This window comes from Turicimonas sp. TL08, assembly GCF_054660695.1.
This window is the reverse complement of the sequence record NZ_BAAGDP010000024.1, coordinates 1-40979: the sequence shown is the minus strand read 5'-3', so window position 1 is coordinate 40979 and position 40979 is coordinate 1. Positions and strand designations below refer to the sequence as shown.

Annotated in this window: 31 protein-coding genes and 5 tRNA genes; 9 read left to right on the top strand and 27 right to left on the bottom strand. The window is 46.4% G+C overall.

What is annotated here, in order from left to right; all coding sequences use genetic code 11:
- Positions 1-165: 165 nt before the first annotated feature.
- From rpsJ to ACYQ4O_RS10755, 21 genes are all read right to left on the bottom strand, one after another.
- Positions 166-477 (bottom strand): 30S ribosomal protein S10, encoded by a 312-nt coding sequence (gene rpsJ, locus ACYQ4O_RS10855; protein ID WP_066594877.1) that lies wholly within the window; start codon positions 475-477, stop codon positions 166-168.
- A gap of 64 nt (positions 478-541) precedes the next feature.
- A complete protein-coding gene (tuf, locus tag ACYQ4O_RS10850) occupies positions 542-1732 on the bottom strand; it encodes an elongation factor Tu (RefSeq protein WP_460175587.1) in 1191 nt (396 codons plus the stop codon).
- Between the two features lie 39 nt (positions 1733-1771).
- The gene (gene fusA / locus ACYQ4O_RS10845; RefSeq protein ID WP_460175586.1) at positions 1772-3874 is read right to left on the bottom strand and encodes an elongation factor G; all 2103 of its coding nucleotides are present in this window, start codon (positions 3872-3874) and stop codon (positions 1772-1774) included.
- A 49-nt stretch (positions 3875-3923) separates the two neighbouring features.
- Positions 3924-4397 (bottom strand): 30S ribosomal protein S7, encoded by a 474-nt coding sequence (gene rpsG / locus ACYQ4O_RS10840; protein ID WP_066594871.1) that lies wholly within the window; start codon positions 4395-4397, stop codon positions 3924-3926.
- A 104-nt stretch (positions 4398-4501) separates the two neighbouring features.
- Positions 4502-4879 carry a 30S ribosomal protein S12 gene (gene rpsL, locus ACYQ4O_RS10835; RefSeq protein ID WP_066594870.1) on the bottom strand — a complete coding sequence of 126 codons (378 nt, stop codon included), beginning with the start codon at positions 4877-4879 and terminating at the stop codon, positions 4502-4504.
- Between the two features lie 300 nt (positions 4880-5179).
- Complete coding sequence (gene rpoC, locus ACYQ4O_RS10830) at positions 5180-9415, bottom strand: DNA-directed RNA polymerase subunit beta' (RefSeq protein ID WP_460175585.1); 4236 nt, start codon at positions 9413-9415, stop codon at positions 5180-5182.
- Entirely contained in the window at positions 9416-13540 is a 4125-nt protein-coding gene (gene rpoB / locus ACYQ4O_RS10825; RefSeq protein WP_460175584.1) for a DNA-directed RNA polymerase subunit beta, read from the bottom strand.
- A gap of 227 nt (positions 13541-13767) precedes the next feature.
- The gene (rplL, locus tag ACYQ4O_RS10820) at positions 13768-14145 is read right to left on the bottom strand and encodes a 50S ribosomal protein L7/L12 (RefSeq protein WP_460175583.1); all 378 of its coding nucleotides are present in this window, start codon (positions 14143-14145) and stop codon (positions 13768-13770) included.
- Between the two features lie 47 nt (positions 14146-14192).
- Complete coding sequence (gene rplJ / locus ACYQ4O_RS10815; protein WP_066594866.1) at positions 14193-14720, bottom strand: 50S ribosomal protein L10; 528 nt, start codon at positions 14718-14720, stop codon at positions 14193-14195.
- 239 nt (positions 14721-14959) lie between these two features.
- Positions 14960-15652: a 50S ribosomal protein L1 gene (rplA, locus tag ACYQ4O_RS10810; protein WP_460175582.1), complete on the bottom strand. Its 693-nt coding sequence runs from the start codon at positions 15650-15652 to the stop codon at positions 14960-14962.
- Positions 15652-16086: a 50S ribosomal protein L11 gene (gene rplK / locus ACYQ4O_RS10805; protein ID WP_066594862.1), complete on the bottom strand. Its 435-nt coding sequence runs from the start codon at positions 16084-16086 to the stop codon at positions 15652-15654. Before rplK ends, rplA begins: the two co-directional genes overlap by 1 nt.
- A gap of 89 nt (positions 16087-16175) precedes the next feature.
- On the bottom strand, positions 16176-16718 hold the full coding sequence (nusG, locus tag ACYQ4O_RS10800) for a transcription termination/antitermination protein NusG (protein WP_460175581.1): 543 nt from the start codon (positions 16716-16718) through the stop codon (positions 16176-16178).
- 9 nt (positions 16719-16727) lie between these two features.
- Complete coding sequence (gene secE, locus ACYQ4O_RS10795; protein WP_460175580.1) at positions 16728-17096, bottom strand: preprotein translocase subunit SecE; 369 nt, start codon at positions 17094-17096, stop codon at positions 16728-16730.
- 67 nt (positions 17097-17163) lie between these two features.
- Positions 17164-17239, bottom strand: a tRNA-Trp gene (locus ACYQ4O_RS10790).
- Between the two features lie 12 nt (positions 17240-17251).
- Positions 17252-18442, bottom strand: a complete 1191-nt coding sequence (tuf, locus tag ACYQ4O_RS10785; protein WP_066594855.1) for an elongation factor Tu — start codon at positions 18440-18442, stop codon at positions 17252-17254.
- A gap of 57 nt (positions 18443-18499) precedes the next feature.
- Positions 18500-18574 (bottom strand) — tRNA-Thr (locus ACYQ4O_RS10780).
- A gap of 2 nt (positions 18575-18576) precedes the next feature.
- Positions 18577-18650, bottom strand: a tRNA-Gly gene (locus ACYQ4O_RS10775).
- 41 nt (positions 18651-18691) lie between these two features.
- Positions 18692-18777, bottom strand: a tRNA-Tyr gene (locus ACYQ4O_RS10770).
- Between the two features lie 84 nt (positions 18778-18861).
- A tRNA-Tyr gene (locus ACYQ4O_RS10765) sits at positions 18862-18947 on the bottom strand.
- A 33-nt stretch (positions 18948-18980) separates the two neighbouring features.
- Positions 18981-19352 (bottom strand): hypothetical protein, encoded by a 372-nt coding sequence (locus tag ACYQ4O_RS10760; RefSeq protein WP_460175579.1) that lies wholly within the window; start codon positions 19350-19352, stop codon positions 18981-18983.
- A 12-nt stretch (positions 19353-19364) separates the two neighbouring features.
- A complete protein-coding gene (locus ACYQ4O_RS10755; RefSeq protein WP_460175578.1) occupies positions 19365-19676 on the bottom strand; it encodes a hypothetical protein in 312 nt (103 codons plus the stop codon).
- Between the two features lie 213 nt (positions 19677-19889).
- On the opposite strand from ACYQ4O_RS10755, the gene folE2 reads away from it, so the two are divergent.
- The 5 genes from folE2 (at position 19890) to ACYQ4O_RS10730 (ending at position 24657) form a co-directional block, all read left to right on the top strand.
- A complete protein-coding gene (folE2, locus tag ACYQ4O_RS10750) occupies positions 19890-20693 on the top strand; it encodes a GTP cyclohydrolase FolE2 (protein ID WP_308513195.1) in 804 nt (267 codons plus the stop codon).
- A 17-nt stretch (positions 20694-20710) separates the two neighbouring features.
- Positions 20711-22444, top strand: a complete 1734-nt coding sequence (gene argS / locus ACYQ4O_RS10745; RefSeq protein WP_460175577.1) for an arginine--tRNA ligase — start codon at positions 20711-20713, stop codon at positions 22442-22444.
- 2 nt (positions 22445-22446) lie between these two features.
- On the top strand, positions 22447-22998 hold the full coding sequence (locus ACYQ4O_RS10740; RefSeq protein ID WP_460175576.1) for an SPOR domain-containing protein: 552 nt from the start codon (positions 22447-22449) through the stop codon (positions 22996-22998).
- Between the two features lie 111 nt (positions 22999-23109).
- On the top strand, positions 23110-23745 hold the full coding sequence (locus ACYQ4O_RS10735) for a thiol:disulfide interchange protein DsbA/DsbL (RefSeq protein WP_308513191.1): 636 nt from the start codon (positions 23110-23112) through the stop codon (positions 23743-23745).
- 138 nt (positions 23746-23883) lie between these two features.
- Entirely contained in the window at positions 23884-24657 is a 774-nt protein-coding gene (locus ACYQ4O_RS10730) for an SDR family oxidoreductase (protein ID WP_460175575.1), read from the top strand.
- A gap of 34 nt (positions 24658-24691) precedes the next feature.
- Here ACYQ4O_RS10730 and metC read toward each other — a convergent pair whose 3' ends face one another.
- The 5 genes from metC to ACYQ4O_RS10705 all read right to left on the bottom strand — a co-directional run bounded on the left by metC (position 24692) and on the right by ACYQ4O_RS10705 (position 33438).
- Positions 24692-25882, bottom strand: a complete 1191-nt coding sequence (gene metC, locus ACYQ4O_RS10725) for a cystathionine beta-lyase (RefSeq protein ID WP_460175574.1) — start codon at positions 25880-25882, stop codon at positions 24692-24694.
- A 154-nt stretch (positions 25883-26036) separates the two neighbouring features.
- On the bottom strand, positions 26037-26753 hold the full coding sequence (gene narI / locus ACYQ4O_RS10720; RefSeq protein WP_236578406.1) for a respiratory nitrate reductase subunit gamma: 717 nt from the start codon (positions 26751-26753) through the stop codon (positions 26037-26039).
- Positions 26753-28351 (bottom strand): nitrate reductase subunit beta, encoded by a 1599-nt coding sequence (gene narH / locus ACYQ4O_RS10715; RefSeq protein WP_308513187.1) that lies wholly within the window; start codon positions 28349-28351, stop codon positions 26753-26755. Before narH ends, narI begins: the two co-directional genes overlap by 1 nt.
- A complete protein-coding gene (locus ACYQ4O_RS10710) occupies positions 28348-32106 on the bottom strand; it encodes a nitrate reductase subunit alpha (RefSeq protein WP_460175573.1) in 3759 nt (1252 codons plus the stop codon). Before ACYQ4O_RS10710 ends, narH begins: the two co-directional genes overlap by 4 nt.
- 36 nt (positions 32107-32142) lie before the next feature.
- Positions 32143-33438 (bottom strand): MFS transporter, encoded by a 1296-nt coding sequence (locus tag ACYQ4O_RS10705; protein WP_460175572.1) that lies wholly within the window; start codon positions 33436-33438, stop codon positions 32143-32145.
- Positions 33439-33664: 226 nt separating this feature from the next.
- Between ACYQ4O_RS10705 and narJ the strand changes: the two genes are divergently transcribed.
- Positions 33665-34300, top strand: coding sequence for a nitrate reductase molybdenum cofactor assembly chaperone (narJ, locus tag ACYQ4O_RS10700; protein ID WP_460175571.1), 636 nt, complete (start codon positions 33665-33667; stop codon positions 34298-34300).
- A gap of 165 nt (positions 34301-34465) precedes the next feature.
- On the opposite strand, the gene sstT is transcribed toward narJ, so the two are convergent.
- Positions 34466-35698 (bottom strand): serine/threonine transporter SstT, encoded by a 1233-nt coding sequence (gene sstT / locus ACYQ4O_RS10695; RefSeq protein WP_308513183.1) that lies wholly within the window; start codon positions 35696-35698, stop codon positions 34466-34468.
- A gap of 283 nt (positions 35699-35981) precedes the next feature.
- On the opposite strand from sstT, the gene ACYQ4O_RS10690 reads away from it, so the two are divergent.
- The 3 genes from ACYQ4O_RS10690 to ACYQ4O_RS10680 form a co-directional block, all read left to right on the top strand.
- Positions 35982-38246, top strand: coding sequence for an AAA family ATPase (locus ACYQ4O_RS10690; RefSeq protein WP_460175570.1), 2265 nt, complete (start codon positions 35982-35984; stop codon positions 38244-38246).
- A 213-nt stretch (positions 38247-38459) separates the two neighbouring features.
- A complete protein-coding gene (locus tag ACYQ4O_RS10685; RefSeq protein WP_460175569.1) occupies positions 38460-38873 on the top strand; it encodes a helix-turn-helix domain-containing protein in 414 nt (137 codons plus the stop codon).
- A partial coding sequence (locus ACYQ4O_RS10680; protein ID WP_460175568.1) for a VIT and vWA domain-containing protein occupies positions 38866-40979 on the top strand: 2114 nt, incomplete at its 3' end. The genes ACYQ4O_RS10685 and ACYQ4O_RS10680, both read left to right, overlap by 8 nt.

The window sequence follows — 40979 nt, the reverse complement described above, 5'->3', positions numbered from 1 at the left end:
TATCAGCTTCCTTCAGACTTAACGTCGCCGTTAAACCCTTGCCGAGTCGCTAACCCTTCCCCTCATCGGGCAGGTTCGGGATTTACACCCTAAAGAAAGGCGCCCTGCTGCGCGCACTGAAAAAAAGCCCCCATAAATATGGAGGCTCTCGGTTTCAGTCAAGTATTACTGAACTTTAATTTCGACATCGACGCCAGCAGGCAAGTCGAGTTTCATCAAAGCGTCAACTGTTTTGTCAGTCGGATCGATGATGTCCATCAATCTTTGATGAGTTCTGATTTCAAGCTGATCACGGCTTGTCTTGTTGACGTGCGGGCTGCGGAGAATATCAAAGCGCTGAATTCTTGTAGGAAGAGGAACTGGACCTCTAACTAAAGCGCCTGTTCTCTTGGCAGTGTCAACAATCTCAAGAGCGGATTGATCGATCAACTTGTAATCAAATGCCTTGAGGCGAATACGAATGCGTTGGCTTTGCATTATTTATCCTTTAAAGAGCGAGGGGTCAGAAGCCATTTCTGACCCGCGAAATTACTTGACTAAATTAACCTTCGATCTTGGAGACAACACCAGCACCAACTGTGTGGCCGCCTTCACGAATAGCGAAACGAAGACCTTCTTCCATAGCGATCGGAGCGATCAACTGAACGTCCATGCGGATGTTGTCGCCCGGCATAACCATTTCAACGCCTTCCGGCAATTGGATTGTGCCTGTTACGTCTGTTGTACGGAAGTAGAACTGTGGACGATAGCCTTTGAAGAACGGTGTGTGACGGCCGCCTTCTTCCTTGCTCAATACGTACACTTCAGCCTGGAATTCAGTATGAGGTGTGATTGTGCCTGGTTTGGCCAATACCTGTCCGCGTTCAACTTCTTCACGCTTTGTACCGCGGAGAAGAATACCGACGTTGTCGCCTGCCTGACCCTGGTCAAGAAGCTTACGGAACATTTCAACGCCTGTGCATGTTGTCTTAGCTGTCGGACGAAGACCAACGATTTCGATTTCGTCGCCAACTTTAATTACACCGCGTTCTACACGGCCGGTAACTACTGTACCGCGGCCGGAGATGGAGAATACGTCTTCAACAGGCATAAGGAATGGCTGGTCGATAGCACGTTCCGGTGTCGGAATGTAGCTGTCAAGTGTTTCAGCCAACTTAAGAATGGACTGTTCGCCCATCGGACCTTTGTCGCCGTCAAGAGCCATACGAGCAGAACCCTTGATGATTGGAATATCATCGCCTGGGAAGTCGTAGTTGCTCAACAATTCGCGAACTTCCATTTCAACCAATTCGAGAAGTTCTTCATCGTCAACCAAGTCGCACTTGTTCATGTAAACGATGATGTAAGGTACACCTACCTGACGGGCAAGAAGGATGTGTTCACGTGTCTGAGGCATAGGACCGTCAGCTGCGGAAACAACCAAAATAGCGCCGTCCATCTGAGCAGCACCGGTAATCATGTTCTTAACATAGTCAGCGTGGCCCGGGCAGTCTACGTGAGCGTAGTGACGATGTTCTGTTTCGTATTCAACGTGAGCTGTGTTAATAGTAATACCACGAGCTTTTTCTTCAGGAGCAGCATCGATCTGGTCGTATGCTTTTGCTTCACCGCCGAACTTCTGAGAAAGAACGGAAGTAATAGCAGCTGTAAGAGTTGTCTTACCGTGGTCAACGTGACCAATAGTACCAACGTTTACGTGGGGCTTGGTACGTTCATACTTTTCTTTTGCCATTTCTGGATCCTTTTAAATCAAATCTAGATTAAAACTTAATTACTTAGCTTTTGCTTCAATAACTGCTTCGGCAACTGTCTTAGGAGCTTCAGCGTAGTGCTTGAATTCCATAGTGTAGGAAGCACGGCCTTGTGTCAAGGAACGCAACTGTGTTGCATAACCGAACATTTCGGACAGTGGAACTTCTGCCTTAACAGCTTTTCCGCCGCCAGGAAGATCTTCCATACCCTGAATCATGCCGCGGCGGGAGGACAAGTCGCCCATAACGTCGCCCATCTTTTCTTCAGGAGTTTCAACTTCAACAGCCATAATTGGTTCAAGAAGAACTGGCTGAGCTTGTCTCATACCTTCCTTGAATGCCATGGAGCCGGCCATCTTAAATGCATTTTCGTTGGAGTCCACTTCGTGGTAAGAACCGAAATGCAATGTGGCTTTAACGTCAACAACCGGGTAGCCAGCGAGAACGCCGGACTTCATTGTGTCTTCGATACCCTTTTCAACAGCAGGGATGTACTCGCGTGGAACAACACCGCCCTTGATGGCGTCAACGAATTCATAACCCTTGCCAGGATTTGGTTCGAGCTTAAGAACAACGTGACCATACTGACCACGGCCGCCGGACTGTTTAACGAACTTAGCTTCAGCGTTTTCTGCAACACCGCGAATTGTTTCACGGTAGGCAACCTGTGGTTTGCCGACTGTAGCTTCAACGTTGAATTCTCTGCGCATACGGTCTACGAGAATATCCAAGTGAAGTTCGCCCATACCGGAAATAATGGTCTGGCCGCTTTCTTCGTCTGTCTTAACTCTGAAGGAAGGATCTTCCTGAGCCAAACGATTCAAAGCAAGACCCATCTTTTCCTGGTCAGCTTTAGTCTTGGGTTCAACAGCCTGAGAAATAACCGGTTCCGGGAACTCCATTTTTTCGAGAATAATTGGATGTTCGATAGAGCACAGTGTGTCGCCTGTTGTAACTTCCTTAAGACCAACGGCAGCAGCGATGTCGCCGGAAAGAACTTCTTTGATTTCTTTACGTTCGTTAGCGTGCATCTGAAGCAAACGGCCGATTCTTTCTTTCTTGTTCTTGACGGAGTTAAGAACTGTATCGCCGGAGTTAACAACGCCGGAGTAAACACGCAAGAAGGTGAGCTGGCCGACATACGGGTCAGTCATGATCTTGAATGCTAAGCAAGAGAACGGAGCTTTGTCGTCAGCTTTTCTGGTAGCAGGCTCGTCTGTATCCGGATCAATACCTTCAACATCAGGAATATCAACCGGGCTTGGAAGCAGTTCAATAACAGCGTCAAGCATTCTCTGAACGCCTTTGTTCTTGAAAGCTGTACCGCAAAGCATCGGCTGAATTTCGCCGGCGATTGTACGAGTTCTCAAGCCTTTAATGATGTCAGCTTCAGAGAGGTCACCGTCATTGAGGTACTTATCCATCAATTCTTCGCTGGATTCAGCAGCTGCTTCAACCATGTAGCTGCGCCACTTTTCGGCTTCTTCCTTCAATTCAGCAGGAATTTCTTCGAAAGCGAACTTCATACCTTGGGAAGCTTCGTCCCAGATGATGGCTTTCATCTTAGCCAAATCGATAACGCCTTTGAATGTGTCTTCAGCACCGATTGGAATAACGATAGGTACAGGATTACCTTTAAGGCGGGACTTCATCTGGTCAAATACTTTGTAGAAATTTGCACCAGTGCGGTCCATCTTGTTTACGAAAGCAAGACGTGGAACTTTGTACTTGTTAGCCTGACGCCAAACGGTTTCAGACTGAGGCTGTACACCGCCTACAGCACAGTAGACCATGCAGGCACCGTCAAGAACACGCATGGAACGTTCAACTTCAACTGTGAAGTCAACGTGTCCCGGGGTATCAATGATGTTGATACGGTGTTCTGGATGGTTCATGTCCATACCACGCCAGAAGGCTGTTGTAGCAGCAGATGTAATGGTGATACCACGTTCCTGTTCCTGCTCCATCCAGTCCATGGTAGCGGCTCCATCATGAACTTCGCCGATCTTATGGTTTACACCGGTGTAGAACAAAATACGTTCAGTAGTGGTTGTTTTTCCTGCGTCAATGTGGGCGGAAATACCGATGTTGCGATAGCGCTCAATCGGAGTTTTACGAGCCATGTTATCTACCTCTAATTAGGGGAAGGAGACCCTTCCCCAGTTACTAAAATTAGTTAAAACGGAAATGAGAGAAGGCCTTGTTGGCTTCAGCCATACGATGGACTTCTTCACGTTTCTTCATAGCGCCGCCACGGCCTTCGGAAGCGTCGATGAGCTCACCAGCCAAACGCTGCGGCATGGATTTTTCGCTTCTGCCTTTAGCGGCTTCGCGCAGCCAGCGCATAGCCAAAGCTAAACGGCGAACAGGGCGGACTTCAACCGGAACCTGGTAGTTAGCACCACCAACACGGCGGGACTTAACTTCAACCAACGGGCGAACATTGTTCAGGGCGGTTGTAAATACTTCTAATGGATCTTTTCCAGACTTTGTCTGAATTTCTTCTAAAGCGCCATACACGATTCTTTCTGCAACGGCTTTCTTGCCGTCAAGCATGATCATGTTGACGAATTTTGTGATTTCTACAGAACCAAACTTTGGATCTGGTAATACTTCACGTTTTGGTACTTCGCGACGACGGGGCATTTTTACCTCAATTCTGTCTTCAGTCAGTTAAAAAAATATTGCAATTCCAATGAACTGCGACTTACTCGGTCATAAAAAGTGACCGTATCCCGGGTGCGAGCCGGTTAAGCCTTCTTGGGGCGCTTTGCGCCATACTTGGAGCGAGATTGCTTACGATCCTTGACACCTTGTGTATCAAGAGAACCGCGTACAACGTGGTAACGAACACCTGGCAAGTCTTTCACACGGCCGCCACGAATAAGAACAACACTGTGTTCCTGGAGGTTGTGGCCTTCACCGCCGATGTAAGAAATGACTTCGATACCGTTGGTCAAACGTACCTTAGCAACTTTACGAAGAGCGGAGTTTGGCTTCTTCGGAGTTGTTGTGTATACACGGGTGCAAACGCCGCGCTTCTGCGGGCAGTTCTTGAGCGCAGGGCTCTTGCTCTTCTCGATAGCTCTCTCGCGAGGCTTACGCACTAATTGGTTAATGGTCGGCATATAGTCCGTAACGATTAGAAAAACCACTCAATGAGTGGAGGTTAGTAAAAATACTTTTAGGGGAGCTGCGCCGGATCGCGCATTTAGAACTGGCAGAAAAGCCTATCAAAGAACGCGGATCCCGTCGCGGGTTTCCAAAAAGTGCTGTATTTTCACTCTTTTTTTTTGAAAAGTCAAATGAATTCAAAGAGGAATTTCACGATTCAGAATTTTTTTACAAAATTACAGAGTGATCTTTTTCCAAAAATACGAAAGCCGGGCTCATCACCCGGCTCTCTTCTTACCCTACGGTTTTACTAATTACTTAGTAAGTGTGTGGTCAATGGCATTCGCTGGTTCGGCTCTCTTAACCAAATTTTCCTTAGGATCTTCGTACATTCTGTCATGATTTACGATTTCATTATCGAATGGGAAAGGATCCTTCTGGTGACGTGCCTTGTGATAGGCAAGACCAGTACCGGCAGGAATCAGGCGACCGACGATAACGTTTTCTTTCAGACCTCTGAGTTCATCACGTTTGCCCATAATAGCGGCTTCTGTAAGAACACGAGTTGTTTCCTGGAAGGAAGCGGCGGAAATGAACGAATCGGTAGACAAGCTGGCCTTTGTAATACCCAAGAGGAGATTATCGTAGGCAGCCGGACGTTTGCCTTCAGCAAGCATCTTTTCATTTTCATCGAGCATTTCACTGCGTTCGACCTGTTCACCGTTGATGAACTTAGTATCGCCTGAATCAGTAATGATGACTCTTCTAAGCATCTGACGAACAATAACTTCGATGTGCTTATCACTAATCTTCACACCTTGCAGACGATAAACGTCCTGAACTTCATCAACAACGTAACGAGCCAAAGCTTCGATACCGTTCAAGCGAAGAATGTCATGCGGATCGGCAGGACCGTCGACAATGACTTCACCCTTATGAACAACTTGACCGTCGTGAACCAGAATTGTCTTGTCCTTCGGAATAAGGAATTCATGTTCCTTACCTTCAGTATCGGTAATGATGAGGCGCTGTTTGCCCTTAGTTTCCTTACCGAAAGTAACGGTACCGCTAGCTTCAGCCAACACACCGGCATCCTTCGGAGAACGAGCTTCGAACAACTCGGCAACACGCGGCAGACCGCCGGTAATATCACGAGTCTTCTGGCTTTCTGTCGGAATTCTGGCTAAAACGTCACCGACGCTGGCTTTATCGCCGTCATGAACGGTAATAAGAGCGCCTACCGGCAATTGAATACTTACCGGGTGTTCTGTTCCAGGAATCTTAACGAGTTCACCGTTGTCGTCCAACAACTGGATCATCGGACGGCCAATCTTACTGGAAGCAGAGTGTTTTCCTTCGATAACAACCAGAGAGCTTAAGCCTGTAACTTCATCAACCTGGCTCTTAACCGTTACGTTGTCGATAACGTTGGCAAATCTAACGACACCGGCGTATTCAGTAACGATCGGGCGTGTCAACGGATCCCAGTTGGCCAATTCTGTACCAACCTTGACTTCTTGTCCGTCAATAGCGAGCAAGTTAGCGCCGTAAGGAATCTTATGACGTTCTTTTTCGCGGCCGTTAACACCTTCAATAACGATTTCACCGGAGCGGGAAATAACAACTTTATTTCCTTTTTCGCCTGTCACATATCTCATAGAGCTTGTGAAACGGACAGTACCAGCTGACTTGGTTTCAACGTTGCTGGCAACAGCTGTACGGGAAGCGGCACCACCAATGTGGAAGGTACGCATTGTCAACTGAGTTCCCGGTTCACCAATGGACTGGGCAGCGATGACACCAACAGCCTCACCGGTATTAACCAATGTACCACGGCCAAGGTCGCGTCCGTAGCACTTAGCGCAAAGACCATAGCGAGTTTCGCAGGTAAGCGGAGTGCGGACCATCATTTCATCAATGCCGAGCTTGGTAATCGTTTCGACGTCGTCTTCAGTAATGAGATGACCGGCTTCGAATACCAGTTCCTGTGTATCCGGGTTATGAACGTCCTGGGCAACAACACGTCCTAAAACACGATCGCCCAAAGCTTCAACAACGTCACCGCCTTCAACCAAGGCTTTCATGATCACGCCATGGTGAGTTCCGCAATCGTCTTCCGTAACAACCAAATCTTGAGTAACGTCGACGAGACGACGTGTCAAGTAACCGGAGTTAGCGGTCTTCAAAGCGGTATCAGCCAAACCTTTACGTGCACCGTGGGTTGATACGAAGTACTGCAAAACGTTCAAACCTTCACGGAAGTTCGCGGTAATCGGAGTTTCAATAATGGAACCGTCCGGTTTAGCCATCAAACCACGCATACCGGCCAACTGACGAATCTGAGCAGCAGAACCACGAGCACCGGAGTCAGCCATCATGTAGATGGAGTTGAAAGACTCTTGTGTTGTCTTGTTGCCGTGACGGTCGATAACAGGTTCTTTGGAAATTTCTTCCATCATCACCTTACCGACCTGGTCGGAAGTACGACCCCAAATATCAACGACCTTGTTATAGCGTTCGCCGGATGTAACAAGCCCGGATGTGTACTGAGCTTCGATTTCTTTAACTTCTTGTTCTGCTTCGTGAACGAGCTTGTTCTTAGCTTCCGGAACAATCATGTCGCCAATAGCGATAGATAAGCCGCCGATAGTAGCCAGGTGGTAGCCTCTCTGCATGAGCTTGTCAGCAAAGATAACTGTCTCTCTCAAGCCGCAGCGGCGGAAAGCCATGTTAATCAACTTGGCGATTTCTTTCTTCTTCAAAGTCTTGTTAAGAACAGAGAAGGAAAGACCCGGAGGAAGAATTTCTGAAAGCAAAGCACGGCCGGCTGTAGTTTCATAACGAACTATGCGCGGTGTCTTTGTTCCGTCTTCAGCTACATCGTACTCTTTAATTCTGACCGTGCAGCGTGTCTGAAGTTCAATAACCTTGTTAGCTAAAGCTCTTTCAACTTCCCCGATATCAGCAAAGAACATACCCTCACCCTTCGCATTGATGCGGGAGCGAGTGGAGTAGTAAAGACCAAGCACGATATCCTGAGATGGGACGATGGATGGATCGCCGTTAGCCGGGAACAACACGTTGTTGGAGGCCAACATCAAAGAGCGGGCTTCTAATTGGGCTTCCAAAGAAAGCGGTACGTGAACAGCCATCTGGTCACCGTCGAAGTCAGCGTTGAACGCTGCGCAAACGAGCGGATGGAGCTGGATAGCTTTACCTTCAATCAAAAGCGGTTCGAAAGCTTGAATACCGAGTCTGTGAAGAGTCGGAGCACGGTTAAGCATAACCGGATGCTCATAAATGACCTCTTCAAGAATATCCCAAACTACCGGTTCTTGGTTTTCAACCATCTTCTTAGCTGCTTTGATGGTTGTAGCTAAACCGCGGCTTTCTAACTTGTTGAAGATGAACGGCTTGAATAATTCAAGAGCCATCAGCTTCGGAAGACCGCATTGGTGCAGTTTGAGGTACGGGCCGACGGTAATAACGGAACGTCCGGAGTAGTCAACACGTTTACCCAACAAGTTCTGACGGAAGCGGCCGCCTTTACCCTTGATCATGTCAGCCAAGGATTTAAGCGGACGCTTAGACGGGCCGGACATTGCCTTGCCGCGTCTGCCGTTATCAAGCAGAGAGTCAACAGCTTCCTGAAGCATACGCTTTTCGTTGCGGACGATAATATCCGGAGCTTTGAGCTCGAGCAGCTTCTTCAAGCGGTTATTACGGTTAATAACTCTTCTGTAGAGATCGTTCAAATCACTGGTAGCGAATCTGCCGCCGTCCAATGGAACCAACGGACGAAGATCCGGAGGAAGAACCGGGAGGACTTCCATAACCATCCATTCCGGTTTGATACCGGAACGTTGGAATCCTTCCAAGACCTTCAAACGTTTAGCAATCTTCTTGAGCTTAGCTTCAGAAGTTGTTTCCTGCAGTTCCTGACGAAGGGTGTGAACTTCTTCATCGATATTGATGGAAGAAAGCAATTCACGGATAGCTTCTGCTCCCATCATTGCCTTGAATTCATCACCGTATTCTTCAGTCTTAGCAAAGTAGTCGTCTTCAGTCATCAACTGGCCGCGTTTGAGCTCAGTCATGCCTGGGTCAACAACGATATAAGCTTCGAAGTAAAGTACTCTTTCGATATCTCTCAATGGAATATCGAGAACCATACCCATACGGGAAGGCAAGCTCTTTAAAAACCAAATGTGAGCAACAGGGCTGGCCAATTCGATATGGCCCATGCGTTCACGTCTGACTTTAGACAATGTGACTTCGACGCCGCATTTTTCGCAGATGACGCCCTGATGCTTAAGTCTCTTATATTTTCCGCAAAGACATTCGTAGTCTTTTACCGGCCCGAAAATCTTTGCACAGAACAAACCGTCGCGTTCCGGTTTGAAAGTTCTATAGTTAATTGTTTCGGGTTTTTTGACTTCACCATAGGACCAGGAACGAATCTTTTCAGGAGACGCAATACCGATTTTGATTGCGTCAAACGGTTCGTCCTGTTCAACTTTGCTGAATAGAGAATGTAAAGGTATTGTCATTTACTTTGTATCCTTGTCTCGGTGAAGATCGATGTCGATACCGAGTGAACGAATTTCTTTAACCAACACATTGAAAGATTCCGGCATACCGGCATCAATAACTTGGTCACCCTTAACAATGTTTTCGTAAAGTTTTGTACGGCCTGTAACGTCGTCAGACTTCACAGTCAGCATTTCCTGAAGAACATAGCTGGCACCGTAAGCTTCCAAAGCCCAGACTTCCATTTCACCGAATCTCTGACCACCGAACTGTGCCTTACCGCCTAACGGCTGTTGTGTAACCAAAGAGTAAGGTCCGGTTGAACGGGCATGCATCTTATCGTCAACCAAGTGGTGCAGCTTGAGATAGTGCATAACACCAACGGTAACCGGTCTGTCAAACGGTTCGCCTGTTCTGCCGTCAAACAACTGAGCCTGTGTCTTGGATGGGGTCAGCTGCAGTTTCTTAGCAGTTTCATCAGGGAAGGCTAAGTTCAGCATTTCCTTAATATCTTCTTCGCTGGCACCGTCGAAAACCGGGGTTGCAAATGGAACGCCCTTTCTTAAATGCTTAGCAAGATCGATGATTTCGTCATCAGTTAAGGAATCCAAATCTTCCTTCTTACCGCTGCGGTTGTAAATTTCAGCCAAGAATTCTCTTAACTGACCAACCTGCTTGGTTCTCTCCTGCTTGAGCATTTCTTCAATTCTCCAGCCCAAGCCGAAAGCTGCCCAACCCAAGTGAACTTCAAGAACCTGACCGATGTTCATACGGGAAGGAACGCCCAACGGGTTCAAAACGATGTCGACAGGACGTCCGTCGGCCATGTACGGCATATCTTCCACACGGGTAATACGAGAAACCACACCCTTGTTACCGTGACGGCCGGCCATCTTATCGCCAGGCTGCAGTCTGCGTTTGACAGCGATGTAAACCTTAACCATCTTCTGAACGCCGGCCGGAAGCTCATCACCTTGTGTGAGTTTCTTCTTCTTTTCTTCGAAAGCTGCGTTGAATTCTTTTCTCTTTTCATCAAGAGAAACACGAACGTCTTCGAGAACTTTCTGAAGTTCGCCGTCTGCTAAGCGAATATCGAACCACAAATGCGGATTTGTGTTGTCAAGATATTCCTGGGTGATCTTCTTGTTCTTGGTCAAACCGTTAGCACCGCCCTGAGCAACTGCGCCAACTAACTGACGGCTCAAACGTTCGAATGCATCGTTTTCAACGATACGAAGCTGATCGTTTAAGTTTGTTCTATAACGCTTCAATGCTTCGTCAATGATAGACTGAGCACGTTTGTCTCTTTCGATGCCTTCTCTTGTGAAGACTTGAACGTCGATAACGGTACCAACCATGCCGCTTGGAACACGCAAAGACGTATCTTTGACATCGCTGGCTTTTTCACCGAAGATCGCCTTCAAGAGTTTTTCTTCAGCGGTAAGTGTAGTCTCACCCTTCGGTGTTACCTTACCAACCAACACATCGCCTGCCTTAACTTCAGCTCCGATATAAACGATACCGGATTCGTCAAGACGGTTAATTTGGTTTTCACTCAAGTTGGAAATATCGCGAGTGATTTCTTCATTGCCGAGCTTAGTGTCACGGGCAGAAACTGTGAGTTCTTCGATATGGATGGAAGAATATCTATCGTCTGCGACAACCTTTTCGCTGACCATCACAGAGTCTTCGTAGTTATAGCCGTTCCATGGCATGAAGGCGACAATCATGTTCTGACCGAGAGCAAGTTCACCTAAGTCAGTAGAAGCGCCGTCAGCGATTACGTCACCCTTGGAAATTTTATCGCCGGGGTTAACGATAGGACGCTGATTAATATTAGTGCCTTGGTTAGAACGGGTGAATTTCTGCAAGTTGTAGATATCAACACCTACTCTGCCTACAACGTTCTCGTCGTCATTGACACGGACAACAATACGATTAGCATCAACGGAATCAACGATACCGCCTCTTTCTGCGCGAACGGTTGTTCCGGAATCGACGGCTACTGTTCTCTCAATACCAGTACCGACAACGGGTTTTTCAGGACGCAAGCAAGGCACACCCTGACGCTGCATGTTGGAACCCATCAAAGCGCGGTTTGCGTCATCGTGTTCAAGGAACGGAATCAAAGAGGCAGCAACAGAAACGATCTGAGCCGGAGCAACGTCCATATACTGGACTCTTTCCGGACGCATAAGAACGAATTCACCTTTGTCACGGCAGCTGACGAGTTCGTCAGTCAAATTACCTTCGGAATCCAAAGATGCGTTAGCCTGAGCAATAATGTAGTTGCCTTCGTCGATTGCAGATAAGTACGCAATTTCGTTTGTTACTTTACCGTCAATCACCTTACGGTACGGGGTTTCTAAGAAACCATAGTCGTTCAATCTCGCATAAAGAGCCAGAGAGTTGATCAAACCAATGTTCGGACCTTCAGGAGTTTCAATCGGGCAAACACGGCCGTAGTGAGTCGGATGAACGTCTCGAACTTCGAAGCCTGCTCTTTCACGAGTCAAGCCGCCGGGACCCAAAGCGGAAATTCTTCTCTTATGAGTGATTTCAGACAATGGATTTGTCTGATCCATAAACTGGCTCAACTGAGAGGAGCCAAAGAATTCACGAATGGAGGCACTGATCGGCTTGCTGTTGATCAAGTCATGCGGCATTAAATTATCGGATTCAGCTTGACCCAATCTTTCCTTAACGGCACGTTCAACTCTAACCAGACCGGCTCTGAATTGGTTTTCTGTCAATTCACCGACGCAGCGGACACGACGATTTCCTAAGTGGTCGATATCGTCTACTGTACCTTCACCGTTACGGAGCTTAACAATAAGCTTCATGGTGTCGATAATGTCTTCCGGTTCCAATGTCATCGGACCTTGTTCAGTTCCTCGTTCGAAACGGGAATTGATCTTCATACGGCCGACTTTGGACAAATCGTATGTTTCGTTATCGAAGAACAGACGGCGGAAGAGTGTTTCAACAGCTTCTTCTGTCGGGGGTTCGCCCGGACGCATCATTCTGTAGATAGCCACTCTGGCAGAAAGCTGATCCGGTGTTTCGTCTAAACGAAGGGTATCGGAAATGTATGGACCGCGATTCAACTCGTTGATATAGAGAGTTTCGAAATCGAGGATGCCTTTTTCCTTGAAAACTTCGAGAAGTTTCTCAGTGATTTCTTCGTTGGCATTAGCAATAATTTCACCGGTATCCTCATCGTAAATGTTCTTAGCAAGAACTTTGCCGATCAAGAAATCTTCCGGAACCTGAAGTTCAGTAATACCTAATTTTTCGATATCTCTGACGTGCTTAGCGTTGATTCTTTTATCTTTAGCAACGACAACTTTGCCGTCTTTGTCTGTGATGTCGAAACGAGCGACTTCGCCGCGAAGACGGGAAGGAACGATAGCCATCGCGTAACCGCCCGGAGTCATACGGAACTTATCAAAGTCGTAGAACTGGGCCAAAATGCTTTCCGGTGTCATACCAAGTGCCTTAAGCATAATGGTGCCAGGCATCTTACGTCTGCGGTCGATACGGAAATGCAGAATGTCTTTAGCGTCGAATTCGAAGTCTAACCAAGAACCACGGTAGGGGATAATCCGAGCACTGAATAATTTTTTACCCGAACTATGTGTTTTACCTTTATCATGTTCAAAGAACACTCCGGGAGAACGGTGCAACTGAGAAACGATGACACGTTCTGTACCGTTGATGATGAAAGAGCCTTTGTTCGTCATCAATGGGATTTCGCCCATGTATACTTCGGACTCTCTGACTTCCTTTACAGAACTTTGTTTAGGAGAATCTCTGTCGAAGATGACTAAGCGAACTTTTGCGCGAAGTCTTGAGCAATAATTTAAGCCACGAAGCTGGCATTCTGCGACGTCAAAAATAGGTTCATAGAGAACGTATTCTTGGAATTCAAGCCTTGCCAAACCATTGTGGCTAGTGATAGGGAAAATGGAAGTGAAAGCTCCTTGCAAGCCTTCATCACGACGCTCAGCAGCCGGTACATCCTGCTGAAGGAACTCGCGATAGGAATGCAATTGAGTTTCAAGCAAAGAGGGCACTTCAAGCACGCTCGGACGCTTTGCAAAGCTTTTCCGGATGCGCTTCTTTTCAGTGAACGAGTACGACATGAACACTCCGTTCGGAAGAGACAGTAAAATTCCTAAATCCGTAAACACAAGACACGAATAGCCACGCCGAGTCCCTTTATTGGGACTCTCTGCGCGGCAATTTTCAATTTGTCTTGTAACTACAGTCTTTAGAAGACTTCGTATATATCTTTAAAATCAGACACATACGAAGGATTCTAAACTCCGACCCCGTAAAATCAACGGAGTCGGACATTATATATGAAGAATTACTTCAATTCAACCTTAGCACCAGCTGCTTCGAGTTTCTTCTTAGCTTCTTCAGCTTCAGCCTTTGGCAAGCCTTCCTTAACAGCCTTAGGAGCGGATTCTACGAGTTCTTTAGCTTCTTTCAAGCCAAGACCTGTCAATTCACGAACGGCCTTAATTGTAGCAACCTTGTTGGCACCGATTTCAGAAAGAACTACATCGAATTCAGTCTTTTCTTCTGCAGGAGCAGCAGCACCAGCAGCAGGAGCGGCAACTGCAACAGCGGCAGCAGCAGCGGAAACACCGAACTTGTCTTCCATCATCTTGATGAGTTCGGAAACTTCGAGAACGGACATGGACGCAATTGCGTCAAGGATTTCTTCTTTGGACAAAGCCATTTTTAACTCCAAATACGTTGTGTATAAATAAAAAATTTAATTCAAAATCAGGCAGCGGCCTGTTTGGCATCGCGCACTGCAGCAACTGTTCTTGTCAAACGTGCAGGTACTTCATTGAGTGTACGTACGAACTTAGCAACAGGTTCGTTCATAGTGGCCATCAACTTAGCCAAGAGTTCTTCTCTGCTCGGCATAGAGGCCAACTGCTTAACACCTTCAACATCAAGGACGCTGTTAGGCATTGCACCGGCTTTGATGACAAGCTTTTGATTTGTCTTAGCAAAGTCAGACATCACTTTGGCAGCTGAAACTGGATCAGCAGAGAAGCCATAAACGAGAGGACCGACGAATTGATCGGCAAGTCCTTCGAAAGGAGTTCCCTGAACAGCTCTTCTAGCCAGAGTGTTCTTAAGTACACGCAACTTCACACCTTTTTTACGTGCTTCAGCACGTAATTGAGTAGCTGCATCTACGGTCAGCCCACGGAATTCAGCAATAACAAGACCTTCAGTATCAGCTACGATTTCGCTGATTTCTTTGATCATGTCAGCCTTTTCTTGTCTATTAAGACCCATGGTCTGCTCCACTCAGAGGTGCTGAATAAATCAGCACCGGTTCAACATAACCGGCTCGCTCCGAGAGCCTAACAATTCTGCCTCCTACGGAGGACACAACGCAGAATCTCTCTTCGGTTGCCATCTGCGCCGGACAACTAATGTTATTTAAGGGTTGACACCTTCCGGCGGTCTTTGATAGCTACAGTCTCCTGAGAGACTGTAACCCAAAGTTCTTTACTTAAAAAAGTGAATACCTATTAAGCAAGTGTCTGAACATCAACCTTGACGCCAGGGCCCATGGTTGAAGAGACAGCAAGCTTACGGAGGTAAACACCTTTAGATGAAGCTGGTTTAGCTTTGTTCAAAGCTTCGATAAGAGCCTTGACGTTAACCAACAATTTGTCGGCTTCGAAAGAAGCACGGCCGATTGGGGCGTGGATAATACCAGCTTTATCAGCTCTAAACTGTACTTGACCTGCTTTAGCATTCTTAACAGCTTGAGCAACATTCGGTGTAACGGTTCCGACTTTCGGGTTAGGCATCAATCCGCGTGGACCGAGGATCTGACCTAACTGACCGACAAAGCGCATAGCGCTTGGTTCAGCAATAACGACGTCGAAGTCGAGGTTGCCGCCTTTAACGGAAGCAACGAGGTCTTCCAAACCGACAACATCAGCACCGGCTTCTTCTGCAGCTTCAGCAGCAGCACCGGCAGCGAAAACAGCAACTCTAACTGTCTTGCCTGTACCGGCAGGCATAACAACTGCACCGCGAACAGCCTGGTCGCTCTTACGAGGATCGATACCGAGCTGAACGGCAACGTCAACGGATTCGTCGAACTTAGCGTTAGCAAGAGCTTTAACTAATTCGAGAGCTTCGTTGATGGAATAGAATTTCTGAGCTTCAACTTTGGAGTTGTTCTCTTTTTCACGCTTTCCAAGTTTTGCCATTATTTCACTCCTTCAACCGTAATACCCATGGAACGTGCGCTTCCAGCGATTGTACGCACAGCGGCGTCCATATCAGCAGCGGTCAAGTCAGGCATTTTTGTCTTAGCGATTTCTTCTGCCTGTGCACGAGTGATTTTGCCTACTTTGTCAGTATGAGGGCGTGCGGAACCCTTTTGAATCTTAGCGGCTTTCTTGATCAAGATTGTGGCCGGAGGAGTCTTCATAATGAATGTGAAGCTCTTGTCGGCGTAAGCTGTGATCACAACCGGAATTGGGAGACCAGGTTCAACACCTTGAGTCTTGGCATTAAATGCCTTGCAGAATTCCATAATGTTGAGGCCACGCTGACCTAAAGCCGGACCAATCGGAGGAGAAGGATTAGCCTTTCCTGCCGGCACTTGAAGCTTAATAAAGCCTACAATTTTCTTTGCCATTTATTTTCCTTACGGGTAAGACGCTCTGACGAGCTCCCCGAGGTAAAGTCCACAAAAAACGTATTTATTCCCGGACTAAGAAATAAATACTAGGAAATCTTTTCAACTTCGTTAAAGGCCAATTCAACAGGCGTATCACGGCTGAAGATTGAAACAATAACCACAAGTTTGTTTTTCTCGTAACTGACTTCGTCGATATAGCCTTCGAAATCAGCAAACGGACCGGTAGTGATTCGAACTTCTTCACCAACCTCAAACTGGAAGCGAGGTCTTGGTGTGTCTGTTCTATCTTCCATTCTCTTTTTGATTTCTTCAATCTCTTTAGTTGGAAGCGGAGTAGGTCTGTTTGCAGAACCACCGAGAAAGCCCGTTATTCTAGGCGTATTTTTGACTAAATGCCAAGTCTCGTCGTTCATTAACATGTTAACAAATATGTATCCGGAGTACATACGACGTGTAGACACACGTTTTTTTCCGTCCTTTACTTCGGAAACATCTTCGGTCGGGACAAGGATTTCATCAAAAGCGTCTTCTAAACCGGCCCTTTTGATTCTGTCTCTAAGTGCTGTTTCAGCACTTTTTTCCATTCCAGAGTACGTATGAACAACGTACCACTTTTTATCGCCTGTCATCTTTGTCTCCTAGATAAGCAAACGGAGAGCCAAATCGATAAGAGAATCAACCAAGAAAAGGAAGAAAGCAACAACGACAACGAAAGCACATACGATACCTGTTGTGTTCACTGTTTCTTTTCTGGTTGGCCAGACTACTCTGCGCAGTTCTTCGTAAGAGGCTTTGCAGTAAGCTGCGAACTCTTTACCAGGTGCGCTAAACCAACCAATAACTGCACCGACGAGAATGCAGCCAAGAAGAACACCAACTCTTACTAAAGTCGGCTGATCAGCAAGAAGAGCAAAAGCGAAAACACCGCTTAATGCAATGACAATTGCCACTGCCATTAAAGCGACTCCACTCTTAGACTCTACCGGCTTTGCGTTTTGCGTACTCATTCTTTATCTCTCACCGGTTTCCCGGTAAACAAACCGCGATCCACTAAGGGATCGCGGTGTTTTTTAGTGGCAGGGGCAGAAGGAATCGAACCCTCAACCTACGGTTTTGGAGACCGTCGCTCTGCCAATTGAGCTATACCCCTAATATTTTGTTATTAGCCTTCGATCTTGGAGACAACACCAGCACCTACTGTGTGGCCGCCTTCACGAATAGCGAAACGAAGACCTTCTTCCATAGCGATCGGAGCGATCAACTGAACGTCCATACGGATGTTGTCGCCTGGCATAACCATTTCAACGCCTTCCGGCAATTGGATTGTGCCTGTTACGTCTGTTGTACGGAAGTAGAACTGTGGACGATAGCCTTTGAAGAACGGTGTGTGACGGCCGCCTTCTTCCTTGCTCAATACGTACACTTCAGCCTGGAATTCAGTATGAGGTGTGATTGTGCCTGGTTTGGCCAATACCTGTCCGCGTTCAACTTCTTCACGCTTTGTACCGCGGAGAAGAATACCGACGTTGTCGCCTGCCTGACCCTGGTCAAGAAGCTTACGGAACATTTCAACGCCTGTGCATGTTGTCTTAGCTGTCGGACGAAGACCAACGATTTCGATTTCGTCGCCAACTTTGATTACACCGCGTTCTACACGGCCGGTAACTACTGTACCGCGGCCGGAGATGGAGAATACGTCTTCAACAGGCATAAGGAATGGCTGGTCGATAGCACGTTCCGGTGTCGGAATGTAGCTGTCAAGTGTGTCAGCCAACTTAAGAATGGACTGTTCGCCCATCGGACCTTTGTCGCCGTCAAGAGCCATACGAGCAGAACCCTTGATGATTGGAATATCATCGCCTGGGAAGTCGTAGTTGCTCAACAATTCGCGAACTTCCATTTCAACCAATTCGAGAAGTTCTTCATCGTCAACCAAGTCGCACTTGTTCATGTAAACGATGATGTAAGGTACACCTACCTGACGGGCAAGAAGGATGTGTTCACGTGTCTGAGGCATAGGACCGTCAGCTGCGGAAACAACCAAAATAGCGCCGTCCATCTGAGCAGCACCGGTAATCATGTTCTTAACATAGTCAGCGTGGCCCGGGCAGTCTACGTGAGCGTAGTGACGATGTTCTGTTTCGTATTCAACGTGAGCTGTATTAATGGTAATACCACGAGCTTTTTCTTCAGGAGCTGCATCGATCTGGTCGTATGCTTTTGCTTCACCGCCGAACTTCTGAGAAAGAACGGAAGTAATAGCAGCTGTAAGAGTTGTCTTACCATGGTCAACGTGACCGATGGTGCCTACGTTAACATGAGGCTTGGTACGCTCATATTTTTCTTTTGCCATGTGTAGCTCCTGAATTCTGCCTTTTGCAGAAAAATTAAAAAATCTCGTATATAAATCTGGTGCCCATGACGCGGATTGAACGCGTGACCTCTCCCTTACCAAGGGAGTGCTCTACCACTGAGCCACATGGGCGATGGAGCGGGTGAAGGGAATCGAACCCTCGTCGTAAGCTTGGAAGGCTTCTGCTCTACCATTGAGCTACACCCGCGAAACTACAACCGAAGTTACTTTAGTTTCAACTCAGAATACTGGTGGAGGGGGATGGATTCGAACCATCGTAGGCGTGCGCCAACAGATTTACAGTCTGCCCCCTTTAGCCACTCGGGCACCCCTCCATGTATCAGAGAGTCGGAGATTTTAACAAGTTTTTAGAACTTGTCAAGTCAAGCGTTAATTTTTTGAAATATTTTGTTTCCTATTGGTGGAGGGGGATGGATTCGAACCATCGTAGGCGTGCGCCAACAGATTTACAGTCTGCCCCCTTTAGCCACTCGGGCACCCCTCCGAAAAGGAAACCGCTATCTTAACATAGGTTTCTTTACATTAGCAACTCAATTGCAATTCCGGCGAACATCAAACCCCAACCTAATGCGGAAATTTTTCCGAGCCAGGGCTTCCTAGTTTTTTCGTTCTCCACTAAGGCTCTAATCACTTTATCTTTCTGCTCAGGGTCCTTAATGTAAGCGTAGGCTGCGATTTGTTCCCCTCTTGTGCTCAGAACCAGGAAAACTAAAGTCAGTCCGAAATCATTTAGAGCCCCTCCCCAAATTTCGGAAGAGAGGCTAACAAGTCCGTCTGCGAATGTCACGGCGGACAAGATATAAAGCACTAGATTCCAATAGTAGGCAATCCTCGTATCTTTAAGGCGGATTTTCTTATTGGAATTAAAGGATTCGTTTTGTTTGTCCATTTCTAAATTAGATTATCTTCTGCCGTTATTTTCGTCTTTAATAACTTCAGCGTCTTCTATCTCTTGTCTCGTTCTGCCGATTCTGGCAGGTCTGCGGAAACCACGGCTTGAAGAGTGGTCCTGATAATTGGTGTCATATTTATCTTCTGCAGGCTCATTTTTATTAAAAACTCCCGCAATCCAACGAGAAGCTGCCAATAAGGCACACACCCCGAAGAATCCCAGAAGCAGAGCACTGATAACCGGAATAACAAACATAGCTAACAGCACAATTACCGCTACGGCCGCCGCTACCCAGATAATTTTTTTTATCGGATAGTTCATCACGTTCCTTGTAAATTAATTGTCAACTCATGACTGATTGTTAATCTACGTCAATTTACAGGAAAAATTCAAAAGTTTTTTGTTAAAAAGTCCGTCTACCTTCGGATGATCCCAAAGATCCTCGATTATGAAAAAAGTTCACACTCGATTCAAGGTATACTTGACAACTATCTTTATTTTGGTACGGGTCTTTCCAGACCTTTTGAGGAAAAAATGACAAGTAACGATTTGATGGTCCTTCCGGACGTTCAATCCTCTCTAGACCGCCGTAATATTCCTATTGAAAAAGTTGGGGTCAAAGGGATCAAAACCCCGATTTTAGTTAAGACTGTTCTGGGTTCCCAGCATACTGTTGCCGATGTTGAAATGTACGTTTCTTTACCGGCAGACAAAAAAGGCACCCATATGTCCCGCTTTTGGACTTTACTCGAAAGCATCAACAAGCCTTTTTGCCCTACTCTTTTAACTGATGTAATGGCACAGATGCTTTCTTCTCTAAAAGCTGATGGCGGTTATATCAGTCTTACCTTTCCGTTCTTTATGGAAAAAGCCGCCCCGGTTTCTGAACTTCACAGCACAATGAACTATCAAGTTCAATTAGTTGCTGAGGCTAAAAACGGCCATATCAAAATTAATCAAAAAGTTGAAGCTCCGGTAACAAGTTTGTGTCCATGCAGCAAAGAAATCAGTAAGTATGGTGCTCACAACCAGCGTTCTTTAGTTTCTATCAATGCAGAGCTCGAAACCAATTTTGCTATTGAAAAGCAAATTGAGATGATTGAATCTTCCGCTTCCTGTCCCGTTTGGGGTCTGTTGAAGCGTTCTGACGAAAAATTCGTTACTGAACATGCTTACGAAAATCCGAAGTTCGTTGAAGACTTAGTCAGAGATGTCGCCATCCTTTGCCAAGACGAGCCGGCCATTCTCTCCTTCACAGTGGAAGCAGAAAACTTTGAGTCTATTCATAATCACTCTGCTTTTGCCTCGATCACTTTTTCTAAGAAAGCTGAAGAATAAGAGAGCGTCTTCAAAAAATGCTTAATACTCAGAAAGACTATATCTCGAGCCTCTTCACAGAGGCCCTGAAAGAAATTGGTGCTCCGGAGACTGCAAAGGTTATCCTGGAGAAACCGAAGCAAGCCGCTCACGGCGATGTGGCCTGCACTGTGGCACTACAGTGCGCCAAAGCTATGAAAAAGGCACCTCGTGATATCGCAGCACAGCTTGTTGAAAAGATCAAAGCACAGCCGGGCACCGAGACATTCTTCAAAAATATAGAAATTGCAGGGCCGGGCTTCATCAACATGACATTGTCCGATCAAGCCAAGCAGGAAGTTGTGAAGGTTGTTTTGGAAGAAGGCACAAAATTCGGCTGTCTTCCGACCGACAAAGATAAAACTATTCTTATTGAGTTTGTTTCTGCGAATCCAACCGGTCCGCTTCACTTAGGTCACGCTCGCCAGGGAGCCCTCGGCGATGTACTGACCAATTTGTTTAAGTCTCAAGGATGGGTTGTCAGCCGCGAGTTCTATTACAACGATGCCGGCGTTCAGATCCAGAAGTTAACCGACAGCGTCCAGGCTCGAGCCAAAGAAATTTTGGGTATAGATGTCAAATTCCCGGAAGACGGCTATCAAGGCGAATATATTCGCGACATCGCTCAGAAATATCTAGATAAAGAAAGCTTCAGCGCATTCGACGGCGAACCTATTCACAGCAGCGGAAATGTCGACGATCTAGAAAACATTCGTAAGTACGCTGTTGCTTATCTGAGAAACGAGCAGTACAACGATCTACAAGCTTTCGGCGTCTCCTTTGATAACTATTTCTTAGAAAGCTCTTTATATAGAGACGGAAGAGTTCAAAACGCTGTTGCAGCCATCGATAAAGCCGGAAAACTTTACGAGAAAGACGGCGCACTGTGGTTTAAATCCACAGATTTCGGCGATGATAAGGACCGTGTCGTAAAGAAGACTGACGGAACTTACACATATTTCGTTCCTGATGTGGCCTATCACCTTAACAAGTTTGAACGAGGATTCAAGAAAGCTTTGAACATTCAAGGCACAGACCACTTCGGTACAGTAGCACGTGTCCGTGCCGGCATTCAGGCGGCTGCACCTGCTTTCAACTTTGAAGTTCCAAAAGATTTCCCTGCATATCTTCTTCATACGATGCTTCACGTCATCAAAGACGGTCAAGAAGTAAAGATGAGTAAGAGAGCCGGAACCTATGTAACTTTGCGTGATCTGATAACATGGATTGGCAAAGACGCAGCCCGTTTGTTCTTAGTTAACAGAAAGAGCGACGCAGAGTTCAATCTGGATATCGATTTGGCTCAAAGTCAGTCTGATGAAAATCCGGTGTATTACCTTCAATACGCTCATGCCCGCATTTGCTCTATTTTTGCGCAAGCAGCCGAAAAAGGATTCAGTGTTCCGAGCGAACACCAGGCCTCAAGCTTCGATCTGAGCGTTTTAACAGCTCCTTCCGAGCTCGCTTTGATGAATTTGCTCTCTGACTATCCGAATGTTCTTGCCTCGGCCGCGAACGAACTTGCACCGCACAGCTTAGTTGCGTATTTGTCTGATCTGGCATCCAAGTTCCATTCTTTCTACAATTCAGAAAGAGTACTCGTTGAGGATGAGAAGACAAGAAATGCTCGTCTCGCTTTATTGTTGGCGGTCCAGCAAGTCTTCAAAAACGGCCTCGGAATCTTGGGAGTGTCAGCTCCGGAAAGATTGGACAGAGCCGATAAGGAGCAATAGAAATGGCAGGCAGATCCGGTTTTGGAACGTGGTTTTATGGATTTTTAGTCGGGGGTGTCGTAGGTGTTGGTGCCTGCGCAGCGGCTGCTCTTTTCATTACCAATGCACCGATTCCTTTTATCAATAAAGTGAACCAGGCCAGTGAGAAAATCAATCCTATCGCCAACGGTGCGATTCCGGATCCGAACGCTGCGCTTAATGGAACCGGAGACTCACCGGCCAACGCTCCGAAAAGCAAAGTTGTAACTGTAGAGCCTCAGTATCCTAACCCTGCCGATGTCGCCAACCCTAAAGAAGAGGCTAAGCAGCCGGCTGAAGAAACTTACCGTTATGTTGTCCAAGCGGGTGCTTTCAAAGGAGAAGCTGAGGCAGAAAACCTTAGAGCAGAGCTTGGCCTTCTCGGCTTTGAATCTCGCATCATTAAGAGAGTTGAAAACGGAACAACATGGTACAGAGTCCGTCTCGGACCTTACGGGACCAATCAAGAAGCCAATGATGTCAAAACCCGCTTAATGCAGAACTCGTTCCAGGCAACAGTAGGACGAGTGAAATAAACATCTTCAGTAGTATCCGATACGCAGTCTTTTGACTGCGTATTGTTATTTAATTTCCTCTTCAGTTCAATTTACTAGCATTTTTGAATATTTTATTTATTAGGTTTAAATATGCTCAGACGTTCAATACTTGCTGCAGCAATCGCAGCTTTTATGCCTCTGACAGTTTTTGCATCTGCGGATAAGCCAGTTGCCGGAACTGATTACGTTGCTTTAAAAACTCCGGTTCAAACTTCCAATCCAAAGAAAATCGAAGTTCTTACATTTTTTGCTTATACCTGCCCGCACTGCTACACCTATGAAAAATCAGTAGAACCTTGGGCAGCCCAGCTTCCGAATGATGTTGTTTTCAAGAGAATCCCGGTGGCATGGTCTGATAAAACCAAGCACTTCACTCAGACCTATTACGCGCTTGAAGCACTCAATAAGCTCGATCCGTACCACGACATGATGTTCAATGCCGTTATTAAAGAAGGCAGAGAAATGCCGGACCTTAACAGCGTTGCTGATTATTTAGCCTCCAATGGGCTGAATAAGGAAGAGTTCTTAAAGGCCGCTAATTCTTTCTCCACGAAGATGAACACTGAAAAGGCTCGCAAAACATGGATGGCTTATGACATCGACGGCACTCCTTGTAATGCAGTCAACGGAAAATACATCACCGCGCCTCATATGGTCGGGACACGCGAGGGCGCTATCCAGGTGATGGATTTCCTAATCAACAAAGAAAGAGAAAGTAACAAATAATTCTCTCTTCTGCGAGTAAGCTCCTTAACGTTCCACTCTAAGGAGCTTTTTTTCATTCGCAGCCTGCAGGAAGCCGCTCTGCACCATTAAAATGATCTCTTTATTGCGGTTTAGTACGCTTTCACGGAAATTAAATAAATGAACATTTTTCTTACAGGAGCTTCCAGCGGAATCGGAGAAGCGCTCGCAAAAGAATTTGCCGCTAAGGGCGCAACTCTCGGACTTGTTGCCAGAAGAAAAGAAAAACTCGATGAGATTATCTACCGCCTTCCACACTCTCATTTGCATAAGGCCATTGTCTGCGATGTAACTGATAGAGAAAAATTGATTGACGAAGCCCGTAAGTTCGATAAAGAATGCGGCGGCGTGGATGTGGCAATCGCCTGTGCAGGTGTCTCTATCGGAGTCAAAACACAATTCAAAGAGGACTTGGAAGTATTTGACCAAGTATTCGAAACCAATGTGTTATCCATGGCCTCCACTTTCCACGCTTTTGAAGCACCGATGATGGAAAGAAAAAGAGGAACGTTGGTTGGTATTGCCAGCGTAGCCGGCATCCGCGGCTTACCAGGAAGCGAAGCGTACTGCGCAAGCAAATCAGCAGTCATCACTTACTGCGAAAGTCTGCGCGTGGAAATGAAAAAGCACGGCGTGGACGTCGTGACCATTTCTCCGGGATTTGTGAAGACGCCTTTAACCGCAAAAAATCCGTATAAGATGCCTTTCCTTCTGACACCGGAAGAATTTGCCAAAGAGGCTGTTAAAGCTATCTTTGAGAAAAAGTCCTATGTGACGATTCCTTGGCAAATGGGCGTGCTCTCTAAAGTTCTGAGGATCATTCCAAACTGCCTGTTCGATAAGATTTTGGCATCAAGAAAGCAGAAACCAAGAAAAACATCTACACAGAACTAACGAAATGGCGCCTTTGGCGCCTTTTCTTTCTTCGCTAGGGCATTTCCTTTCGCAATGCTTCAAAACCTCTCTGGAGGTCTCTTATAAGGTCTTCTGCATCTTCCAGCCCAATGGACAACCGAAGCATCTTTTCAAAAGCTGTTGAATCATCTTTGCATCGCTTTCCGTAACTCCGGATAAGCAAACTTTCATAACCGCCCCATGAATATCCAAGCCCGAAGAGTTTAAGGTTGTCCAAGAAAGCATCCAAAGCAGCATCAGGCACATTGTCTTTTAGTTTGACAGCAAATAAGGCTGCGGCTCCCGTGAAATCTCTTTTCCAGATCGGATAACCGGGATCTTTTTCGTGAGCAGGCCACAAAATCTTTTCGACCTCCGGCTGCTGCTCTAACCAATCAACAATTTTCTGCGCGGATTTGAACTGTGCCTCCATTCTGACTTTCATCGTCCGAATGCCGCGATGGGCCAAATAAATAGTGTCTGCCGGAGCTAACTGTCCCATCGTAATGCTGACGGCCTTTACCAAAGGCCACGCCTTGGCATTGCAGGTTGCCGTTGACATCAGCAAATCAGAATGGCCTCCGATGTATTTAGTCGCTGCATGGATGACAACATCGACACCAGCTTTCAACGGCTGAAAATACATTGGAGTCGCCCAAGTATTGTCGATCATGGTCCAGACGTTATGTTTTTGAGCAACACGAACAATCGCCGGAACATCCTGCATCTCAAAGGAGTGACTGCCAGGGCTCTCCATAAAAATCAAACGGGTGTTGGAACGTATGAGCTCCTCAATTCTCTCACCTATCGTCGGAATGTAAAACTCAACCTCAATTCCTAGTCCTCGTAGAATCGTTTCACAAAACTCTCGTGTAGGTCCATAGACTGAGTCTGTAACCAACACATGGTCGCCTGCCTTCACAAAAGCAAAAAAAGGAATCACGCAGCCGGCAAGACCGGTGGAATAGGCCCAAGTACCTTCCCCGCCTTCCAGCTCGTTCATCAATTGAAAGAAAGCATCGTGTGTGGGTCCTCCCCCGGTCCCATAAGTCAAAACTTCCTCTCCGTTCATTTGACGGCGTGTTCTTTCTTTCATATCTGCGGAAGAATGGTGCAAAACCGTAGAGCCGTTAAACGGTGGAATATTGACAAAACCTTGGCTCACGTCTGTGTTTCTACCGACATGAACCAGCTTAGTTGAAATGCTGGAAGAAAAGTCGCTCATACTTGGATCCGGAGTGTTCTTTGACTAGGACAAAAAATTATAAACCGGCTGTTATTATTAAACGATCTTCTTGGACTGCGAGTGACTTTGTCTTGCTTCAGTTTAAAAGAAACCCGAGCGATGTGGCCCGGGTTTTCTTTTGCGAAGCAGTTGATTACTTCATTGGTTTCCTATTAATACGCATAATCTGGTGCGGTCTGATAAGGAATAATGGTGTGAAGTATCCGCTCCAGATGTGAGCCAGTCTGGTAAACGGGACAACCAAAAATACCAACAAACCGATGAAGATATGCCATTTCTGAGGTTCGGGAACCTGCAGCATGTAGGTCCAAGCATTCGGGTCGAAAGTAAGTAAACCATGGACCCAAGAGCGGAACAATACGATGGTTGCACCGGAGTGGTCATACAGATAGGACTCAATAACGGAAGCGCATCCGAAAAGCAATACGGCAATCAGGAGAATCAAAACCAGGTAGTCGCTTGGTCTTGATGCTGTTCTGACTCTATCATTGAAACAACGGCGGAAGAACAGAATAAAGATGCCAAGGACTGCTACAACGGCAAAGGTGCCTCCTACAAAGACTTCAACCAGTTGGTGAACGGCAGGAGTCATTCCCATCATGTCGAGGATTGCGCTCGGAGTAAAGAGGCCGAAGACGTGACCGAAGAACACGATGATGACACCGATATGGAACAAATTTGCGCCCCACATCAAGTCTTTTTTATCGATGAGTTCGCTGCTCTGGCTCTTCCAGGAAAACGGGCTAATCAGATACCTGGCAAAGCTGCCGAGAAGCAGGATTGCCAAGATCGCATAGGGCATCACTTGGAAGATCACGAAATTTAAGGTTAGATAGAGATCATTCATCATTAGCCTCCCACCTTATCGGTACTGCGTTCATACTCTTCGAAAAGAGGGATGACCTTTCGGTTCATTGGACCGCCGAAGATAACCGACGCTCTGCGGCGCATGTCAGCACCGCCTCCCAAGTTAATTCCTTGAGAACCCTGAGACAGCATACTTGCCATATGGTTGCGGTTGGCTGACGGTACGACAAAGCGGTCTTTATAGTCGGCAATAGCAAAGAGATTATGCATATCGCAAACATCCTGCAATGTCAGTCCCAAAGAATCCAGAAGCTTAACGTCCGGACTATCCTTGAGCTCTTCAGGGAATACCTCACAAGTCAGGAACTGAGATATTCCGGCACCGTTGCTGTAAGAACGAAGGATCTTTCTTTCAGCCAACAGGCGTCCTAGAGCATCCAGAACCGGTTTTGTGTTGCCTGCGGTAAACAGATTTGCCAAGTACTGGACAGGAATACGCAGACTTTCTACATCCGGAAGATCCCCCTTCAAAGAAAGCTTGCCCGCATCGACTGCCTGAGCAATCGGAGAAAGCGGCGGAACATACCAAACCATAGGCAGAGTTCTGAATTCCGGGTGCAACGGAAGCGCTACGCCCCACTTGCAGATCATCTTGTAGATTGGAGATTTCTTCGCGGCCTCGATCCAGTCGTGAGAAATTCCTGCTTCAAGTGCTTGAGCTTCAACATTCGGATCGTTCGGATCCAAGAAAATGGATTTCTGGGCTGCGTAAAGATCTTCTTCGTTTGGTGTGGAAGCGAGCTCCTTAATGCGGTCCGCATCGTAAAGCATTACGCCCATGTAACGAATACGCCCGACGCAGGTTTCAGCGCAAACGGTCGGCTGACCGCTTTCTACACGCGGATAACAGAAAATGCATTTCTCGGCTTTCCCTGTAGACCAGTTGTAATAAACCTTCTTGTACGGGCAGCCGGAGACGCACATTCTCCAACCGCGGCACTTGTTCTGGTCGACCAAGACGATGCCGTCTTCTTCACGCTTGTAGATCGAACCGGACGGGCAGCTGGCTACGCAGGCCGGGTTCAAGCAGTGTTCGCACAGACGCGGCAGATAGTACAAGAAAGTGTTCTTGTACTGTGCGTAAATTTCGCGCTCTACGTTAGCTAAGTTGACATCCGGTGTAGTCATCAGATCCGTACCGCCGAGGTTATCGTCCCATGCGGCACTGTTGACAATCTTCTTCATCTTCTTTCCGGTCAGATAAGAGATTGGCTGTGCCGTCACAGAAGTCTTCATACGAGGAGCTTTCTGCAGGTTCTGATAATCGAAGGTATACGGCTCGTAGTACTCATCAATTCCCGGAAGCTTGCCGTTCGCAAAAATTCCGGCGAGTACGCCGAGTTTGCTGCCGCGGCGAAGGCGAAGAGTACCGTTTTTAAGTTCCCAGCCGCCCAGCCACTTCTTTTGGTTTTCCCATTGTTTCGGATAACCGACGCCCGGCTTTGTTTCAACATTGTTGAACCAAATATATTCGGTACCGGGGCGGTTAGTCCACACATTCTTACAGGTAACGGAACAAGTATGACAACCGATGCATTTATCGAGGTTTAATACCATCCCTATTTGTGCACGGATTTTCATAAATTACCTCCTTTGCTCGGAGCTTCTTCTTCCATCCAGTCGATCTTATTCATCTTTCTCATCCACACGAAGTCGTCTCTGTTTGGAGCGATAGTTCCGTAATAATTGAAGGCATAAGAGAGGTGAGCGTAACCGCCGATCATGTGAGTCGGATTGACGATAACTCTTGTCGGAGAGTTATGGTCGCCGCCTCTCATGTGGTTAATCTCAGATCCCGGTGTATTAACTGTCTTTTCAGTAGCGTGCTGCATGATGCATAGGCCTTCCGGCATTCTTGAAGAGACAATGGCTCTTGCAACAACTGAACCGTTGCAGTTCCAGCACTCGATCCAATCGTTATCAACGATGCCGGCGTTGGCCGCATCGAGGTTGCTCATCCAAACTACAGGACCTCCTCTGGACAGCGCAAGCATTCTTTCGTTGTCGTAATAAGTGGAGTGAATACCCCATTTCTGGTGGGCGGTCATAAAGTTCAGCATGATGACTTTATTGCCGTTTGCCGCAATATCCTTATAACCCTCCAACGATCTCTGGAATGCAGGCGGACGATATTGAGCAAATTCCTGACCGAAAGCTCTCATCCAGCTATGGTCTTGATAGAACTGCTGTCGTCCCGTCAGAGTACGCCACGGAAGTTTGACAAACACGTTCTGCCAGAATGCTACATACGGAGTTTCCGGAGTAATCGTGCCGGACCAGTCCGGAGCGGTAAATGTCTTAGCCGGACGGTGAGCCAAATCGTCGAAGGTAATCTTGTCTTCGATATGACCTTCGGACATCCAGCGGCATTTAACACCGCATTGGTTTTCAACGAATGTCCAGCTGCGGTACGACAAAGCACCGTTGGTTTCCGGAGAAACTCTCATGATGAAGTTAGCGGCATTGATGTCGGTAAGCATCTTCGGACGTCCTTTAGCAACGCCTTCGGTAACCGTACCGTTCAACTGCCTTAACTCTTCAATTTCCGGATCCAGGTTCCATTTGATGCCGCGGTTGCCGCCGCCCTTTGTGCTGAGCAGAGGTCCAATAGACGTGTACTTATCGTAAATGGTGCGGTAGTCTCTCGGAACTGCGTGAATCAACGGAGCTGTCTTGCCCGGAATCAAATCGCATTCGCCCTTGTACCAGGCCTTAACATCCAGAGCTTGGCCCAATTCATGAGGAGAATCGTGACCGAGCGGCGTCATAACCATATCAACGACGTTACCGAATTTATCCGGATACATCGCAGCGATTTCAGAAAGTTTTTTGGCGATGTCCTTGTAAGTATCCCAGTCGCAACGGCCTTCCCAAGAACATTGAACGGCTTTAACGAACGGATGGATGAAGCTGTGCATATCCGTTGTGTTGATATCGTTCTTTTCGTAGAAGGTTGCTGTCGGAAGGATGATGTCGGAGTAAATGGACGTTGTACTCATACGGAAGTCCATATTGACCAACAGATCCAATTTACCCGTGACAGGCGGACGCCATTTAACCATTTGCGGAAGCAGCGAGCCGTCCTTTTCTGTTAATTCTCCGCCGAGAATACCGCTCTGAGTTCCCATTAAATGTCTCAGGAAGTATTCCTGACCTTTGCCGGAAGAACCGAGCAGGTTCGAACGCCAAACGAATAAGTTTCTCGGCCAGTTTTCTTCAGCATCCAAATCCTGGCAGCTGAACTGAATCTTCTTGGCCTTGAGCTGATCGATCAAATACTGAGTCGGATCCTCGTTGGCTTTCTGAGCGAGCGGGGCAATCTTTGTCGGGTTGACGTTGAGCTGAGGAGCAGAAGGCAGCCAGCCCATCATTTCAGACTTAACGTTATAGTCGACATAAGTGCCGTTATAAACTTTGGTATCTGCCAAAGGAGACAGCATATCGGACAGAGGAATTCTTTCGTAACGCCACTGGTCGGTATGTTCATAGAAGTAGCTAGTCGCATTCATATGGCGGCTGGCGGGCTCCCAGTCTTTGGCAAAGGAGTATTCGGACCATCCGGCTTCCGGACGAATCTTTTCCTGACCCACATAGTGGCACCAGCCTCCGCCGACGACACCGCAAGTACCGCACATCAACAGAAGGTAAATAATCGTACGGTAAGTGTTATCGGTCTGGAACCACTGGTTAACGCCTGCGCCCATCAGAACGCAAGCCCGGCCTTTGGTCTTAGAAGCTGCTTTTGCAAACTCACGAGCTACAGTGATTGCATATTCGGGTTCAACGCCGGTAATGACAGACTGCCATGCCGGTGTAAACGGCACGTTATCTTCGTAGCTATGAGCAACTTCACCGCCCAAGCCTCTGTCGACGCCAAGGTAGCTGCCGAACAAATCGAACACTGTAGCGACTAAGTATTCTTTTCCGTCAACTTTAATTGTCTTAGCAGGAACTTTTCTAACGATTACATCGGACGTCTGTTCGTTCGGAGTGAACATCGGACGTTCTCTTCCGCCGAAGTACGGGAAGGAAACATCGACCACTTCCGGCGAATCCTTCAAGAATGACAACTGCGGCTTAATTTCTTTGCCGGTCCGTCCATCTACGGAGTTCAAGTTCCATTTACCGAGATCCTGGCCTTCTTTTTGACCCCAACGGTAACCCATTGAGCCCTGCGGAACGGCCACATCTTTTGTCAGTTCGTCATAGACGACGGTCTTCCATTCCGGATTGTTCTCTCCGGCCGGAGCGCCGATATCGCATTCGCGAAGCAGACGTCCCGGAACATAGCCGCCCTTTTCATTCTTGTCGAGCATGACAAGCATTGGGAAGTCGGTATAGTTTCTAACGTATTCGGTGAAGTACGGATCCGGATTTTCGTAGTGGAACTCTTTGAAGATGACGTGAGCCATAGACAAAGCCAAAGCAGCATCGGTTGCCTGCTTCGGATGGATCCACATATCGGCGTCTTTCGTTACTTCCACGTAATCCGGACAGACGTTCACAACCTTGGTACCGTTATAACGGGCTTCAATCAGGAAGTGTGCGTCCGGAGAACGGGTCATGGAAATATTGGTACCCCAAACAATGATATAACTCGAGTAGTACCAAGCTTCAGATTCAGGAACGTCAGTTTGTTCGCCCCATGTCTGAGGAGATGACGGCGGCAAATCGCAGTACCAGTCATAGAAGGAGAGAGGCGTACCGCCGATCAAGCACAGATACCGAGTACCTGCACCGTAGGAGACCATAGAGTAGCCTGGAATCGGTGAGAAACCAGCGATTCTGTCCGGACCGTACTTGTCAATCGTGTAGAGGTTGGCAGTGGCGATAATTTCCAGAGCGGTATTCCAGGAAGTTCTAACCAATCCGCCCATACCGCGGGCTTCGCAATAAGCTTTCTTCTTTTGCGGATCTTCAACAATGCTCTTCCAAGCAGCTAGCGGATCCATTGTCTTCCGAGCTTCTTCCCAATAGTTAAGAAGCTCAGCTCTGATTAACGGATGTTTAATTCTGGAGGCACTGTAGAGATACCAAGAGTAACTTGCTCCTCTAGGACATCCGCGAGGTTCGTGATTCGGAACTCCGGGAGGCGTTGGGGGGTAGTCAGTTTCTTGGGTTTCCCATGTGACAATACCGTCCTTGACGTATACCTTCCAGCTGCAGGAGCCGGTACAGTTAACGCCGTGGGTAGAACGGACGATTTTGTCATGTGCCCATCTGTCTCTGTAAGCCTGTTCCCAACCGCGGTCAGCGTTTACAACTTCACCCCAACCATCTGAATAGGAACCGACCTTCTTTGAGAAGAACAGAGAACTTTTCATCATTCCAGGCATATAGGTTCTCCCTTTTTTATTTATTTGTCCGACGAATTAGCAAAGATCCGGGGCATCTTTACGGTCGTAGTAATAAATATTGATTAATAAGATAGCGATAAAGATTGCTGTTGTTACGGCAAACATTGTTGCTGCATTGGTTTCAGCCAAGAGGACGCCGATAGTGAAAGGACCATAAGCACCGATTGCTGAAGTCCAACCAACGACTGCGCCACCCTGAAGCGGCGGGAACAGAACAGCCATCTGTTCAGTAGTAGAGGCATTGCCGACACCGGTCCAGAAGAATACCCAGAACATGAAGCCTAACCAAATCCAGCATCCCATTACAGAATCCGGTTTGTAGAGCCACAACCCGAGCAAGCCGATGATATTGCAGACAGCCATAATCGTGGTGACACGGCCGCCGCGGATGGAATCAGCAACCTTACCTGCACCGACTCTTGACAAAGCTCCGATGACAGGGCCTAACCAAGCTAATGCAACGACGTTCGGAGCGTTTTCGATATGAGCAAATTCGTGAGTTCCCAACAAAGCCAACTGAGCACCGAGTCCGGCAAATGTTGCGAATGTTCCGTAATAGAACAAAGTCATAAACCAGGTGTGTTTATTACCGAAAATGGCCCACTGCTTCTTGATGTTTGCGGTTACGGGAACTGAACGCAGGCAAAGCCAAGACAGAATAGTAATAATGACGACGAACGGAATCCAAATCCAGGCTGCGTTCTGAAGCCAGTATTGAACCGTCTTGCCGTCAGCCAAGTGAGCAACCTGAGGAGCGCCAAGTGCTGCAAAAGCGCTGAAACCGATTACTAATGGTGTGACAAACTGAACTAAACCGGTACCGAAGTCAGATAGACCGCCTTGGACGCCCAAAGCGAATCCTCTCTCCTTTTTCGGGAAGTAGTAATTAGTACTTGCCATCAAGCCAGAGAATGTACCGCCGCCAATACCGCTGAACAAAGAGAACAGCAGCAAGACCCAATACGGTGTACCGGGATTCATTACTGCATATACCCAGCAGAACAGCGGGATCAGCAACAAAGCCGTTGAAAAAGTTACTAAAATTCTTGTTCCCAAAATTGGGGGTAAGAAGGTCCAAATAATTCTTAAAGTTCCAGCGGAAAGGCCTACCATGGCCACCAACCAATACAATTGGCGATGGTCAAGCTGAAAGCCAATTTCATTTAATCTAGGAGCCAAAGAAGGTACCAAGAACCAGGCACAAAAGCCCAATGTCAAACTGAAGGTACTTAACCAAACTGTTGTCCATGCTAATGTTTTATTCCATTGGGCAGGATTTTCAGGGTTCCAAACCTTAATATCTGCACGCATAATGCGCTCCTTTAATTTATGGATTATCTTCTTGAAGTCTAGGAGTTATCCCCTAGTACCCCTTTGAAAATCATCCATTTTGAGCCTATCTCCTCGATCTTTATCACTGAAATAAGCATTTACAATCATCGATTTGGGTATTCACACCGCCCCCTGGAGTTATTAGCGTACTTATCTTTTGTATGATCTCTGTATGTAGAGATAACCCTTAATTAGGGGGTAAATAATGAATGTTGAACTAAAGGCCATGGCTTGTCTGCTTGTTTACCCGAGACAGCAATTATTTGATGAACTAGATGAGATTTCTTCTTCGATTCAGAATGCGCCTACTCTCAGTCACAAAGTCAAGGAGAATTTATCCAAGATGATTGAACACTTCTCTTCATCATCTTTAGCAAATCTGCAAGGAATTTATGTCTCCACTTTCGATTTAGGCAAGAAAGCCAGTTTGAATTTATTCGAACATCTGCATGGTGATTCCCGCGGCAGAGGTTCTGCAATGCTCAATCTTCTGCGCCTGTATGAGGATCATGGACTAAAGTTTGAGAGCAATGAATTACCGGATTTCCTTCCGGCGATCTTAGAGTTTTTATCCGGACTCAAATTTGCTGACGCTCAGATGTGGCTTACGAGTGCTGCTCCGCTTATTCAATCCATCAACCGTGAGCTTAAGCTAATGAATAGTCCGTGGCTTCCGGTCACCGAAGCTTTATTATCGATTGCCAATGTGAAACCGGAGAAAGCGGAGCTTACTCAAGACGATTTGACTCCGACTTTAGATGCCGAATGGCAGGATCAGCCCGTTACCTTCGGAGGCGGCGCCAATCCGGTTGAACAGCCTGTCCGATTTGTGAAAAAGTAAGTTTTTTAGAAACATCCCAGTAGAAAGCGAGGATTCCAACTTTAGCTGTTGGAGTCCTTTTTTACTTTTACCATTTGATTTCAATTCATCGAATAAAAATCGCCTGCCTTCATCATTCAAACGGAGGCAGGCGAAAGATTTCTTTATGAACCTGAATGGTTCAGATTAGTGAGCGCTTGCTTCTTTTCTTTGATTGTATTCGCAAGCCGCTGCTGTGAACAAAACGTCTGTTGAAGAGTTCAAAGCAGTTTCTGCGGAATCTTGTAAGACGCCGATTACGAAGCCCACGGCAACAACCTGCATAGCAACATTCTGTTCAATACCGAACAACCCACAAGCCAATGGAATAAGAAGAAGAGAACCGCCGGGTACACCGGATGCGCCGCACGCACAAACGGTAGCAACCAAGGAAAGCAAGAGAGCCGTTCCGATATCAACATGAACGTTCAATGTAGTGGCGGCAGCCAAAGTCAAAACGGTAATAGTGACAGCAGCGCCCGCCATGTTAATAGTTGCACCTACCGGGATGGAAATAGCGTAAACGTTCTCGTCGAGGTTCAGTTTACGGCAAAGGTTCATATTGACCGGAATATTGGCGGCAGATGAACGGGTGAAGAACGCTGTAACACCGCTTTCTCTTAAGCACATCCAAACGAGGGGGAAAGGATTCTTGCGTGTATAGAACCATACCAACAAGGGATTGACGACCAAGGCGATAAAGATCATGCAGCCGATAAGGACGACGAGCAGCTTAACGTAGCTAAGCATGCCTTCCAAACCTGTGGATGCTATGACACCGGCGACCAAACCGAAAACACCAATCGGAGCTAAACGGATAACAAGTCTGACAATGTACTCGACGCCGTTGCATAAATCGCTGACAATCTTCTTAGTTTCGTCACTGGAATGGCGAAGGGCGATACCCAAGCTAACTGCCCAAGCCAAAATACCGATATAGTTAGCATTAGCCAAAGCTTTAACAGGATTATCAACGAGATTGAAAATCAAGTTCCTAATAACTTCTGCAATTCCTCCGGGTGCAGTGACTGCATCTTTAACTTCAACTAACGCAATCGAGGTCGGGAACATAAAGCTTGCAATAACAGCGACCAATGCAGCAGAGAAAGTTCCTAAGATATAGAGGAAGAGAACCGATTTAATTTTGCCGCCGCTGCCGGTGTCTTGATTAGCGATAGATGCAGCAACCAGAACGAACACTAAAACCGGCGCAACTGCCTTCAACGCAGAGACGAAGAAACTTCCTAAAACCTCCAAGGAGGCAGCACCGCTGGGCCATAAAACTCCAACAGCGATACCAAGGACCAAAGCCACAATAATCTGCTTTACCAGCGATCCTTGTCGAACCAGTGAAAGTAGAAAAGGTAGGGTACGTTTCATTTATTCAATTCCTATTGTCAAAAGTTGTTACTAAATTTTAGATAGGAAAAAACAGCTAAATCGAAAAACTTAGAACTAATTCCACTAGACAAAATTATTTTTTTGTGTCTTTTCAAGAAATTTTACGTATCTTTTTTAGTAAAAAATCCTCTCAATTAAGACGGAGCAAAAATTGAATAAACGTCTTGGTAGCAAACATTAATATTCAAATTTGACCATCCTCTTGCGTCATAAATTAACGCTTCAAATGCAATAATAGAAAAAGATCAAAGGAGCGCAAAATATGTTTAAAAGACGAAGAAATATCGGTGTTGCTTTGAGCTTTACAGGCGCTTGTGAAGAAAGCGTAGCTGGAGTTGACTATTGGATTACCAAGATTTTAGTGGAGCGGGGCGGCTGGTACACCTTGGAAAAAGACTACCGAATAAGAAAATTTAGTGCACAGTCCAAGGAAGGATACAGTGTTCTGCCAGGAACTAAAATTGGGACGGTCATTAGCGACCTTTTTTCTAGGCTGGTTCAAGAAGTTATTGAATCGGGAAACTTTGAGGACGACGAAGAGCCTAAAACTTCTGAAGACATCGAGAACGATCTTCCTGATCAAGTATCCCGCGCCTACAAAGAACTCAGAAAAAAGCTAGGCCGAGGAGGAGAGAGCATTCCACAGGAACTCTTTGACTTCTATCAATCGATATCGGACAAAGTCAAAACAGCCGGTCTCTTTCCAGAGAAAATGCGAAAGAATGCAACAGTGCTGCAGGAATGTTTGCGTCTTTCAAGCTTTGAAACTGATGTTTTGTTTTTCCTTCTTCTTATTCAAGCCAATCCCCTGCTCAAGGAAGTCATCGATTTCTTTGACTTCACTAATAAAGGCATTCATCTACTTGGAGATATTATGGCGTGGCTTTTCGATGTCTCGTTTACTGAAGTCATGAAAGTCATTTCTCCGGAAGGAAAATTAGTTAACTGCGGCGTCCTGACACTCAAAAGCTATCCTTCTGCGGATGCGGAAGATTTATTCGAAGTTTTCCACAACAATGATCTGAACCAATATATTTGGGGAACGGTTACCAAACAGAAGCTCTTTTCTCAATACCTGATTCAAACGGAACCGAGCATTTTATCTTTAAAAGATTTTAATTATCTTCCGGCTATTTCGAACATAATTCTTCCATTTCTAAAGCAAAATGCCTCAAATCCCAGGAAAGGTGTAAACATTCTCTTATATGGGCCGCCGGGAACAGGAAAAACCGAGTTAAGTCGCTTATTGGCTAAAGAATCGGAACTAAAAGCTTTTGAACCTTCTCTTTCCACATCCGGCTCTGAATCATCCGAGTCCACGAGCCGTTGGGATAATTGGAAAGTCGCTTCTTCCTTGTTGAGCTCCTCCAGCGACTCTCTTCTTGCCGTCGATGAGGCAGCGGATCTCTTCAACGAAGGAATTCAGAAGTCTTACACTTTTCGCACTAACAAGGCCTTCATCAACAAGTGCCTGGAGGAAAACCAAACTCCAACAATATGGATGACAAATTCTATTGCAGGCCTCGATCCTGCGATGATTCGAAGGTTTACTTTTGTTCTAGAGGTAGCAAATCCTCCTTTGAGAGTCCTCAAGGACTTAACACATCGGAAACTAGGAAAATTTCTCGATGAAAAAGAATTAACTCGACTGACGAAGAGCAACTTTCTTTCACCGGGGATTATCTCGCAGGCGGCAGAAATTTTGGAGACATTGTCTATGACTTCATTGAAACTCTCTTCCAAAGTTGCCATGGAGATCATTACAGAAAAACTCAAAGCTCAAGGCCTTCCCAAACTGCCTCCTATCGAAAAGAATCAAACCTACTTGTATGATCCGGATTTAACCAATTCCACGCTCGAACTCAAAAAGATCGCAGAAGGCGTTAAACGTGCCGGGAGCGCAAAAATTTGTATTTATGGACCTCCCGGGACCGGAAAAACTGCCTACGCAAAGTGGTTGGCAAAATACCTTGAAAAACCACTCATCGTTCGAAAAGCTTCTGACTTATTGAACTGCTATCTTGGGGAAACGGAAAAGATTATTGCCCAAGCCTTTGAAGACGCACAGAGAGATGATGCCGTTCTTTTGCTTGACGAGATCGATTCTTTCTTGAGAGACAGAACCTTAAGCAGTCACTCCTGGGAAGTCACACAAGTCAATGAGCTGCTGACACAAATTGAGAACTTCGAAGGGGTGTTTATTGCAACCACCAACTTAATAGATCTTCTTGATCCGGCAGCTTTGCGCCGTTTTGACCTGAAAACAAAATTTGACTTCTTAAATCCTGAACAGGCTAAAAAACTATTCAAAAAGTATTCTTCTCAACTTCGGCTTCAAGGTTCGTTAGCAGAAGTTTTGGCTGAAGTTGAAGACTTCGAAAAACTAACCCCCGGTGATTTTGCCGCCGTCTATCGTCAATTCAAATTCAGAACCGAGAAAACGAAAAAAGCTTTCTTAGAAGCCCTTAAAGACGAGGTACGAATCAAAGGAAACGGAGGTGCCGTCCGAAAAATTGGTTTTTCTTAACCAGTCATAACGACTTCATCTTTGACCTCTTCGAACTCAAGTTTTCGAAGAGGTCTTTGACTTTTCGAGCTAATCTCTCCCCAAACCGAAGTAAAAAATCCAAAAACATTCAATAAGATAGGCACTTTTTGATTTTTTTGAATAGTAATTTATTTTTATGACACTTTTTAATACACAATTAGTGTATAATAAAATTCAATTAAGGAGGAGAGGATGGAAAGCGACAAAAGATTTCGTCTGGAAGATCTCGCTGAACTCACCGGGATACCAAGAAGAACGATTCGTTTCTACATTCAAAAAGGGTATGTAGCACCCCCATTGGGTCAAAAACGCGGGTCCTACTACACCAATGAACATCTGGAAGAGCTGCTCAAGATCAAGAGGCTATCTCATAAGAATGTTCGGTTAAAAGAAATCACTTCTTATGACGAAGATTCAATTGCACTTCCGGAACCCGAAGTCGGAACAATTTCTTGGTGCTCCCACATTTTTCTTGGTTCAGGAATGACCTTGGTTCTCGATAACCGAAAGGCAGAAATTAAGGCAGAGGCTCTTCCGGAGCTGACAGAAAAAATTATTGAACTTGTTCAAGAATACAAACAGAATAAAGGAGAGAACAATGAGTAATCATGTGAAAGCCAACATTCCTTTGAAATCCATTCAATGGAAAGGTGAAGTGGACGGTCCTCTTTTCCGATATCAGTCTGTTCAAAACTATGAGAACACCACGGACGATACCATTGAAATCAGCTACAGCTTTCCGCTCCCGTATGGCAAGAGTGTGATTACTTCTTTCTCGGCCGAAATAAACGGTGTTGTTCGTCATGCTTGCGCACTTCCAAAGAAGAAGGCAGAAGAGACTTATGAAAACGCCATGGAATCCGGTGATTCTCCGGTAATGCTCAAGATCGAAGAGCAGGACTTTTGCACTGCTTCACTCGGCAATCTGAAGCCGGGTGAAAAAGCCAAAATAACTGTCGAGTATATGCAGCTATTAGAGTTTCACGGCAAAAAAGTCCGCATCACTATCCCGATGGTATTGGATGAGCGCTATGCCGCCAGCGAAGAATCCTATCCGTCACCTCTCGCTGGAGTTGAAGCGAATATTTTTGCGGACTACGTCTGCTCCGGAGAGCTTCTCGTTAAGAAGCCGTTCGATGAGGGCACTGTCTACTCTCCTTCTCACGCCATCAGATGCTCCTACTGCAAAGAAGGTCTAAAGGTTGGTGCCGTCGGCAAAGCCGACCGCGATTTCGTCGTTGACCTTGAAGTTGAGAGCTCAGGTGTCTTGTGTCTCGCACAAGACGGCAAAGAGTGGGCTGCCTTGGCATCTTTTATTCCGCAGATTGCTCCTAAAAAAGCACCCCTAGATCTCTGTGTCTTACTTGATTGCTCCGGATCAATGGATGGAAGCCGAATTAAGTGGGCAAAAGAAACACTTTCAAAAATTGTGGGAGGGTTGGATCCACAAGATCAAGTTACCCTGTATCGTTTTGGATCTGATCTGAGACTGGAAAAAATTGCAAAAAATGTCACCATTCCGGAGTGCAACTCCAGAATTAAGGAATGGCTTACAAGACCATGGGGAGAAGTCATCAAGCACATTCAAGCCGATTTAGGAGGAACTGAGCTTGCAGGTGCCTTGAATGGATGCACAGACCTGTGCCGAGGGGAAAGTGAGAATAGCGCCATTCTCTTAATTACCGACGGAGAAGTTTGGGATACGAAGAGCGTGAAAAAAGCTGCCAAAAAGACAGGCAGAAGAATCTTCACCTTAGGAATCGGGATGGCTCCTTACGGCAGTCTTTTGACTGAAATTTCTGAGTCCACAGGCGGAGTGTACGAATCAGTTTACAGCTACTCTGACATCGAGGATGCTGCAAACAGTGTAATTGTCCGCCTTCAGGCTCCACTGTTGAAGTCAGTTAGCGTTCACTGGCCTCAAGATGCAATTTGGACCTCTAGGGCCCCGAGGACGGCTTACTCGGCTGACTCTTGTTCATCAGCAGCTTTCCTGAGAGAGCCGATTGATGAATTAAAAATGTCTTTTTTAGAAGATGGACAAAAGCAAGAAATCTCCATAAAACGGTTAGACCAAGAATTTGGAAAAGCCCTTGTCCAACTTGTTGCTAATATGCGCATGGTTGCCAGTAAAGATGCCGAAGAACAAGAATATTTAGGTATTCGCTACAACTTGGCTGGACCCCGCACCAACTTCCTCCTCGTAGTAGAACGTGCAGAAGAGGATAAAGTAACTGACTTTGCAAAATTGAGTGTGGTGCCTCAAATGCAGGTTGCCGACAGAATGTGCAGCGTGCCCCTTGGAGACCTGGACGGACCCGGAGACATCTCCTATTGCATGAGCGAACCTATCAGAAAGTACTCCAGAGCATCTCACCTAGGCCACTGGCACGCAAGCAGGGCCATGCGCCGTTTAGATGAGCCTTTGGAAATAATGAGTGATGAGGCTTTTGAGGAAGAGGATTCCGATCGAGTTGACTGCTCATTCTTCTACGGTGACACGGAAGAGATAGTAAAACAATTAATGGACGCTAAACATCTATTTGAGTTGTGGGAAATTGCTCAGGAAAGTGATGAGCTAAAGAAAAAGGATTGCAGAAAGCTAGTTCAAAAACTGGAAGAACTGGCTGACTCAAGTGCCATCGACTTGTATCAGCTAGACAACCAGCTATCTTTCCTAAGAGACCTGTATCGCTTTATGAAAATTCCAGG

Coding starts and splice junctions, on each gene's coding strand:
- rplA (WP_460175582.1), bottom strand. CDS start 15,652: ATGGCAAAACTTGGAAAGCGTGAAAAAGAGAACAACTCCAAAGTTGAA.
- rplK (WP_066594862.1), bottom strand. CDS start 16,086: ATGGCAAAGAAAATTGTAGGCTTTATTAAGCTTCAAGTGCCGGCAGGA.
- folE2 (WP_308513195.1), top strand. CDS start 19,890: ATGACAAGTAACGATTTGATGGTCCTTCCGGACGTTCAATCCTCTCTA.
- rplL (WP_460175583.1), bottom strand. CDS start 14,145: ATGGCTTTGTCCAAAGAAGAAATCCTTGACGCAATTGCGTCCATGTCC.
- narH (WP_308513187.1), bottom strand. CDS start 28,351: ATGAAAATCCGTGCACAAATAGGGATGGTATTAAACCTCGATAAATGC.
- rpsL (WP_066594870.1), bottom strand. CDS start 4,879: ATGCCGACCATTAACCAATTAGTGCGTAAGCCTCGCGAGAGAGCTATC.
- tuf (WP_066594855.1), bottom strand. CDS start 18,442: ATGGCAAAAGAAAAATATGAGCGTACCAAGCCTCATGTTAACGTAGGC.
- narJ (WP_460175571.1), top strand. CDS start 33,665: ATGAATGTTGAACTAAAGGCCATGGCTTGTCTGCTTGTTTACCCGAGA.
- ACYQ4O_RS10760 (WP_460175579.1), bottom strand. CDS start 19,352: ATGGACAAACAAAACGAATCCTTTAATTCCAATAAGAAAATCCGCCTT.
- ACYQ4O_RS10690 (WP_460175570.1), top strand. CDS start 35,982: ATGTTTAAAAGACGAAGAAATATCGGTGTTGCTTTGAGCTTTACAGGC.
- secE (WP_460175580.1), bottom strand. CDS start 17,096: ATGAGTACGCAAAACGCAAAGCCGGTAGAGTCTAAGAGTGGAGTCGCT.
- rplJ (WP_066594866.1), bottom strand. CDS start 14,720: ATGGGTCTTAATAGACAAGAAAAGGCTGACATGATCAAAGAAATCAGC.
- ACYQ4O_RS10730 (WP_460175575.1), top strand. CDS start 23,884: ATGAACATTTTTCTTACAGGAGCTTCCAGCGGAATCGGAGAAGCGCTC.
- ACYQ4O_RS10705 (WP_460175572.1), bottom strand. CDS start 33,438: ATGCGTGCAGATATTAAGGTTTGGAACCCTGAAAATCCTGCCCAATGG.
- rpoC (WP_460175585.1), bottom strand. CDS start 9,415: ATGACAATACCTTTACATTCTCTATTCAGCAAAGTTGAACAGGACGAA.
- fusA (WP_460175586.1), bottom strand. CDS start 3,874: ATGGCTCGTAAAACTCCGATTGAGCGCTATCGCAACATCGGTATTTCC.
- metC (WP_460175574.1), bottom strand. CDS start 25,882: ATGAGCGACTTTTCTTCCAGCATTTCAACTAAGCTGGTTCATGTCGGT.
- rpsJ (WP_066594877.1), bottom strand. CDS start 477: ATGCAAAGCCAACGCATTCGTATTCGCCTCAAGGCATTTGATTACAAG.
- ACYQ4O_RS10740 (WP_460175576.1), top strand. CDS start 22,447: ATGGCAGGCAGATCCGGTTTTGGAACGTGGTTTTATGGATTTTTAGTC.
- tuf (WP_460175587.1), bottom strand. CDS start 1,732: ATGGCAAAAGAAAAGTATGAACGTACCAAGCCCCACGTAAACGTTGGT.
- ACYQ4O_RS10685 (WP_460175569.1), top strand. CDS start 38,460: ATGGAAAGCGACAAAAGATTTCGTCTGGAAGATCTCGCTGAACTCACC.
- rpsG (WP_066594871.1), bottom strand. CDS start 4,397: ATGCCCCGTCGTCGCGAAGTACCAAAACGTGAAGTATTACCAGATCCA.
- argS (WP_460175577.1), top strand. CDS start 20,711: ATGCTTAATACTCAGAAAGACTATATCTCGAGCCTCTTCACAGAGGCC.
- ACYQ4O_RS10735 (WP_308513191.1), top strand. CDS start 23,110: ATGCTCAGACGTTCAATACTTGCTGCAGCAATCGCAGCTTTTATGCCT.
- sstT (WP_308513183.1), bottom strand. CDS start 35,698: ATGAAACGTACCCTACCTTTTCTACTTTCACTGGTTCGACAAGGATCG.
- rpoB (WP_460175584.1), bottom strand. CDS start 13,540: ATGTCGTACTCGTTCACTGAAAAGAAGCGCATCCGGAAAAGCTTTGCA.
- nusG (WP_460175581.1), bottom strand. CDS start 16,718: ATGACAGGCGATAAAAAGTGGTACGTTGTTCATACGTACTCTGGAATG.
- ACYQ4O_RS10710 (WP_460175573.1), bottom strand. CDS start 32,106: ATGCCTGGAATGATGAAAAGTTCTCTGTTCTTCTCAAAGAAGGTCGGT.
- ACYQ4O_RS10755 (WP_460175578.1), bottom strand. CDS start 19,676: ATGAACTATCCGATAAAAAAAATTATCTGGGTAGCGGCGGCCGTAGCG.
- narI (WP_236578406.1), bottom strand. CDS start 26,753: ATGATGAATGATCTCTATCTAACCTTAAATTTCGTGATCTTCCAAGTG.